The organism is Herminiimonas arsenitoxidans, from assembly GCF_900130075.1.
Lineage (GTDB): Bacteria > Pseudomonadota > Gammaproteobacteria > Burkholderiales > Burkholderiaceae_D > Oxalicibacterium > Oxalicibacterium arsenitoxidans.
Genome location: NZ_LT671418.1, coordinates 173,015 through 230,685 on the forward strand (window position 1 = coordinate 173,015; position 57,671 = coordinate 230,685).

General features: G+C 50.4%; 55 protein-coding genes (2 of these 55 running past the window's edge). 45 read left to right on the forward strand and 10 right to left on the reverse strand.

Annotated features, from left to right (window positions below):
* The 16 genes from leuC to BQ6873_RS00885 all read left to right on the forward strand — a co-directional run.
* Positions 1-381, forward strand: the end of a protein-coding gene (gene leuC, locus BQ6873_RS00810) for a 3-isopropylmalate dehydratase large subunit (protein WP_076590951.1). It extends 1,026 nt beyond the left edge of the window; 381 of the gene's 1,407 nt are visible here — the last part of the coding sequence; its start codon lies off the left edge, out of view; it ends in the stop codon at positions 379-381.
* Positions 382-388: 7 nt separating this feature from the next.
* On the forward strand, positions 389-520 hold the full coding sequence (locus tag BQ6873_RS00815; protein ID WP_076590952.1) for an entericidin A/B family lipoprotein: 132 nt from the start codon (positions 389-391) through the stop codon (positions 518-520).
* 102 nt (positions 521-622) lie between these two features.
* The gene (leuD, locus tag BQ6873_RS00820; RefSeq protein ID WP_076590953.1) at positions 623-1,270 is read left to right on the forward strand and encodes a 3-isopropylmalate dehydratase small subunit; all 648 of its coding nucleotides are present in this window, start codon (positions 623-625) and stop codon (positions 1,268-1,270) included.
* Between the two features lie 53 nt (positions 1,271-1,323).
* Positions 1,324-2,394: a 3-isopropylmalate dehydrogenase gene (gene leuB / locus BQ6873_RS00825; protein WP_076590954.1), complete on the forward strand. Its 1,071-nt coding sequence runs from the start codon at positions 1,324-1,326 to the stop codon at positions 2,392-2,394.
* A 79-nt stretch (positions 2,395-2,473) separates the two neighbouring features.
* Positions 2,474-3,586 carry an aspartate-semialdehyde dehydrogenase gene (gene asd / locus BQ6873_RS00830; RefSeq protein WP_407928001.1) on the forward strand — a complete coding sequence of 371 codons (1,113 nt, stop codon included), beginning with the start codon at positions 2,474-2,476 and terminating at the stop codon, positions 3,584-3,586.
* Positions 3,587-3,826: 240 nt separating this feature from the next.
* The gene (locus tag BQ6873_RS00835) at positions 3,827-6,520 is read left to right on the forward strand and encodes a FimV/HubP family polar landmark protein (RefSeq protein ID WP_331712972.1); all 2,694 of its coding nucleotides are present in this window, start codon (positions 3,827-3,829) and stop codon (positions 6,518-6,520) included.
* A gap of 87 nt (positions 6,521-6,607) precedes the next feature.
* Entirely contained in the window at positions 6,608-7,423 is an 816-nt protein-coding gene (truA, locus tag BQ6873_RS00840) for a tRNA pseudouridine(38-40) synthase TruA (RefSeq protein ID WP_076590957.1), read from the forward strand.
* 58 nt (positions 7,424-7,481) lie between these two features.
* Positions 7,482-8,162 carry a phosphoribosylanthranilate isomerase gene (locus tag BQ6873_RS00845; protein ID WP_076590958.1) on the forward strand — a complete coding sequence of 227 codons (681 nt, stop codon included), beginning with the start codon at positions 7,482-7,484 and terminating at the stop codon, positions 8,160-8,162.
* Between the two features lie 14 nt (positions 8,163-8,176).
* A complete protein-coding gene (gene trpB / locus BQ6873_RS00850) occupies positions 8,177-9,448 on the forward strand; it encodes a tryptophan synthase subunit beta (RefSeq protein WP_076590959.1) in 1,272 nt (423 codons plus the stop codon).
* 110 nt (positions 9,449-9,558) lie between these two features.
* Positions 9,559-10,356: a tryptophan synthase subunit alpha gene (gene trpA, locus BQ6873_RS00855; RefSeq protein ID WP_076590960.1), complete on the forward strand. Its 798-nt coding sequence runs from the start codon at positions 9,559-9,561 to the stop codon at positions 10,354-10,356.
* Positions 10,357-10,463: 107 nt separating this feature from the next.
* Positions 10,464-11,336 carry an acetyl-CoA carboxylase, carboxyltransferase subunit beta gene (accD, locus tag BQ6873_RS00860; protein ID WP_076590961.1) on the forward strand — a complete coding sequence of 291 codons (873 nt, stop codon included), beginning with the start codon at positions 10,464-10,466 and terminating at the stop codon, positions 11,334-11,336.
* A 109-nt stretch (positions 11,337-11,445) separates the two neighbouring features.
* A complete protein-coding gene (folC, locus tag BQ6873_RS00865) occupies positions 11,446-12,747 on the forward strand; it encodes a bifunctional tetrahydrofolate synthase/dihydrofolate synthase (protein WP_076590962.1) in 1,302 nt (433 codons plus the stop codon).
* Positions 12,748-12,767: 20 nt separating this feature from the next.
* Positions 12,768-13,616, forward strand: a complete 849-nt coding sequence (locus tag BQ6873_RS00870; protein WP_076590963.1) for an SPOR domain-containing protein — start codon at positions 12,768-12,770, stop codon at positions 13,614-13,616.
* Positions 13,617-13,646: 30 nt separating this feature from the next.
* A complete protein-coding gene (locus BQ6873_RS00875) occupies positions 13,647-14,135 on the forward strand; it encodes a CvpA family protein (RefSeq protein ID WP_076590964.1) in 489 nt (162 codons plus the stop codon).
* Between the two features lie 61 nt (positions 14,136-14,196).
* Complete coding sequence (purF, locus tag BQ6873_RS00880) at positions 14,197-15,714, forward strand: amidophosphoribosyltransferase (protein ID WP_076590965.1); 1,518 nt, start codon at positions 14,197-14,199, stop codon at positions 15,712-15,714.
* 77 nt (positions 15,715-15,791) lie between these two features.
* Positions 15,792-17,036: a cystathionine gamma-synthase family protein gene (locus BQ6873_RS00885; RefSeq protein ID WP_076590966.1), complete on the forward strand. Its 1,245-nt coding sequence runs from the start codon at positions 15,792-15,794 to the stop codon at positions 17,034-17,036.
* Between the two features lie 20 nt (positions 17,037-17,056).
* On the opposite strand, the gene BQ6873_RS00890 is transcribed toward BQ6873_RS00885, so the two are convergent.
* The 6 genes from BQ6873_RS00890 to BQ6873_RS00915 all read right to left on the reverse strand — a co-directional run bounded on the left by BQ6873_RS00890 (position 17,057) and on the right by BQ6873_RS00915 (position 20,793).
* Positions 17,057-17,653, reverse strand: a complete 597-nt coding sequence (locus tag BQ6873_RS00890; RefSeq protein ID WP_076590967.1) for an LOG family protein — start codon at positions 17,651-17,653, stop codon at positions 17,057-17,059.
* Between the two features lie 106 nt (positions 17,654-17,759).
* Positions 17,760-18,356, reverse strand: coding sequence for a phasin family protein (locus BQ6873_RS00895; RefSeq protein WP_076590968.1), 597 nt, complete (start codon positions 18,354-18,356; stop codon positions 17,760-17,762).
* 228 nt (positions 18,357-18,584) lie between these two features.
* Positions 18,585-19,082: an RDD family protein gene (locus BQ6873_RS00900; protein WP_076590969.1), complete on the reverse strand. Its 498-nt coding sequence runs from the start codon at positions 19,080-19,082 to the stop codon at positions 18,585-18,587.
* Between the two features lie 15 nt (positions 19,083-19,097).
* Complete coding sequence (locus BQ6873_RS00905; RefSeq protein ID WP_231949176.1) at positions 19,098-19,751, reverse strand: DUF3106 domain-containing protein; 654 nt, start codon at positions 19,749-19,751, stop codon at positions 19,098-19,100.
* A gap of 68 nt (positions 19,752-19,819) precedes the next feature.
* The gene (locus tag BQ6873_RS00910) at positions 19,820-20,227 is read right to left on the reverse strand and encodes a DUF3619 family protein (protein ID WP_076590971.1); all 408 of its coding nucleotides are present in this window, start codon (positions 20,225-20,227) and stop codon (positions 19,820-19,822) included.
* On the reverse strand, positions 20,224-20,793 hold the full coding sequence (locus tag BQ6873_RS00915; RefSeq protein WP_076590972.1) for an RNA polymerase sigma factor: 570 nt from the start codon (positions 20,791-20,793) through the stop codon (positions 20,224-20,226). The genes BQ6873_RS00910 and BQ6873_RS00915 overlap by 4 nt, the downstream gene beginning before the upstream one ends.
* 519 nt (positions 20,794-21,312) lie before the next feature.
* Between BQ6873_RS00915 and BQ6873_RS00920 the strand changes: the two genes are divergently transcribed.
* The 7 genes from BQ6873_RS00920 (at position 21,313) to BQ6873_RS00950 (ending at position 28,759) form a co-directional block, all read left to right on the forward strand.
* Positions 21,313-23,070 carry an acetolactate synthase 3 catalytic subunit gene (locus tag BQ6873_RS00920; protein ID WP_076590973.1) on the forward strand — a complete coding sequence of 586 codons (1,758 nt, stop codon included), beginning with the start codon at positions 21,313-21,315 and terminating at the stop codon, positions 23,068-23,070.
* Positions 23,070-23,561, forward strand: a complete 492-nt coding sequence (ilvN, locus tag BQ6873_RS00925) for an acetolactate synthase small subunit (RefSeq protein WP_012080002.1) — start codon at positions 23,070-23,072, stop codon at positions 23,559-23,561. The genes BQ6873_RS00920 and ilvN overlap by 1 nt, the downstream gene beginning before the upstream one ends.
* A gap of 39 nt (positions 23,562-23,600) precedes the next feature.
* Positions 23,601-24,617: a ketol-acid reductoisomerase gene (gene ilvC, locus BQ6873_RS00930; protein WP_076590974.1), complete on the forward strand. Its 1,017-nt coding sequence runs from the start codon at positions 23,601-23,603 to the stop codon at positions 24,615-24,617.
* A 195-nt stretch (positions 24,618-24,812) separates the two neighbouring features.
* Positions 24,813-25,559, forward strand: coding sequence for an SIMPL domain-containing protein (locus BQ6873_RS00935; protein ID WP_076590975.1), 747 nt, complete (start codon positions 24,813-24,815; stop codon positions 25,557-25,559).
* A 232-nt stretch (positions 25,560-25,791) separates the two neighbouring features.
* The gene (gene pssA, locus BQ6873_RS00940) at positions 25,792-26,679 is read left to right on the forward strand and encodes a CDP-diacylglycerol--serine O-phosphatidyltransferase (RefSeq protein ID WP_076590976.1); all 888 of its coding nucleotides are present in this window, start codon (positions 25,792-25,794) and stop codon (positions 26,677-26,679) included.
* An 83-nt stretch (positions 26,680-26,762) separates the two neighbouring features.
* Positions 26,763-28,313: a 2-isopropylmalate synthase gene (locus BQ6873_RS00945; protein WP_076590977.1), complete on the forward strand. Its 1,551-nt coding sequence runs from the start codon at positions 26,763-26,765 to the stop codon at positions 28,311-28,313.
* Between the two features lie 209 nt (positions 28,314-28,522).
* Positions 28,523-28,759 carry a hypothetical protein gene (locus tag BQ6873_RS00950; RefSeq protein ID WP_076590978.1) on the forward strand — a complete coding sequence of 79 codons (237 nt, stop codon included), beginning with the start codon at positions 28,523-28,525 and terminating at the stop codon, positions 28,757-28,759.
* A gap of 3 nt (positions 28,760-28,762) precedes the next feature.
* Here BQ6873_RS00950 and BQ6873_RS00955 read toward each other — a convergent pair whose 3' ends face one another.
* Positions 28,763-30,889, reverse strand: coding sequence for a putative bifunctional diguanylate cyclase/phosphodiesterase (locus BQ6873_RS00955; RefSeq protein ID WP_076590979.1), 2,127 nt, complete (start codon positions 30,887-30,889; stop codon positions 28,763-28,765).
* Positions 30,890-31,462: 573 nt separating this feature from the next.
* Here BQ6873_RS00955 and BQ6873_RS00960 point away from each other — a divergent pair.
* Together BQ6873_RS00960 and BQ6873_RS00965 are read left to right on the forward strand one after the other, a co-directional pair.
* The gene (locus BQ6873_RS00960; RefSeq protein WP_197685194.1) at positions 31,463-31,915 is read left to right on the forward strand and encodes a PA2169 family four-helix-bundle protein; all 453 of its coding nucleotides are present in this window, start codon (positions 31,463-31,465) and stop codon (positions 31,913-31,915) included.
* A 78-nt stretch (positions 31,916-31,993) separates the two neighbouring features.
* A complete protein-coding gene (locus BQ6873_RS00965; protein WP_076590980.1) occupies positions 31,994-32,293 on the forward strand; it encodes a DUF883 family protein in 300 nt (99 codons plus the stop codon).
* Between the two features lie 106 nt (positions 32,294-32,399).
* Here BQ6873_RS00965 and BQ6873_RS00970 read toward each other — a convergent pair whose 3' ends face one another.
* Together BQ6873_RS00970 and BQ6873_RS00975 are read right to left on the reverse strand one after the other, a co-directional pair.
* Positions 32,400-35,201, reverse strand: coding sequence for an EAL domain-containing protein (locus tag BQ6873_RS00970; protein WP_076590981.1), 2,802 nt, complete (start codon positions 35,199-35,201; stop codon positions 32,400-32,402).
* A gap of 198 nt (positions 35,202-35,399) precedes the next feature.
* Complete coding sequence (locus BQ6873_RS00975) at positions 35,400-36,206, reverse strand: PP2C family protein-serine/threonine phosphatase (RefSeq protein WP_076590982.1); 807 nt, start codon at positions 36,204-36,206, stop codon at positions 35,400-35,402.
* A 255-nt stretch (positions 36,207-36,461) separates the two neighbouring features.
* Between BQ6873_RS00975 and BQ6873_RS00980 the strand changes: the two genes are divergently transcribed.
* From BQ6873_RS00980 to rlmD, 7 genes are all read left to right on the forward strand, one after another.
* The gene (locus BQ6873_RS00980) at positions 36,462-36,665 is read left to right on the forward strand and encodes a YdcH family protein (RefSeq protein ID WP_076593877.1); all 204 of its coding nucleotides are present in this window, start codon (positions 36,462-36,464) and stop codon (positions 36,663-36,665) included.
* 74 nt (positions 36,666-36,739) lie between these two features.
* Positions 36,740-38,749, forward strand: coding sequence for an ATP-dependent DNA helicase (locus tag BQ6873_RS00985; protein ID WP_076590983.1), 2,010 nt, complete (start codon positions 36,740-36,742; stop codon positions 38,747-38,749).
* A gap of 123 nt (positions 38,750-38,872) precedes the next feature.
* Positions 38,873-39,610 (forward strand): 5'/3'-nucleotidase SurE, encoded by a 738-nt coding sequence (gene surE, locus BQ6873_RS00990; protein WP_076590984.1) that lies wholly within the window; start codon positions 38,873-38,875, stop codon positions 39,608-39,610.
* Positions 39,607-40,494, forward strand: coding sequence for a protein-L-isoaspartate(D-aspartate) O-methyltransferase (locus tag BQ6873_RS00995; protein WP_076590985.1), 888 nt, complete (start codon positions 39,607-39,609; stop codon positions 40,492-40,494). The genes surE and BQ6873_RS00995 overlap by 4 nt, the downstream gene beginning before the upstream one ends.
* A gap of 46 nt (positions 40,495-40,540) precedes the next feature.
* Complete coding sequence (locus tag BQ6873_RS01000; RefSeq protein WP_076590986.1) at positions 40,541-41,461, forward strand: peptidoglycan DD-metalloendopeptidase family protein; 921 nt, start codon at positions 40,541-40,543, stop codon at positions 41,459-41,461.
* Positions 41,461-42,495 (forward strand): RNA polymerase sigma factor RpoS, encoded by a 1,035-nt coding sequence (gene rpoS / locus BQ6873_RS01005; RefSeq protein WP_076590987.1) that lies wholly within the window; start codon positions 41,461-41,463, stop codon positions 42,493-42,495. The genes BQ6873_RS01000 and rpoS overlap by 1 nt, the downstream gene beginning before the upstream one ends.
* A gap of 142 nt (positions 42,496-42,637) precedes the next feature.
* Positions 42,638-44,011: a 23S rRNA (uracil(1939)-C(5))-methyltransferase RlmD gene (gene rlmD, locus BQ6873_RS01010; protein WP_076590988.1), complete on the forward strand. Its 1,374-nt coding sequence runs from the start codon at positions 42,638-42,640 to the stop codon at positions 44,009-44,011.
* 68 nt (positions 44,012-44,079) lie between these two features.
* On the opposite strand, the gene BQ6873_RS01015 is transcribed toward rlmD, so the two are convergent.
* Positions 44,080-44,769 carry a Bax inhibitor-1/YccA family protein gene (locus BQ6873_RS01015; protein ID WP_076590989.1) on the reverse strand — a complete coding sequence of 230 codons (690 nt, stop codon included), beginning with the start codon at positions 44,767-44,769 and terminating at the stop codon, positions 44,080-44,082.
* 208 nt (positions 44,770-44,977) lie between these two features.
* On the opposite strand from BQ6873_RS01015, the gene ndk reads away from it, so the two are divergent.
* The 13 genes from ndk to hflC all read left to right on the forward strand — a co-directional run.
* Complete coding sequence (gene ndk / locus BQ6873_RS01020) at positions 44,978-45,403, forward strand: nucleoside-diphosphate kinase (RefSeq protein ID WP_076590990.1); 426 nt, start codon at positions 44,978-44,980, stop codon at positions 45,401-45,403.
* Between the two features lie 60 nt (positions 45,404-45,463).
* Positions 45,464-46,627 carry a 23S rRNA (adenine(2503)-C(2))-methyltransferase RlmN gene (rlmN, locus tag BQ6873_RS01025; RefSeq protein WP_076590991.1) on the forward strand — a complete coding sequence of 388 codons (1,164 nt, stop codon included), beginning with the start codon at positions 45,464-45,466 and terminating at the stop codon, positions 46,625-46,627.
* On the forward strand, positions 46,627-47,421 hold the full coding sequence (gene pilW, locus BQ6873_RS01030; protein ID WP_076590992.1) for a type IV pilus biogenesis/stability protein PilW: 795 nt from the start codon (positions 46,627-46,629) through the stop codon (positions 47,419-47,421). The genes rlmN and pilW overlap by 1 nt, the downstream gene beginning before the upstream one ends.
* Complete coding sequence (locus tag BQ6873_RS01035; protein WP_076590993.1) at positions 47,414-48,451, forward strand: RodZ domain-containing protein; 1,038 nt, start codon at positions 47,414-47,416, stop codon at positions 48,449-48,451. The genes pilW and BQ6873_RS01035 overlap by 8 nt, the downstream gene beginning before the upstream one ends.
* A gap of 7 nt (positions 48,452-48,458) precedes the next feature.
* The gene (gene ispG / locus BQ6873_RS01040; protein WP_076590994.1) at positions 48,459-49,727 is read left to right on the forward strand and encodes a flavodoxin-dependent (E)-4-hydroxy-3-methylbut-2-enyl-diphosphate synthase; all 1,269 of its coding nucleotides are present in this window, start codon (positions 48,459-48,461) and stop codon (positions 49,725-49,727) included.
* A 42-nt stretch (positions 49,728-49,769) separates the two neighbouring features.
* Positions 49,770-51,116, forward strand: coding sequence for a histidine--tRNA ligase (hisS, locus tag BQ6873_RS01045; RefSeq protein ID WP_076590995.1), 1,347 nt, complete (start codon positions 49,770-49,772; stop codon positions 51,114-51,116).
* Positions 51,117-51,128: 12 nt separating this feature from the next.
* Positions 51,129-51,779, forward strand: a complete 651-nt coding sequence (locus BQ6873_RS01050) for a tetratricopeptide repeat protein (protein WP_076590996.1) — start codon at positions 51,129-51,131, stop codon at positions 51,777-51,779.
* Between the two features lie 18 nt (positions 51,780-51,797).
* On the forward strand, positions 51,798-52,967 hold the full coding sequence (gene bamB / locus BQ6873_RS01055; protein WP_076590997.1) for an outer membrane protein assembly factor BamB: 1,170 nt from the start codon (positions 51,798-51,800) through the stop codon (positions 52,965-52,967).
* Positions 52,968-52,975: 8 nt separating this feature from the next.
* Positions 52,976-54,319: a ribosome biogenesis GTPase Der gene (der, locus tag BQ6873_RS01060; RefSeq protein WP_076590998.1), complete on the forward strand. Its 1,344-nt coding sequence runs from the start codon at positions 52,976-52,978 to the stop codon at positions 54,317-54,319.
* 108 nt (positions 54,320-54,427) lie between these two features.
* Complete coding sequence (hfq, locus tag BQ6873_RS01065) at positions 54,428-54,664, forward strand: RNA chaperone Hfq (protein WP_012079975.1); 237 nt, start codon at positions 54,428-54,430, stop codon at positions 54,662-54,664.
* A gap of 35 nt (positions 54,665-54,699) precedes the next feature.
* Positions 54,700-55,818, forward strand: a complete 1,119-nt coding sequence (hflX, locus tag BQ6873_RS01070; RefSeq protein WP_076590999.1) for a GTPase HflX — start codon at positions 54,700-54,702, stop codon at positions 55,816-55,818.
* A 50-nt stretch (positions 55,819-55,868) separates the two neighbouring features.
* Positions 55,869-57,173, forward strand: a complete 1,305-nt coding sequence (gene hflK, locus BQ6873_RS01075; protein WP_076591000.1) for an FtsH protease activity modulator HflK — start codon at positions 55,869-55,871, stop codon at positions 57,171-57,173.
* A protein-coding gene (gene hflC / locus BQ6873_RS01080; protein ID WP_076591001.1) for a protease modulator HflC crosses the window boundary here: on the forward strand, positions 57,173-57,671 show its 5' portion. It continues 392 nt past the right edge of the window; the window shows 499 of its 891 coding nt (coding positions 1-499); it begins with the start codon at positions 57,173-57,175; its stop codon lies off the right edge, out of view. Before hflK ends, hflC begins: the two co-directional genes overlap by 1 nt.

A 57,671-nucleotide genomic window follows, 5' to 3' on the forward strand; every position in this document is an offset into this window, starting at 1 on the left:
TTCATCGGTTCCTGCACCAACTCGCGTATCGAAGATTTGCGTGCTGCTGCTGCCGTTGTGCGCGGCAAGTTCCGTGCATCGAACGTGAAATTGGCGATGGTTGTGCCTGGTTCCGGTTTGGTGAAAGAACAAGCCGAGCGCGAAGGTCTGGACAAGATTTTCAAGGCAGCAGGTTTTGAATGGCGCGAGCCAGGTTGCTCGATGTGTCTGGCGATGAATGCAGATCGTCTGGAGCCGGGTGAGCGTTGTGCTTCGACTTCAAACCGTAACTTCGAAGGTCGTCAAGGTGCGGGTGGACGTACCCATCTGGTCAGCCCTGCAATGGCTGCCGCTGCCGGTATTGAGGGTCACTTCGTCGACGTTCGTGCTTTGAAACATTGAGGACATTATGAAGAAAGCTATTTCATTCTTTTTGCTGATTACATCGGTTTATCTGCTGGCAGGTTGCAACACGATGAATGGTTTTGGTAAGGACGTCGAACATCTGGGCGACAAGATACAAAACAAAGCCGCCAAGTGATGGCGTGAATGTTCGTACTTCATTTGCCGACGTACGTTTTATAAAGTAGTAAATCGTGTTGCAGTAAATCGTTTCTGCAATACGTCTTAATAGTTGGATAGCATGGATAAATTTACTATTCTTGATGGTTTGGTTGCACCGCTGGATCGTGCAAACGTCGATACCGATGCCATCATTCCAAAACAGTTCTTGAAATCGATCAAGCGCACCGGTTTTGGTCCGAACTTGTTCGATGAATGGCGTTATCTGGATCATGGCGAGCCTGGGCAGGATAATTCCCGTCGCCCATTGAACCCTGATTTCGTGTTGAACCACCCGCGCTATCAAGGTGCGCAGATTTTGTTGGCACGCAAAAATTTTGGTTGCGGCTCATCCCGTGAGCATGCACCGTGGGCCTTGAGCCAATACGGCTTTCGCGCTGTAGTAGCGCCTAGCTTCGCCGATATCTTCTTCAACAACTGCTATAAAAACGGTTTGTTGCCAGTTGCTCTGACGGAAGCACAAGTTGATCATCTGTTTAATGAAGTCAAAGCATTCCCTGGCTTCCATCTGGTCATCGATCTGGAAAAACAGATCATCGGCACCAGCAGCGGCAGCGTGACTTATCCGTTTGAAATCGACGCCTTCCGCAAATATTGCCTGTTGAATGGCTTTGACGATATCGGCCTGACCTTGCAAAAGGCAGACAAGATCCGTGCTTATGAAGAGCGCCATCTGGCCGCACAACCGTGGTTGTCGAACACGATCTAAAGCGCGAACCAGGCATAACGTAATCCTTTTTTAATCTTTCTCGAAGTCATCAAATGAAAATCGCAATTCTGCCGGGCGACGGCATTGGTCCGGAAATCATGAATCAAGCAGTCAAGGTGATGAACGCCTTGGGTGAAAAGTTTGAAACCGAAACAGTAGCAGTCGGCGGCGCTGCGTATGCAGAGCAAGGCCATCCATTGCCAGAGTCGACCTTGAAGGTTGCGAAAGAAGCAGATGCGATTTTGTTCGGCGCCGTAGGCGATTTCAAATACGACACACTGGAGCGCTCGCTGCGTCCTGAGCAAGCGATTCTCGGCCTGCGTAAGCATTTGGGTTTGTTCGCCAATTTCCGTCCTGCGATTCTGTATCCGGAACTGGCAGGCGCGTCATCGTTGAAGCCGGAAATCGTTTCTGGTCTCGACATCATGATCGTGCGTGAATTGACCGGTGATATTTACTTCGGCCAACCGCGCGGTATGCGTGAAGCGCCGGACGGTCCGTTCAAAGGTTCGCGCGAAGGTTTCGACACCATGCGTTACAGCGAACCTGAAATTCGTCGTATCGCACACGTAGCATTCCAGGCTGCGCAAAAACGTAGCAAGCGTCTGACCAGCGTTGATAAAGCCAACGTGCTGGAAACATTCCAGTTCTGGCGTGATGTTGTGACCGACGTGCACAAGGAATACAAAGACGTCAAACTCGACCACATGTATGTCGATAACGCAGCGATGCAATTGGTGCGCGCACCAAAAGAATTCGACGTCGTTGTGACTGGCAATATGTTCGGTGACATCCTGTCCGATGCAGCGGCAATGTTGACCGGCTCGATCGGCATGTTGCCTTCAGCTTCGCTGGATGCAAACAACAAAGGCTTGTACGAGCCATCGCACGGTTCTGCACCTGACATCGCTGGTAAGGATATGGCTAATCCATTGGCACAAATTCTGTCACTGGCCATGATGCTGCGTTACTCATTGGCTAAAACGGAACAAGCTGATCGTATCGAAGCGGCTGTTAAATCTGTGTTGAAACAAGGTTTGCGTACTGCCGATATTTACGAGGCAGGCACGACCAAGGTTGGTACCACACAGATGGGCGATGCCGTAGTTAAGGCTCTGGCTTAAATAAAAAAGAGCGGCAGCAGTCAATAAGCCGCAATCAATTTGATAAATAGGGTGACTGCAAGTGCCCTGAACGAAGGAAATGATGATGAAAGTTGTTGGCTTAGTCGGTTGGCGTGGAATGGTCGGATCGGTCTTGATGCAACGCATGCAAGAAGAGAGCGATTTCGATCATATCGAACCTATTTTCTTTACGACATCGAACAAAGGCGGTAAAGCGCCTGCGATGGCCAAGAAAGAAACCACGCTGCAAGATGCCAACGATATTGATGCGCTGAAGAAGTGCGACATCATCATTACCTGCCAAGGCGGCGACTACACCACCGAGATTTTCCCGAAACTGCGTGCAGCGGGCTGGGATGGTTACTGGATCGATGCAGCATCGACGCTGCGTATGAAGGACGATGCGGTTATCGTGCTTGATCCGGTCAATCAAAACGTGATCCAGGATGCAATGGGTCGTGGCGTTAAAAACTACATCGGCGGCAATTGCACCAACTCCATCCTGTTGATGGGTGTAGGCGGCTTGTTCAAAGAAGGTCTGGTTGAGTGGGTCAGCTCCATGACTTACCAGGCAGCTTCGGGCGGTGGTGCAAACCACATGCGTGAGCTGTTGAGCGGTATGGGCGTTGTGCACGGTGCAGTTGCGAATGAACTGGCGACTCCTTCGTCGGCGATTCTCGATATCGATCGCAAAGTGGCGGAGTCGATACGTAAAGATGTACCAACCGAGTTCTTCGGTGCGCCGCTGGCTGGCGGTTTGATCCCATGGATCGATGCACAGTTGGAAAACGGTCAGTCGAAAGAAGAGTGGAAAGGCCAGGCAGAAGTTAACAAGATTCTTGGCAATACCCAAATCATTCCGGTTGACGGTTTGTGCGTGCGTATCGGTGCAATGCGTTGCCACAGCCTCGCATTGACGATCAAACTCAAGCGCGATGTGCCTTTGGCTGAGATCGAATCCATCATCCGTTCCGCTAACCCATGGGTTAAATGGGTGCCGAATGAGCGTGCTGTAACGGTCAAGGAATTGACTCCGGCTGCTATCACTGGTGGTCTGGAAATTGGTGTTGGTCGTGTACGTAAACTGAATCAAGGTCCTGAATATATCTCGGCCTTCGTGATCGGCGATCAATTGCTGTGGGGCGCGGCAGAGCCGTTGCGTCGCATGTTGCGCATCATTTTGGGTAAGTAATACTGCATTATCGTTGTCAGATCGCAACATAAACCCGCCAAATCACCTTGTTAAATGGGTGATTGGCGGGTTTTAAATTAGTTGCCAAGATGGTTGCGCTTGCGCACGTAAGTCCATGATGCTATGGTGAAAGTTCTCAGAAAAACGATAGATAAGCGTTGCTTGTGGTCCTCAACGTACGCCAACGGAATACTCTCCATGCCACTCAAAATGCGGTCAAATCCCAGCTCTAGATTCCCCTTGTTCAAACTGAAAACACTGAGTGCTGCGGTCATCTCCGCTGTCGTGTTATCGAATACGTATGCAGCAGGTTTGGGGAAACTGACTGTCATGTCGTCTCTGGGCCAGCCACTGCGGGCTGAGATTGAGTTAACCTCGGTATCGCCTGATGAGCTTGCCTCTCTGGCTCCCAAACTTGCTTCGGCCGATGCTTTCCGCCAAGCCAATATTGAATTCAATCCTAGCCTATTCTCACTGCGTTTTGCAGTCGAGCAACGTGGCGGTCAGCCGGTTGTGCGTGTTACTTCGACGCAACCAATCAACGAGCCATTCGTCGATATGCTGCTGGAGTTGGGCGGTAACAATGGCCGTTTAGTCCGCGAATACACTTTTTTGCTGGATCCGCCGGAAATGCGCTCTGCGCAACCAGCACAGGTCGCCCCCATCGTTATTGCTCAGCCATTGCCGCCAGTTGCAAGGCAACAGCCAGAAAGCAAGCCTGAGCCTGTAGCAGCGCCGATACGTGAAAATCCGGCACCGCGTGCAGCGGCCAAGCCACAGCGCACCGTGGCAGCACCTAAACCAGAGGCAGCGCCGACAGACGAATATGTTGTGAAAAAAGGCGATACGCTGGCAAAAATTGCGAGTCAGTATCGACCAAGTGGCGTATCGCTCGATCAAATGCTGGTTGCGCTGTATCGCGCCAATCCTGAAGCCTTTATCGACAAGAATATGAATCGCTTGCGTGCCGGGCATATTTTGTCTGTGCCAGAGGCAGATACTGCCCAAGGGATCAAGCAATCCGAAGCAAAAGGCGTAGTCATTGCGCAAGCTGCTGACTTCAATGCTTATCGCAACAAGTTGGCTGGACAAGTCGCCACCGCCGCTGCGAAAAAATCGGATGACGTCAAGCAAACCGCTGGCGGCAAAATTACTACGCGTATTCAAGAAGATTCGGCGGCCGCCGCAGAATCCAAAGACAAGCTGAAACTGTCGAAATCAGGTGCCGCATCGACGGCAGCTTCCGACAAGTTGGTCAATCAGGCCGGTGCGGAAGAGCTGATCGCAAAAGACAAAGCGATAGCTGATGCCAATGCACGCGTCAAAGAGCTTGAAAAGAACGTCAATGAGTTGCAGCAAATTCTTGAAATCAAAAACAAGGATTTAGCGGCACAACAGAAACAAGCAGAAGCCGCAACGAAAGCTGTGCCTGTAGCGACACCAGCGCCTGCAGCAGTCACTCCGGCTGAACCGGTTGCAGCGGCGCCTGATACAGCAGCTGTGACGCCACCAGCAGTGGAAGTGAAACCTGAAGCGCCTGCAGCAGTCGAGCCGGCCGTTGTTCCTCCAGTTGCTGCAGTTAAGCCAAAACCAGTCGTTGTCCCACCGCCTCCACCGCAGCCTAGCTTCTTCGAAGATTTGACGAATAATGCGATGTTCTTGCCGGGTGCGGCTGCATTGCTGGCATTACTTGCCGGTTTGGGAATCTATAGCTCCCGTCGTCGCAAGCAAGCGCCAAAATCGTTTGAAGACAGCATCACGGATTCCAGTCTGAAAACAAATTCCTTGTTTGGTTCGACTGGTGGACAGAGTGTTGATACCAATAACAGCGTATTCAACTCCAACTTTGTTCCTTCTGCTAGCCAGTTGGATACCAACGAAGTTGATCCGATTGCCGAAGCAGATGTTTATATCGCTTATGGTCGTGATGCACAGGCAGAAGAAATCCTGAAAGAAGCGTTGCGCAACCAGCCGGATCGTCACGCGGTACGCGTTAAATTGCTGGAAATCTATTCCAGTCGCAACGACGTACGTTCGTTTGAAATCCTGGCTAGCGAGTTGTATAGCATGACCAAAGGCGAGGGCGATGAGTGGGCGCAGGCCGCTACGCTTGGTCTGATCCTTGATCCGAGCAATCCTTTGTATGCCAATGGTGCACTGCCGGAAGAAGTCGCTGCGAAAGCATCCGCATTGACGGCGCCGACACAGCAGCTGAATGAGCATGATGGTCTGGGTGCAATTGCGCCAGTCGCTGCTGCGGCAGCAGCATTGGGAACTGCGGCTTATTTCGATAGCAGCAATTCTTCGGCTGAAGAAGCGTCAGTGCCAGAAGTAGAGCCTAAGGCTACTGTGGAAGATCTGGATTTCGATCTGGAAGGTTTGGATATTGAAAGCCCGATCAAAAAATCAGGCGCAGATGCTTCAGCACAAACTGATTTGCCGGAAGATGTTGCCGCCATTGATTTCGATTTCCTGGGTGATCAATCTGTAACACCTGCGGCAAAAGAAGATACCGGTCTTTCCTTCTTCGAAGAAGAAAAAGAATCGAACACGCTGGCCTTTACGCCAGCACCTGAAATTCTGCTGCCGGAAGATATTGATCTGGATTTCCCTGAGCAGGATGTTGCTCATTTGCATAGCGCTACAACGCCGACTGCATTGCCTGAGTTCGATCTCTCCGACATCGCACTTGAATTGGATCCGCAAGAAACATCGTCTGCGCATGAAGTAGAAGCCTTGCCAGCGTTGGATAGCCTGGGCGATGAAGAGAGCTACACCAGCAACGCGGAAATGGCGACCAAGCTTGATCTGGCGATTGCTTATCAGGAAATCGGCGACAAAGAAGGTGCACGCGAGCTGCTGGAGGAAGTTGTCAAAGGCGGTAACGGCGAACAATCAGAGAAAGCGAAGCATCTGCTCAGCAAGCTTTCCTGACGTACTAAATATGGTTGATCAACGGGCGCAATGCTATGCTTGCGCCCGTTTTCATTTCAGTTTTGATTTTTCCGGTAAATTCTCACCATGAATGGCGAATCCAAACGCATCGTGCTTGGCGTACAGTATGACGGTACGCCGTGGCAGGGCTGGCAGACACAGCTGAACGGCTTGACCGTGCAGGACAGGCTGGAATTCGCCCTGAATAAATTTACTCTGCAAAACATCTCTACCGTCTGTGCTGGCCGCACTGATGCTGGTGTGCATGGTTTGGAGCAGGTGGTGCATTTCGACACTACGCTGGAGCGCGATATGTCGTCCTGGGTACGTGGTGTGAATACTTTTCTGCCGCCGTCGATCGCGATACGCTGGGCGACTGAAGTCGCTCACAATCCGGACGCTCAGGATAATTTCCATGCACGTTTTAGCGCGCGTTCGCGTATGTATCAATACGTGCTGTACAACAATCCGGTGCGTTCGCCGTTGCTGGAAGGTAAGGCGGGCTGGGTATTTCGCAAGCTGGATGTCGAGCGTATGCGTGAGGCCGCAACTCACTTATTGGGCGAGCACGATTTTTCGACTTTCCGCTCCGTGCAATGTCAGGCCAAATCGCCAGTCAAAAGCATGTACTCGATCAAGATAGAGCAGCGCGGCGACCTGATTATGTTTACCCTGCATGCGAACGCATTCCTGCATCACATGGTGCGTAACATTGTTGGTTCCCTCATTTATGTTGGTAATGGTTCGCAACAGCCGGAATGGCTGAAGGAATTGTTGGATGGGCGCGAGCGCAAGTTTGCGGCACCGACTTTTATGCCGGACGGTTTGTATTTGGCCAAAATCGATTACGATCCAAAATGGGCCTTGCCGCAGCTGGAAGTGCAGAACTTCTTGTGGTCGTGACAACGGCACTGATGCCGCTATGCCAACCAATTTTTAATTGAACAATGACACATTAACAATGACACATCGTACCCGAATCAAAATATGTGGCCTTACGCGCCCTCAAGATGTGCGTAGCGCGGTTGAGGCCGGCGCAGATGCGGTCGGTTTTGTGTTCTATCCGAAGAGTCCGCGCTTCATAGCTGCGGCTGCGGCTGGCCACTTGATTGCGCAGATTCCACCTTTTGTCAGCGCAGTCGGTTTGTTCGTGAATGCGACGGTAGAAGAGGTGCGGGCGGTAGTTGCGCAGGCACCTATTTCCTTGTTGCAATTCCACGGTGATGAAACACCAGCCGATTGCGCTGCCATCGCTAGTGCGGTGAATCGCCCCTTCATACGTGCAATTCGCGTAAAAGCAGATATGCAGGCAGCCGATTTGCTAAAATACGAGTCTGATTATCGCGCCGCCAGTACATTGTTCATCGGCTTGTTGCTGGATGCCTTTGTAGACAGCTATGGCGGCAGCGGAAAGGTCTTCGATTGGTCTCTCATTCCCGAAAATATCGCGCCTCGGGTCGTTTTAAGTGGTGGCTTGAGCGCACAAAACGCGACTGACGCGGTTCTACGCGTACGTCCTTACGCTGTCGACATCAGTAGTGGTGTCGAACAAGACAAGGGCATCAAGGACGCAGCAAAAATACGCGCCTTTATCGCCGCGGTGCGAGCAGCAGATGCCGCCGCGCCAGATCAGACAAAATAGTAAAGAGAAAAGCCATGAAAGAATTAGACGTGCTGGGCAGTTTTGCCGAGCGACAAGCAATTGCAGAAAGCGCTTTGCATCAGACTGCGCCATACAATTTGCCGGATGCCAAAGGTCACTTTGGCCAATATGGTGGCAGCTTTGTTGCCGAAACCTTGAGTCAAGCGCTGGCCGAGCTGAAAGATGCGTATGCGCATTACAGCAAAGATCCAGCCTTCCTCGCAGAATTCCATTACGACCTGAAGCATTTTGTCGGTCGCCCAAGTCCGATTTATCACGCCAAACGCTGGTCCGAACAAATGGGCGGCGCGCAGATTTACTTCAAGCGTGAAGACTTGAATCACACTGGTGCGCACAAGATCAACAACGTGATCGGCCAGGCATTGCTGGCACGTCGCATGGGCAAGAAGCGCATCATCGCGGAAACCGGTGCTGGTCAGCATGGTGTGGCGACGGCGACGATTTGTGCACGCTTCGGCTTGGAGTGTGTGGTCTACATGGGTAGCGAAGACGTCAAGCGCCAGGCGCAAAACGTCTACCGCATGAAGCTGCTCGGCGCGACAGTTGTACCAGTTGAATCCGGTTCCAAGACGTTGAAGGATGCGTTGAACGAAGCGATGCGCGACTGGGTGACAAATATCGAAAACACTTTCTACATCATCGGTACAGTGGCAGGCCCGCATCCTTACCCAATGATGGTGCGCGACTTCCAATCGGTAATCGGTAATGAGTGCATAGAACAAATGCCGGAAATGACCAGTCGTCAGCCTGACTACGTGGTTGCTTGTATCGGTGGTGGTTCGAACGCAATGGGGATTTTTTACCCATACATCGAGCACAAGAACGTGCAATTGGTCGGTGTAGAAGCTGCCGGTGAAGGACTGGAAACAGGTAAGCATTCCGCATCATTGACCGCTGGTTCACCTGGCGTGTTGCATGGCAATCGTACCTATTTGCTGCAAGATGAAAACGGCCAGATCATCGAGACGCATTCGATTTCTGCCGGCCTCGATTATCCGGGTGTCGGGCCAGAACACGCATGGCTGAAGGATTCTGGTCGCGCGCAGTATGTATCGATTACTGACGACGAAGCGCTGCAGGCTTTCCACGATTGCTGCCATATCGAAGGCATCATTCCGGCGCTGGAATCCAGTCATGCCTTGAGCTATGCCGCCAAATTGGCTGCGACCTTGCCGAAAGATAAGGTCGTGCTGGCTAATCTCTCCGGTCGTGGCGATAAAGATATGCATACGGTAGCGCAGCGCATGGGTTTGAAATTCGATTGATCTTGCACGACGAGAAAATCGCTTCCTGTGCTGAATGGCATAGAAGCGATTTTCAGTAGATTGAAATGTACTCAGCTCAACGTAGCTTAGAAAATTTATAAAGTATCTTCATGTCCAGAATTCAATCCACTTTGGCTGCATTGGCGGCAAAGAACAAAAAAGGTCTGATTCCTTTCATCACCGCAGGCGATCCGGCACCGGAGTTGACCGTGCCTTTGATGCATGCGCTGGTTGCAGGCGGCGCCGACATTCTTGAATTAGGCGTGCCTTTTTCTGATCCGATGGCAGAAGGCCCTGTGATTCAACGTGCTTGCGAGCGTGCGCTCAAGTTCAACGTCAGCATGCATGACGTGCTTGGCTTTGTCAGCGAATTCCGCAAGACCAATACAACGACGCCGGTAGTCCTGATGGGTTACGCCAACCCGATCGAACGCATGGGGCAAACCAAATTTGTTCTAGCGGCCAAGGCAGCAGGTGTGGATGGCACGATCGTCGTAGATTACCCGCCGGAAGAATGCGAAGAGTTCGCCGCTACCCTGAAGGCAAATGACATGGATCCTATTTTCCTGTTGTCGCCGACTTCGACTGAAGAACGCATCCAGCAAGTTGCACAATTTGGTAGCGGCTTTAGCTACTACGTCTCGCTGAAAGGTGTTACTGGCGCCGGCAATATCGATACCCAAGAAGTCGCAGAACGTATCGCGGCGATCCGTAAATATGTGAAATTGCCTATCGGCGTCGGCTTCGGCATCCGCGATGCGGCAACGGCCAAGGCAGTGGCCGCAGTATCTGATGCAGTTGTCATCGGCAGCCGGATTATTCAGGAATTGGAAAACAGCCCACGTGAGCAAGCTGTTGAAGGAGTGCAAACGTTTATTGCCGGCATCCGCAAGGCTTTAGACGAATAAGGTGAAAATGTCCTGTTAGGCAAGTAAAATACTGCCCTACACGTAATTGTGGCGAATTGCCGTGCAAACGGTACAATTCGGCCAGTACAAAATTGAAAGAGGTCACGATGAGTTGGCTAGAAAAGTTACTTCCCCCACGTATTCAGCGTTCCGACGCTGCACAACGCAAATCGATACCTGAAGGTTTGTGGGTCAAATGCCCATCCTGTGAGTCGGTCTTGTACCGCACGGATCTGGAATCGAATATCCACGTTTGTCCTAAATGTGATCACCACATGCGCATACGCGCACGTGATCGCCTCGACGCTCTGCTGGATGCAGGTGGTCGTTACGACATCGGTCAGGAAGTGTTGCCAGTCGATACACTTAAATTCAAAGACAGCAAAAAGTACCCAGATCGCCTGAAATCGGCGCTGGAAGCCACTGGCGAAACCGATGCACTGATCGTGCTTGGCGGCTCTATCATGAGCTTGCCGGTCGTTGTAGCCTGCTTCGAGTTTGAATTCATGGGCGGTTCCATGGGTTCGGTCGTCGGTGAGCGTTTTGCCCGTGGCGCGCAAACCGCGCTGGAGCAAAAAGTACCGTTCATCTGCATTACCGCTACCGGTGGTGCGCGTATGCAAGAAGGCTTGTTGTCATTGATGCAAATGGCAAAAACAACTTCGATGCTGACCAAGTTGTCGGAAAAGAAATTGCCGTTTATTTCGGTGCTGACTGATCCGACCATGGGTGGCGTATCTGCTTCCTTCGCTTTCATGGGCGACGTCGTGATTGCGGAACCAAAAGCTCTGATCGGTTTTGCCGGTCCGCGCGTGATCGAGAACACTGTGCGTGAAAAGTTGCCAGAAGGCTTCCAGCGCGCTGAGTTCCTCGTGACTAAAGGCGCAGTCGACATGATTGTCGATCGTCGCAAAATGCGTGAAGAAATCGCACGTCTGTTGGCATTGTTGCAAAATCAGGCGGCTGAAGTTCTAGCCTGATTATCCGGCATCGGTACAGAAGCCCGAACCTTGTGCGGTTCGGGCTTTTTATTTGCGGTTTCGCCGTCACATACTGTTTCTCTACAGTTATTCAATACGATCAATTTGCATGGAAAACCATCCAACAACCTTAGCTGATTGGCTTGCCCGCCTGGAAACAATGCATCCGAAAGCCATCGATATGGGTTTGGATCGCGTACGGCAGGTTAAAGACGCGATGGCGATCCAGTTCGCGTGCCCAGTGATTATTGTCGGTGGCACCAACGGCAAAGGTTCGACTTGCGCCATGCTGGAATCGATATTGTTGCGCGCTGGTTATCGTGTTGGTTTATATACTTCGCCGCATTTGCTGCATTTCAATGAGCGCATGCGTATCAACGGGCAGTCGGTAGGCGATGCAGAGTTAATTGCCGCTTTCGATAAGCTCGATGCGGTACGTGCAGATGTGTCTTTATCGTATTTTGAATTCACTACGCTGGCAGCGATGCAGTTGTTTGCCGATACCAAGCTGGATGCCGTGATTTTTGAAGTAGGTCTGGGTGGTCGTCTGGATGCGGTCAATGTATTGGATGCGGATGTGTCTATCGTGACCAGCGTCGATATCGATCACACCGAGTATCTGGGTGATACACGCGAAAAAATCGGTTTCGAGAAGGCAGGTATTTTCCGTCCTGGCAAAACCGCGATTTGCGGTGATCCGGTACCTCCTGCATCCCTAGTCGAACACGCCGAGGAAATCGGTGCCGACTTGTGGTTGTTCAATCGTGATTTCAATTATTCAGGCGACAAACAGCAGTGGAACTTCAGCGGACGCGGCCATCGTCGCAATTCACTGGGTTATCCAAGCTTGCGTGGCGCGAACCAGTTGCTGAACGCATCATCCGTTTTGGCAGCACTGGAAGCCTTGCGCTTGCGTCTGCCTGTCGGTGCGCAAGAAGTGCGTACAGGCTTGGCTGTAGTCGATCTGCCGGGCCGTTTTCAGGTTTTGCCGGGCCGTCCTGTGATCATTCTGGATGTGGCGCATAATCCGCATGCCGCTGCGACTTTGGCGCAGAATCTCGACAATATGAGCTTTCATCCCTATACCTACGCGGTCTTTGGCGCGATGCAGGACAAGGATATCGACGGTGTGATTGCTCATCTGAAAGGGCGTATTGATCACTGGTGCGTCACTGATTTGCCATTGCCACGTGCTGCAACGGCCGCTGATATCAAGGAAAAGCTATTGCATGCTTATGGCGAAGAGCCAAGTGCAACAGATACCGAACGCAGCATCCAAACATTCACTTCGCCTGCAGATGCTTTTGCAAATGCACTCAGCCGAGCGGGGGAGAATGATAGAATTGCGGTTTTCGGATCCTTCCTGACAGTTGCTGGCGTCATGGAATTCCGTAACTCCGAACATCACTGACGAACTTCACACTACATCGTATGGGCTTGTTCTCGTTTTTTCGTAAAAATCAGCAGGAATCATCGGTCGGCAAGAGCGATTTTTATTCGCAGGCTGACGAGGAAAAACCTAGTACGCGCAGCAAGCGCGGGCAGGGTAACAAACGCGAAGCGCCGGTCGATCCGGTCTTGCCAGAAAAGAAACGTGCGCGTCGACGTCTGGTTGGTGCCGTTGCCTTGGTACTGGCGGCCATCATCGGTTTGCCGATGATTCTGGATTCCGAGCCTAAGCCTTTGGCTGACGATATCAATATTCAAATTCCATCCAAAGATACGCCGGCACCGGCTGCACAAGCCAAATCGGGCTTGGTACCGAAAGCAAGCAGCGAAGCAGCAGCAAGTAATGCGCTGAGTGCGGAAGAAGAGATTATCGAGCCTACGCCGGCCGCACCAGCCGAAGTGGCTAAAGTCGAGACGCCGAAAGCAGACGTCAAAGTAGCTGAACCGGAGAAAAAACCGCAGGTTGCCGTGGTAAAACCGGAGTCTTCCGAACCAAAAGCAACTACGCATGCTCCAACGGTAAGCAAATCCGATGATGCGGCGCGTGCCCGTGCGATTTTGGAAGGGAAACCAGTTGCTTCCGCCGCCGCTCCTCATGCTTCTGGCAAGGTGGTTTTGCAGGTCGCCGCACTGGCATCGCAGGACAAGGTCAATGAATTGCAGAAAAAGCTGCACGCAGCAGGTTTGAAGTCATATACGCAGAAAGTGGCAACAGCGTCAGGTGAGCGCATTCGTGTACGCATAGGTCCATTCGCGAACGAAGCAGAAGCCGAGAAAACGCGTGCCAAACTGATCAAGCTCGGTTTGAGCGGTAAATCGTTCCCGGCCTGATATGCAGCCGGGTGTTAAAGCAGATCGCCTGTGACGATTTTTGATTATCTGGTTTTATTTGTACTGATCTGTTCTGTCGTGATCAGTACCTTGCGGGGATTGGTCAAAGAAATTCTGTCCCTGTTGAGCTGGATAGTGGCGTTTGTGGTTGCCAACGCATACGGCGAAGAGTTGGCGGCACTATTGCCGGATATGCTGCCAGGCAACACGACACGCTTGATCGTAGGATTTATTGTCTTGTTCATCGGTGTACGCATCCTGATGGGCTTGCTGACCATGGCGTTGAATGAAGTAGTCAAGGCGACCGGCTTAACCCTGGTGGATCGTGGCTTGGGTGGTTTGTTCGGTTTGGCGCGTGGTTTGGTGATTGTGCTGGCAGCTGTACTTTTGTGCGGCATGACGGCGATACCCGAACAGAGTTTTTGGAAAGAAGCATTGTTTAGTCCGTTGGCAGAAACTGCCGCGCGTACGGTCATTCCTTTCCTGCCGGGCGACTTTGTTCGGCATATACAGTTTTGATTCATCCGATCCGTATCGGATGAACTCGCAGTTTTAATTTGTTCTAGTTGAGGAGTCCACCATGTGTGGCATTGTTGGCGTTGTTTCTCACACCCCTGTAAATCAATTGATTTATGACGCGCTGCTGCTCTTGCAGCATCGCGGTCAGGATGCAGCCGGTATCGCAACCGATAACGGCAATACATTCAGTATGCACAAAGCAAACGGTCTGGTACGGGATGTCTTCCGCACTCGCAATATGCGTTCGCTGTTCGGCAATTCGGGCGTAGGCCAAGTCCGTTATCCGACTGCTGGTTCATCCAGCGCAGACGAAGCGCAACCGTTTTACGTCAATGCACCGTTCGGCATCATCATGGCGCACAACGGTAATCTGACGAACTGGGAACAGCTCAAAATCGAGATGTTCAAGAACGATCGTCGCCACATCAACACCACTTCCGATTCGGAAGTCCTGTTGAACGTGCTGGCACATGAAATCCAGCAAGCGACGACCGGTTACTCGCTCGATCCTGCTGCGATTTTCAAGGCAGTAGCGATGGTGCACAAACGCGTACGCGGTTCGTATGCAGTGACGGCGCAAATCGCCGGTTACGGTTTGCTGGCATTCCGTGATCCGTTCGGCATTCGTCCTTTGTGCATCGGCTTCAATGAAACTGATAAAGGTACCGAATATCTGGTTGCCAGCGAATCGGTAGCGCTTGAAGGTTTGGGCTTCCGTTTCCTGCGCGATGTATTGCCGGGCGAAGCGATTTTCATTGATATCGATGGCAAGCTCTACAACCAGCAATGTGCAGAAAATCCTACGCTGAATCCATGCGCGTTCGAGTTCGTTTATTTCGCCCGTCCTGATTCCATCATCGATGGTGCTTCGGTCTATGCAACACGCCTGAAAATGGGCGAGTACCTGGCCGATAAAATCAAACGTGAAATGCCTTTGGGCGACATTGATGTAGTGATGCCGATTCCGGATTCATCGCGTCCAGCTGCGATGGAATTGGCGCACAAGCTCAATATCGAATACCGCGAAGGTTTCATCAAGAACCGTTATATCGGTCGCACCTTCCTGATGCCAGGACAAGCTATCCGTAGCAAGTCGGTACGTCAGAAACTGAATGCGATTGGTTCCGAGTTCAAAGGCAAGAATGTATTGCTGGTCGATGACTCCATCGTCCGTGGTACTACCAGCCGCGAAATCGTACAGATGGCGCGTGAAGCTGGCGCGAAGAAAGTGATTTTCGCTTCTGCAGCACCACCGGTTAAATTCCCTAACGTGTACGGCATCGATATGCCTACCCGTGCTGAATTGATCGCTTACGGTCGCACTACGGAAGAAGTTTGCCGTGAAATTACCGCTGATGCCTTGATCTATCAGGACATCGAAGCATTGAAGAGTTCCATCTCCGATATCAATCCAGCGTTGAAGAGCCTGGAAGCTTCCTGCTTTGACGGTATTTATGTGACTGGCGATATTTCGCGCGATTACCTGGATCGTATTGAATTTGCTCGTAATAATCCGAAACCGGAAGTGGACGACGCTGTGCGTTCGCAATTGAATTTGAATCTGGCACAGGTCGATTAAGTTTAATTTAATTGACGCTGTAGCCATGCCTGATCTGTACACGCAAGTGTGCGTTCAGGCATTTTTTCTGGGCCACCATGACTGACTCCAAAAAATACGGCTTTACCACGACTACTTTGCACAGCGATCGCCAGAAAGCGATTGAGCATGGTTCGTTGCACAAACCTATCCACACCTCTGTAACCTTCGGCTATAACGATGCACGCGAGCTGGCGACGGTATTCCAAGGCAAACAGCCAGGTTATCGTTACGGCCGCCAAGGCAATCCGACAGTTGCTGCGCTGGAAGACAAAGTCAACAAGATGGAAGATGGCTTGTCGACGATTTGCTTCGCTACCGGCATGGCCGCGATTGGCGCTGTGGTGCAGGCTCTGTTACGCGAAGGCGATCACGTTGTTTCGTCGGCTTTTCTGTTCGGCAATACCAATAGCTTGTGGCAAACCGTAGGCGGGCAGGGCGTACAGATCGCGATGGTTGATGCGACTGATGTCAAGAACGTTGAAGCCGCGATCCAGCCAAATACACGCATCGTCTTTGTTGAAACCATAGCCAATCCGCGTACTCAAGTCGCGGATCTGGCGCGCATCGGCAAGTTATGCGCGGAGCGCGGTATTGTCTATATCGTCGATAACACGATGACTTCGCCGTATTTGTTCCGTCCAAAAGCAGTTGGTGCCAGCATCGTCATCAATGCACTGACCAAATCGATAGGCGGGCACGGCAATGCACTGGGCGGTAGCCTGACGGATACGGGGCTGTATGATTGGTCGCGTTTCCCGAATATTCTGGAAACCTATAAGCGCTATCCAACAGCGCAATGGGGCATGGCGCAAATACGTGCCAAAGCCTTGCGTGATTTTGGTGGTTCATTAGGACCGGAAGCAGCACATCATCTGGCTGTTGGTGCTGAAACGATGGCGCTGCGCCTGGATCGTGAATGCGCAAATGCACTGGCAGTAGCGCAAATGCTGGAAGCTGATGAACGTGTGGCAGCGGTGTATTACCCAGGTTTGAAATCGCATCCACAGCACGCGATTTCGACTGAATTATTCCGTGCTTATGGCAGCTTGTTCAGCTTCGAGTTGAAGGATGGTATCGATTGCTTCGATTATCTGAATCGCTTGCAACTGGGTGTGTCTGCCAGCAATCTGGGTGATACCCGCACGCTGGTGATTCCGGTCGCGCACACCATTTTTTATGAAATGGGTGCGGAACGTCGCGCCAGCATGGGCATTGCAGAATCGCTGATACGCGTATCGATAGGTATCGAAGATACCGTCGATCTGGTGGAAGATTTCCGTCAGGCCTTGGACGTCGCTTAAATCTAGCTAGGCGCTCGTTTCTAAGGCAATAAAGTCTTGGCAGCGAGCGCATCCAGTACTTTGGTGCTTGGTTGCGGCACAAAATTCTGCAAGCGATATAACAGTTCCGATGCATTCTTCTCATGCATCATCAATTCGGCTTGATTGGCTTTGACAAAACCTTGTGCTACCTGGTTTTGCAAGAAGGCGATTAGTCCGTCGTAGAAACCATCTACGTTCAAGACACCTATCGGTTTTTCATGAAAACCGAGTTGTGACCAGGTGAGAATTTCAAACAGTTCTTCCAACGTGCCTATTCCGCCAGGCATCGCAACAAATCCATCCGACAGTTCCGCCATCATGGCTTTGCGCTCATGCATGTCTTTAACGACGTGCAAATGGGTTAATTGCTTGTGTCCGACTTCCTTGTCCATCAAGGCTTGCGGGATCACGCCGGTTGCTTCTCCGCCTAAACGCAGGATTTCATTGGCGATGGTGCCCATCAAGCCGACGTTGCCGCCACCATACACCAACGTGATTTGACGATCGACCATTTCTTTTGCCAGTGTGCGTGCAGCTTCAGCGTACACCGGTTTGGCTCCATAAGAAGAGCCGCAATAAACACAAAGAGATTTCATTTTCGAAACAAGGAGATAGGTGAGAAGTGAGTATTCTGATGCTGTAGAGGGCGGGTTTGCGCTAGGCGCAAACCCTGCGATACGAGATATTAGTCAGGATTAAATGTTAAGCAGTTTTTACTGCAGCTTTGCGTGCTGCAGGTTTTTTCGCTGCAGCCTTCTTGGCTGGCGCTTTCTTAGCTGGAGCCTTTTTTGCTGCTGGTTTGGCCGCTACCTTTTTCGCTACGGCTTTCTTTGCTGCTGTTTTCTTGGCAGCCATTTTTTTGCCTGCGGCCTTTTTCGTCGTCGGTTTTTTTGCACCGACGGCTGCAGCGCCTTTTTTGGTTAGTGTATCGATGCGCTTATGCAGTGCTTCCAATTCTTTTTTGGTTGAGACACCAAAATGATTGAGGGAGTTAGCGACTGTGTTTTCGATCAGCTGTTCCAGTTTGTCCCATGAGCTGGACGCCTGTTTGCCTACGTTATTGCTGAGTTTGAGCAAGCCATCCGACACATCGGCCACTTTGTTTTCAGCGATTTTTCGCGTGCGTTTGTGCAGGCTGCTGCCTTTTTTTGCCAGTTTGGCGAGTACTTTTTCGCCTTCTTGTTGTGTCTTGGCAAAGGCTTCGAGACCGGCTTGCCAGATTTGCTGGGCTGAGGCGTGTACGCCATCGCTCAATTGTTTGCTGCCTGATTTAGTTGCTTTTTTCAGTTTCTTTACCATGTGACTTCTCCGCTTTTTGGTTAAACAAAAATGCCATGTCAGGCATGGCCCGTCCATCAAGATGAATACTGAAATTACAAGCAATTATAGTTGTAATAATCAACATACCACTTGGACTACAGTGAATGGGCAAGATTCACATTTTTATTTATTACGAGTGAGATGAAGGTGAAGCGGAGAGCTGCGATGGACGCACGCCAGCAATATAGCTGGCGTACATGGCATTTCTTATTGGACCTTGCTGACCTGGATCAGTTTGGTACCGGTGATGCGGTCATGTAAAAACTGTCGACTTGGATGGATATAGGCAGCGAGGGACCAGGCAGCGACATTGGCCAGAACAATGGCAACCGCGGTCCACATTTTGGCGTCCAAGGCCCATGCGATCGCAAGCCCTGGCAAGAACCATAGCCATGCAAGGAGGTAACGCGCCACGGCGTGTTTAAAGCCCAATGGATAGCCATCTATCGTAACGAGGCGGATGCGCCAGGTTTTCATCGGCAAGGTTTGGCCACTATGTATCCAGAACCAGACGAAATAAGCGCCTACTACAAAAAATAGCCAGTACTGCAAGGCATGTCGCAGATAGAGGGCATTGCGTTGTTGAAAAATCGTTGAGAACAGTAAGCCTGCAATCGCCACGACGCCAAATAACAGCACGCCTTCATAAATCATGGTGGTCAAACGGCGTTTGATTGTAGGCGTATCTGAATTATTCAATTGCATTGCATGGAGTCAGAATCAAGGCGCAGGAGAAGGAGTCGGAGCTGGTGCTTGTATAGGCGTTGATATAGGCAAAGACGGCTGAATTGCTTCTGCACGCGGCAACGGTTGTTTTGTCGGTATCGGTTTTGATATTACTTTTGCTTGCGCTTGCGCAGCATTCTTGCCGATAGGTGGGCGCGGTGGATTCACTATGCGTTTTTTGGGTGGGGAGGTTTCAGCCAACTGTTTTTTCTTTTCATCGGAGAGTTGTTGATACTCTTCCCATTGCTTGGTTTTTTGTTCGGCGTTGAGTTTTTTTGCCCGGTTATAGTTTTCGCGGGCAAGGCGCCGTTGGTCAGGCGTCAGCTTGACCCAATCACGCATACGTTCTTGCATGCGTTCTTGATCGCTAGGCGACATGGTGGTGAATCTATTTGCTAGTTCCAGCCATTTTTCTCTGCGGAAGGAATCCAGCTTGTTCCAATCGCCAGCCAGTGGTGCCAGAGCGGTTTTTTGCGCAGGGCTTAACTTGTTCCAATCGGATTTGTTGCCGCTGGTTTTGGCTACAGAGGTGGGTTTGGCAGTCGGTTTGGCTGGAGGCACGGCGACGGCCAGCGCCGGTGCGTGCACTGGTGGCGCAGGTGCGTCAGCCGGCATTGCCTGTATTGCACCAGTGTATGCAAGAGACAAGACTGCTAGGGATGTAGCGATTTTCCCGAGATGAGGTATATCCAGGGGAAAAGTCCATACCTTCATGCCTATTTATCCCCTTTTGCCAGAAATGCATCAAAACCATGGTCGAGATAAGCCGACAGCGGCAAGTCATCAGTTAATACTTCGGCATCAATGGAGGCGGAGTCGATGATTTGCTGATGTTGCTCAAATTGATAGATGCCTATCAAACCGAACACCAAGGCAGCCAGCGGTACGGCCAAGCCCATGCGGCCTAACCAGGCCCAGAGGTTGTTGTGTGAGGACGTGCTGCTATGACCGGCGAGCGCCACCTGCGGCACAAATACAGTCGCCTTAGACTCTTGTTTTTTATGTGATAACGCCATCTTGCGCGCAGATGCCAGACGTTCGGCAGTTTTTTCCGATACATTATTGGCGCTTTCGTCCAGCGCATGGCTTAGTTTGTAAGCGAGATTCAGGTCTTTGGTGTTCATAAGTAGATTCCTTTGGCTTTCAGCGCCTGGGCCAGAGCGTGCGTCGCACGAGAGCAGTGTGTTTTCACACTTCCTTCGGAGCATCCCATGATGGCGGCGGTTTCTGCCACGTTCAGATCCTGCCAATAACGCATCAGGAAGGCTTCTCGTTGACGTGAGGGGAGATTTTGTACTTCATTCTCGATAAATTCGAGTACTTGCTTGCGTTCCAACTTGCCCAAACCGGTTTCGGCACCATAGCTGCCTTCTTCCGCTTCTATCATATCCATCGCATCGAAATTTTCCTGGTCTTCCTGTTTGTTGCCAAAGCTGGAAAACAGGCTGATCCATGAGGAGCGGACCTTTTCGCGGCGGAAATAATCGCGGATGGTGTTTTGCAAGATGCGCTGAAACAGCATAGGTAACTCAGCTGCCGGTTTGTCACCGTATTTTTCAGCGAGTTTGATCATGGCATCCTGGACTATATCCAGCGCCGATTCTTCTTTACGAACAGCGTACACCGCCTGCTTGAAAGCACGGCGTTCTACATCTTCAAGAAAATCCGAAAGTTCTTTATCAGTTGCCATTGGATGCAGCGCATTCGAAAGAACGCTGCCGAAGATGTTTCGGGATGAGATGTCTCAACAATTATTCGACGATCACGTTTTTAAACTGCAGGCATGCTAGCAAAAAAGCCTCGTTTGCGGGTACTTTTTACGCAAAATCGTTGATTCCAAACAGCTTTTCTGGAATTTAGCTTGACCAGAATTGTGCAACGCAGTAACGTATCGTTCCCCTTACCATCTCAAAGGGTACCCATGGTCTTTTAGCATGTTGCGCATGATGCAACTTTGTTAGAAGACGCGCTTCAAAAATTTGAAAGCTGTTTGCTCTAACCCGCGCCACAAGCGCGAGAAATTCGCATATTGCTGCAGAACCTCTGGCTGAACGAGTCGCGTTAAGCGTCTTTTTGAAACACATTCACAGATGTGTGACGAATTGGCGTGACCGCACAAAAAAGGAATGCCTAAGCACTGTCGCATTGAGCGGTTTCATCAGGAGAGAGCATCCGATCAATTTCCAATGGACCTTGAAAGGACGTTAGCATGACCTCAGACGCAAGTACTACTGCAGTTAACAGTAATAAAATCGGTGAAGAAATCACCGGCGCAGAAATCGTCGTACGTTGCCTGGCCGAAGAAGGTGTTGAACATGTGTTCGGCTATCCTGGTGGCGCAGTGCTGTACATCTACGACGCGATCTTCAGCCACAGCAAATTCCAGCATATCTTGGTACGCCACGAGCAGGCTGCCGTGCATGCTGCTGACGCATATTCCCGTAGCTCCAATAAAGTCGGCGTTTGCCTTGTGACCTCCGGTCCAGGTGTAACCAATGCTGTCACTGGTCTGGCTACTGCGTATATGGACTCCATTCCAATGATCATCATTTCCGGTCAAGTGCCTTCGCACGCGATTGGTCTGGATGCGTTCCAGGAGTGCGATACGGTCGGGATTACCCGTCCATGCGTCAAACACAATTTCCTCGTCAAGGATGTCAAAGATCTCGCAGCGACGATGAAGAAGGCTTTCTACATCGCTACTACCGGCCGTCCAGGTCCGGTGCTGATCGACATCCCTAAAGACATCACGATGCACAAGACGACCTTCGAATATCCGAAGGAAGTCGAAATGCGTTCGTACAAACCAGTCGACAAAGGTCATTCCGGTCAAATCCGCAAAGCGGTGCAATTATTGCTGCAAGCCGAACGTCCGATGATTTATACCGGCGGCGGCGTGATTCTGGCCAATGCATCCGAAGAGCTGAATCGTCTGGTCGACAAACTCGGTTACCCATGCACCAACACCTTGATGGGTTTGGGCGCGTACAAAGCATCGAGCGACAAGTTTGTCGGTATGCCAGGTATGCACGGTACTTACGAAGCCAATATGGCTATGCAGCACTCCGACGTGATGATCGCGATCGGTGCGCGCTTCGATGACCGTGTGATCGGCAATCCAAAACATTTTTCGTCGAACCCGCGCAAAATCATTCACATCGACATCGACCCATCGTCGATTTCGAAACGCGTCAAGGTTGATATTCCTATCGTCGGCAACGTCAAGGAAGTGCTGGTTGAATTGCTGGCACAACTGGATGCCGCTGAAGCCAAGCCGAACAGCGTTGCGCTGTCCGCATGGTGGAAGCAGATCAACGAATGGCGCAAACGCGAATGCCTGAAGTTTGCCGACTCGACCGAAGTGATCAAGCCGCAATCGGTGATCCAGAAAGTCTGGGACATCACCAAGGGCGATGCCTTCATTACCTCGGACGTCGGTCAGCATCAAATGTGGGCGGCACAATACTATCCATTCGATAAACCACGTCGCTGGATCAATTCCGGTGGCTTGGGCACCATGGGTGTGGGCTTGCCGTACGCCATGGGCGTGCAGATGGCCAATCCTGATGCAACCGTTGCCTGTATCACTGGTGAAGCATCGATCCAGATGTGTATTCAAGAATTGGCGACTTGTAAGCAATATCACCTGACACCAAAAATCATTCTGTTGAACAATCGTTTCCTCGGTATGGTTCGTCAGTGGCAACAGCTTGAATACGGTTCGCGTTATTCCGAGTCCTACATGGATTCTCTGCCAGACTTTAACAAGCTGGTTGAGTCTTACGGTCACGTCGGTATGAAGATCGAAAATCCGGCTGATGTCGATGGCGCATTGAAAGAAGCGTTCGATATGAAAGACCGTTTGGTATTCATGAATTTCATTACGGATCAAACCGAAAATGTCTGGCCTATGGTCAAGACAGGTAAGGGTTTGACTGAAATGCTGTTGGGTTCGGAGGATCTGTGATGCGCCATATCGTTTCTGTTTTACTGGAAAATGAAGCGGGTGCCTTGTCGCGCGTAGTTGGTCTGTTCTCCGCGCGTGGTTACAACATTGAAACGTTGACCGTGGCCCCAACCGAAGATGCAACCTTGTCGCGGATGACGATCGTCACCAGCGGCTCGGACGATGTGATTGAGCAAATCACCAAGCATTTGAACCGTTTGATCGAAGTGGTGAAAGTAGTCGACCTGACCGAAGGTGCGTTTATCGAACGTGAGCTCATGCTCATCAAGATACGTGCAGTCGGCAAGGAACGTGAAGAAATGAAACGTACTGCGGATATCTTCCGCGGTCGTATCATCGACGTCACGGACAAGACTTACACCATCGAGTTGACCGGTAACAAAACCAAGCTCGACGCGTTTATCGATTCGATCGATCGCACGGCGATTCTGGAAACTGTCCGTACGGGCGGCTCCGGTATCGGTCGCGGCGAACGCATACTCAAAGTTTAAGTAGTTCATTCACACCAACAACATCAATTTAGGAACATCATGAAAGTTTTCTACGATAAAGATTGTGATCTGTCGCTGATCAAAGGTAAAAACGTTGCCATCATCGGTTACGGTTCGCAAGGCCACGCACACGCGCAAAATTTGAACGATTCCGGCGTCAAAGTGACAGTCGGTCTGCGTAAAGGCGGCGCTTCATGGGACAAAGTAGCGAAAGCTGGTCTGAACGTTGCTGAAGTTAACGATGCAGTCAAAGCAGCTGACGTCATCATGATCTTGCTGCCAGATGAAAACATCGCTCAGGTTTACAACGAAAACATTGCTCCACACGCTAAACAAGGCGCAGTGTTGGCATTCGCTCACGGCTTCAACGTGCACTACGGTCAAGTCGTGCCACGCGCCGATCTGGACGTGATCATGGTTGCTCCTAAAGCACCAGGCCACACAGTGCGCGGTACTTATGCACAAGGCGGCGGCGTTCCTCACCTGATCGCTGTGTACCAAGACAAATCCGGCGTCGCTCGCGACATCGCTTTGTCGTACTCAATGGCTAACGGCGGTGGCCGTGCCGGCATCATCGAAACCAACTTCCGTGAAGAAACAGAAACCGATTTGTTCGGTGAACAAGCTGTTCTGTGCGGTGGCGCGGTTGAACTGATCAAAGCTGGTTTCGAAACATTGACCGAAGCTGGTTACGCTCCGGAAATGGCTTACTTCGAATGCTTGCACGAACTGAAATTGATCGTCGATCTGATCTATGAAGGCGGCATCGCCAACATGAACTACTCGATCTCGAACAATGCAGAATACGGCGAATACGTCACCGGCCCACGCATCGTGACCGAAGACACCAAAAACGCAATGCGCCAATGCCTGAAAGACATTCAAACCGGCGAATACGCGAAGAGCTTCATCCTTGAAAACAAGGCTGGCGCACCTACGCTGATCTCCCGTCGTCGTTTGAATTCCGAGCATCAAATCGAACAAGTTGGTGCAAAATTGCGCGCTATGATGCCTTGGATTGCAAAAAACAAACTGGTAGATCAAACCAAGAACTAATATTCTTGCTCGATGCGACGCTATGCGGCTTTCAGTGAAAGCCGCATACAATAAAAAGCTGCGCTCAGGCGCAGCTTTTTTCGTTTACCGATCTTGTAAAAAAGTGTGACGATTGCCATTCAGAAAGAACTTAGCAAATAAGCTTACTGTCGAACTGCCAGCTTGCCTTTCTTTTACGTTTTTGGGAGATATCCAATGTCACGATTAAAAAATCTTTTCCTTGCCTTGAGCTGTGTTGCCGCGAGCGCGACATCTTTTGCACAAACACCTATGCAAACCAGCGGCACCTTAGTCGTCGTTCCTGCTTATGGTGAAGTTAAACATGCCAATGACCAAGCACAGTTGACCTTGCTAGTTGAAGAGCAAGACAAGGACAAATCAGCTGCAGCTTCGCGTGTAAATCAAAAAATGAAGCAGGGCATGGACATTGTCAGAAAAGCAGATCCGCAAGCAGTTCTGACGACGCGTGGCTATTACACCTATGCCGTTTATCCGGAAGATCAGCCGCGTCAAAGCAACAAGGCACGGCAGCCTACCAGCTGGCGCGTCGGCCAGTATCTGGAGGTAAAGACCACTAACCTGAGCGCTTTGCCAAAAACAGTCGCCACTGCACAAGGTGTATTGGCCTTGAGTGGTCTGCAATTCGGTCTGACCGATGCCACTGCCAAAAAACTGGATGCGCAACGCATCGATGCCACGTATAAGAACCTGACTGAGCGCATTGCATCGATTGCACGTGCAATGGGCCGTAATCCTGCAGATGCGGTGTTGGATACCGTTGATTTCGAAGGTTCTGGTAATTATGCGCAGGAAGCCGCAGCACCAAAAATGATGATGCGTTCAGCGATGGCTGCAGATGCGGCTCCAGTTGAAGAGCCTAGCTTTGAGCCGGGCGAAACAACCTTGACCATGCGCGTCGTGGGCAAAGTCAAATTTCGTTAAAAGTTTAATGTCGTATTGAGGCACATTTGCTTCAATACGGCACCGATGGTGTGCCGCAACATAAAATCTGTTCATACGCCGCTTGCTCATGCAGCGGCGTTGTCATTTCCGCCTTTGTTTTGGGCAAGATTTACGACATGTTTGCAAGCTCTGCCTGCCGGTTGCATTGCCCGTCTGATACACTACGACTCCTGATCTTCCACCCACACAGCTACCTGAAAACGGGATTCGCATGTCAAGTTTCAATCGTCGAAAAGCGAAAAATAGCAAAGCTCCTTTTACCAAGGTCCGTCCGTTGGGCAGACTTGCGCGCAGCAACCAGATTCTGCAGCAGGATTTGGGCGAAACCATCATGCCGAGACCAACCTTGCGTCGGCGTGGTATTTATCTGTTACCGAATGCATTTACGACCGCAGGACTGTTTTGCGGGTTCTATGCCATCGTGATGGCGATGAGTCATAAGTTTGATTATGCAGCGATCGCGATTTTTGCCGCGATGGTGCTGGATGCCGTGGATGGTCGTGTGGCGCGCTTGACGAATACACAGAGCGAATTCGGTGCGCAATACGATAGTCTGGCTGATATGGTTTCCTTTGGCGCTGCACCGGCCTTGGTAGTGTACGTCTGGGCCTTGCAAGACATGGGTAAGCTGGGTTGGCTGGCGGCATTCGTCTATTGCGCTGGCGGTGCCTTGCGACTGGCCCGTTTCAATACGAATATTGCTGTCGTTGATAAACGTTACTTCCAGGGCTTGCCTAGCCCGGCGGCAGCGGCCCTCGTTGCCGGCTTCATCTGGCTGATGCAGGACCTCGGTTTTGCTGGACCTGATCTGAGCTGGATCGCATGGGGTATCACCTTGTATGCGGGTCTGACGATGGTGACGAATGTTCCGTTCTACAGCTTCAAGGACATCAATTTCCGTAAGTCGGTGCCGTTCATAGGCATCTTCCTGATTGTTCTGGCTTTCGTAGCGATATCGAGCGATCCGCCTAAAGTGCTGTTTGGTTTGTTCGTCATGTATGGCTTGTCGGGCTACTGTGTTTACTTCTGGCGCATGGCTAAAGGCAAGCCGGTGAGCAGCATTGTGCAAACAGAACTTGAACCACACGACGATCATTGATTACGTTGTATCTCTTCCGTGTTTCTGTTGCCGCGGAAGAGTAGTAAAACGATATAAACAGAGCAATTCCCAAGGAATAAAACATGTCTGCTAATCCATCAAACAAACTCATCATTTTCGACACGACTTTGCGTGACGGTGAACAATCGCCCGGCGCATCGATGACGAAGGATGAAAAAATCCGTATTGCCAGACAGCTCGAACGTTTGAAGGTCGATATTATCGAAGCTGGTTTTGCGGCGGCTTCGCAAGGCGATTTCGAATCCATACATGCTATTTCCGGCATCATCAAGGACGCGACGATTTGTTCTCTGTCGCGTGCCAATGACAAGGATATTGCACGCGCGGCAGAAGCGCTGGCACCAGCTGAACGCAAACGTATTCATACCTTCCTCGCGACATCTCCTTTGCACATGGAGAAGAAGTTGCGCATGACGCCGGATCAGGTTTTTGAACAAGCCAAGATGGCAGTGCGTTACGCACGTAACTTTACGGATGATGTTGAATTCAGCCCGGAAGATGGTAGTCGCTCGGATATCGACTTCCTGTGCCGCGTGATTGAAGCGGTCATCAAGGAAGGCGCAACCACGATCAATTTTGCCGATACGGTTGGTTACGGTGTGCCTGGTTTGTACGGCAATATGTTGAAGACCTTGCGTGAGCGTATTCCCAACTCGGACAAGGCCGTATGGTCCGTGCATTGCCACAACGATCTCGGCATGGCGGTAGCGAATTCACTGGCTGGTGTGATGATAGGCGGCGCACGTCAGGTTGAATGTACCATCAACGGTTTGGGCGAGCGCGCTGGTAATACTGCGCTGGAAGAAATCGTGATGGCTGTACGTACCCGCAAGGATCACTTCAATCTAGAAGTCGGCATCGATACGACGCAGATTGTGCCGACATCCAAACTGGTATCGCAAATTACAGGTTTTGCCGTACAGCCGAATAAATCAGTGGTCGGTGCGAATGCATTTGCACATGCTTCCGGTATTCATCAGGATGGCGTGCTGAAAGCGCGTGACACTTATGAAATCATGCGTGCCGAAGATGTGGGCTGGGCGACCAATAAGATTGTGTTGGGTAAATTGTCTGGTCGCAATGCATTCAAGCAACGTCTGGACGAGCTGGGTATCACCTTGGATTCCGGCGCAGACATGGATGCAGCTTTTGTGCGCTTCAAGGAATTGGCTGATCGCAAATCAGATATCTTCGACGAAGACATCATGGCCTTGGTGTCCGATGAACAGCATTCGCACGAAAAGGAATACTACAGCTTTGTATCCTTGTCACAGCAATCAGCAACCGGCGTGAAGCCTGCAGCGAATGTCGTCTTTACCGTAGATGGTAAAGAAGAGAACTGCAAAGGCGAGGGCAATGGCCCAGTCGATGCCATCGTGAACGCGATTGAATCTAAAGTCGCCAGCGGCGCTGAATTGCTCTTGTTTTCAGTCAATGCCATTACTACTGGTACCGAGTCACAAGGCGAAGTAACGATGCGTTTGTCCAAAGCTGGACGTATTGTGAATGGTGTTGGCGCTGATCTGGATATTGTGGTTGCATCGGCCAAAGCATATATTTCTGCGCTGAATAAGCTGCACTCGAAAATCGAGAAGTTGAATCCGCAGTTGTAATTGCTGCGATTTGTTTCAAGTTAAAAAGGCCTTGCTGAGAAGCAAGGCCTTTTTGTTTGTGTGCTCGTTAAACAGATTGGTGCAGGAGAATAAGTTGGCTGATTAAGTGAGAAAGCGTACAGACTGCAAGCGAAAGGGACTCATATAGTCAGCCTTTCTTATCGCAATAAGCGATATCAATTCGAGCTGAATTTGTAAATGGAGGTTATATGAGTCATGCAAATAATTCGCATATCTTCCATCTTCTCCTTGCAGCTATTACGCTTGTTCTATTTACAGCAATGGCAGCGGTAGCCATTGTCGCCTGGATTCCTATTCTGCCTGAAGCGATCGCTGCCGATATCGGACGGAGCCAGGATTTATCGCAATACATGTTCCTGCATGAGTCGTGGCATTACAGTGCGCGATTACCTGATCAGCTCGCTCTTGCTTACTGCATAAAATGAGCATCAGATAGCTTGCATGCCATGAATATTGGGATTTGGTATTGAGCCAGGATTTGCTTGCAGTATTTCAGCTGCGTGGATGGCGGCCATGAACTGTTCCGAGCCTACAGGGCGTCCCATGAAATAGCCTTGCAAGGTGTCACATCCCAATGTCGTCAGATATTCCTGCTGCTTTCCTGTCTCTACACCTTCCGCAACGATGCGCAGATTGAGCGAACGGCCTAAGGCAACAATGGCAGAAACGATCGAGGCATCGTCTGTTCCATGCGCGAGATCACTGATGAAACCGCGATCAATCTTCAACTCAGTCGCTGGCAAACGTTTCAAATACAGCAAGCTGGAATAACCCGTGCCGAAATCGTCGATGGAAATTTCGACACCCAAGCTAACCAGCTTCTCCAGTATCGTCAGGCTGGCTTCTACATTGTGCATGGCCGTTGATTCTGTCACTTCCAGCATCAGGCAAGTGGCAGGCAAGTTGTTGCGCTTCAAGGTCGACTGTACGAGATCAATCAAATTATCGTTGCTGAACTGCACGGAAGACAAATTAACCGCGACCTTCCAATGTGTATAGCCTTGGTCATACCATGCGCGCATTTGGCGACAAGCCTCATCCAGCACCCATTCGCCGATCGGTACAATCAATCCTGTTTTTTCAGCCAGACTAATAAAATCACCAGGTGCAATCATGCCGCGTACCGGATGCTGCCAACGCAGCAGTGCTTCTGCACCAACGACAATACCGTCAGACGTATTGAACTTGGGTTGGTAGTGCAGGCAGAATTCCTTGTGCTCCAGTGCTGCGCGCAAATCCTGTATCAATTGCAATTGATTATGCGCATTGGTATTCATCGACGTTTCAAAAAAGTGATAGCCGTTTCGTCCCGTGCTTTTGGTGTGATACATGGCTGCGTCTGCATGGATGAGCAGGTCGTGACGCGTCTTGCCATCTTCCGGATAAACGGCAATGCCAATGCTGGCTGAGATGCCCAGGTTGTATTGGGATATCTGGAAAGGTTGGTTGAGCATGCCGCACAATTTGTCTGCGACTGAGGCCGCATCTTCTGGCTCGCTTACTTCAATCAGCATGACGAATTCATCGCCGCCTAAACGGGCAGCAGTATCCTGTGCTCTGATGCTATTGCGTATGCGTTGTGCAACGTCAACCAATAACAGGTCGCCAATATGGTGCCCGAGCGAATCATTGATAGCCTTGAATCCATCGAGATCGATAAACATCACGGCAAAGCGACCTTGTTCGCGCACAGCCTTGTGCAACATTTGATCAAGTCGGTCTTCCAGCAGAGTACGGTTCGGTAGTTTGGTCAGATTGTCTTGGAGCGCTTGCTTGGTCAACTCCTGATTAGCCAGTGCCAGTGACTTGACCAATTTTCCTGTTTGCGATTCCAGTCGTGCATCGAGGACGGAAGTCAGCAAGGCAATTGCCAGCACCGCCAGCGTTACGACAATCACGACTATCGCCAACCAGCCAGGACCGACACCTTCTCTAGCGGCGCTACAGATGCTGCCGATAGGGAAGTTTGCTGCAGCCATGCCGGTGTAGTGCATGCCGATGATGGCAATACCCATGACAACTGCAGCCATTGCACGTGAACGTTTGACGTGCGGTGTATTTCTGCGTAGCAGGAACGCAATCCACAAGGCAGCACCAGAAGCAGTAATGGCGATGACAACCGACAGAGTAAAAAGCAGTGGATCGTATTCGATGCCAGGTTCCATACGCATCGCAGCCATACCGGTGTAGTGCATGGATGCGATGGCAATGCCCATCAATACGGCGCTGCCCGCCAATTGCATCATCGGGAGTTGAGGTTGGCTGATGCGCCACAAGGCAAATCCAGAAGCAACGATGGCAATCAGCAGCGACAGAAAGGTAATGCCGAGGTCGTATCCGAGCGGGATAGGAAGATTGAACGATAGCATGCCGATGAAGTGCATGGACCAAATGCCTATGCCCATAGCAGTCGCACCGCCGGCGAGCCACCAAGTGGCACTTTTTTCGGACGTTGAATTGATTCTTCCTGCCATATCCAGAGCGGTATATGAGGCGAGGATAGCGACCAGTAACGAAATCGAGACTAGTAATGAATCGTAATGTGCGGTCAGCATAAAAAGGCTTTATTCATTTAATCAGGCAGACTGTTTTAATGCGAGATTTGCAAGGTTTCTTAATGTGTCATTCAGCATGATTCTTTGCTGATGAGATCAACAGTCACCGCACTTATGTTCATTTAGTAAATGAATCTTGAATTGGTATTTCGATAATTCTTGCCGTCTTGAAGGCAGGAATATTGATGCTGGCAATGCCTATTAATCAATTGCCCAGCATACTAAATGCTTGACGACATTGTACCTTGCTGGACGGAAACTTGAATTTGCAGGTGTCAAAACTTCACTGTCTTGAATGAAATTGATATGAAGCTGAGACTAACTGACATGGCTTGAATACATCGGCGTTAATGTGCGTTGCCGAACAGAGTCATGCACAGCTTTCCTTCATATTCTCAGATTCACACCTGCTTCATACCGAATATTTCGGTGTTCCTGATGAAGAAAATATTTCTACAACTGGATGGATTAGTAGCGCCGATTTACTGTCGAAATAAGGCTGGACAGAACCTTCTACGGCTCTTGTGAGGAAAACATGAGGGCTGGACTTGATGTTTTCTGAAAGGAATGATGATGAAAGATGATGTAATTTCAACTCTCAACGATCTAATCGAGACATGTAAAGACGGTGAAGAGGGTTTTAAAACCTGTGCGGAAGATATTGGCGACAGTCAATTGAAGCAACCATTTCTGACGCTTGCAGCAGGTTGTAGTGCCGCTGGTCAGGAGCTGAAGACCTTGGTGACTGCGCGTGGTGGCAATCTAGAAACAAAAAGCAATCTAGGCGGTACTTTGCATCGCCGCTGGATAGATATCAAGTCATCGTTGATGGGAAAAGACGATGAAACCATTATGAATGAATGCGAACGTGGCGAAGATGTGGCGCTCAAGAGTTATCGCCGCGCTTTGGAAAAAGATTTGCCGCTTGATGTACGTACTGTGGTAGAGCGTCAGTATCAAGGTGTTATTCAAAACCATGAAGTGATGAAAAATTTGCGTGAGCGTGTACGCGTATCAGTGACGTAATTATCTTGTTTGAGTTAGGGCAGTGTTATTGCAGTTGAATACTCAGATCAAATTCAATTCAATTTTTAGGAGCTGAACATGGAGTCGAAAGTAGATAGCGTTAATCACGATTTGAAAACCTTGTCCAAGGATGCAAAGGAATTGGCACATGAGGCTAAGGAACTAGCGCTACATAAATCGGGTGAGATGAGCAAGAAATACGTAGAATTCCTTGATACTGCATTGACTAAGGCAAAAGAAATGCCTTCCGTCGCAGCGAAAAAAACCAAGGAAGTAGCTGTCACAACGGACGATTTTGTAAATCAAAATCCGTGGCGTGCAGTGACCATCTCGGCCGGTCTTGGCCTAGTGCTAGGTTTTTTGTTTTCCAGAAAATAAATGGACGTTTGAATCGTCCGAATCTGGTTTGATATAACGATCATCCTGTACCGAAGCATGCGATTACGCTGCCTTCGTACAGGATTTTTTATGGGCGCTGGTTTTTCTAGTCGACTGCAGGTGGGTAAAACGTTTTCTTGGTATTGACTGTACTGCTTTGTACGTAACCTATGCCTACGCTTTTCAACTTGTTCAGAGTCGCTTCATCATCTACGTTGGGTGCGATTGTTTTGATACCCATCACATTGCTAATGTGTTGTATCGCCTCTATCTTGGCAAAATCGACCGGGTCGCTCTCCATGCCTTTGATGTAGCTGCCATCAATCTTCAAGAAGTCCACATCGAGATGTTTGAGATAGGCGAATGAGGACATGCCGCTGCCGAAATCATCCAATGCAAAGCGGCAACCAAGTGGCTTCAATGTATCGATAAAACTCAACGCACGCGTTAGGTTGGTGATAGCGGTTGTTTCTGCCATCGCAAAACAAATCGAGTCATAAGGCAGTGCAAAGTGTATGAATTGTTCGCGTACAAAGTCGACGAAGCTTTCATCGTCGAGTGAGGTACCAGATATTTTGATCAGAAGAACATGCAGGCTGCTGCCATCCGATTTCAATACGGCAGCTGCTTGTCGTGCAAACACGGTACGTATTACCCAACGATCTATGGTTGGCATGAAGTGATAGCGCTCAGCCGCTGGGATGAAGGCCGAAGTTGGAATCAGCTTGCCGGAATCATCAGCCATGTAGAGACGTAATTCGTCAAAGAAGAAATCTTTCTTGCCAGGACGAATGTTGACGATCTCATGCGAGAACAGGCGGAAGCTATCGTTTTCAAATGCTTTTTGAATACGCTCGTTCCATTTTATTTCACCTTGCTTGACCGCTGGCTGATGATCTTCTGCGCGGTAGATATGAACGCGATTACGGCCAGTATCTTTTGCGACATAACATGCTGTATCCGCAGCGCTGAGTAAGTCCGGCAGGGACAAGGCATTACTGTTGAAGTTGACCAAGCCGATGCTGACGCCGATAGGGAAGATTTTGTCTTGCCAGACAAAATGGAAATCACAAATTGTTTGGCGCAATTTTTCGGCAATACGTACCGCTGATTCGGGCGTGCAGTTTTCAAGAAAGGCGCCGAACTCATCACCACCCAAACGCGCTAACGTATCACTGTCACGTACCAGCGGTTGCAGCAAGGCGGTGATTTGTCGCAGTAACTCATCGCCGGAACTATGACCGCAGGTGTCGTTGACGATCTTGAATTGATCCAGATCCATATACAACAGCGCATGTTGCTTGGTTTGGCGCCCAAGAGTATCGATCGCTACTTCCAAACGTCGTTCGAATTCACGACGGTTGAAGAGTCCGGTCAATGGATCGTGTGCCGCTTGATGCGATAGCTGGATAGCCAGCTTGCGCGAATCGCTGACATCGTGGAAAACCAGGACGACGCCGATGATCTCGCCTTCGCGATTGCGTATCGGTGCTGCTGAATCTTCGACTGCATATTCGATACCGTTGCGACTGAGTAGAACCGTGTCTTTAATCAGTTCCACATTGCTTTGCTGTTCGAATACCAGTTCCACCGGATTCGGCACCGGTTCGCGTGTGTGGCCGTTGATGATTTTGAATACGCGTGTGGATGGCAATCCTTCTGCTTCTGCTTTGGTCCAGCCAGTGAGTGACTCGGCGACTGGATTCATGTATTCGATATTGCCTAAATTGTCGGTGGTGATAACCGCATCGGCAATCGATTCCAATGTGACTTGCGCGCGTTCTTTCTCTGCGAACAGAATGGCTTTTGATTGTTCGCGTTCTGTTTCGTGTTGCTGCAGCGAGATCACCATGCTGTCGAATGCTTGCGCTAATTGGCTGATCTCTTCCTTGCCGTATTTGATGCCGGTACGCGCTTGCAGATTGCCAGCTGCGATTTGATCTGCGGTGCGAACTAGTGCTTTAACGCGACGCAAGATGATGACATCGCCAACAAACCAGGCTGCAACTAGTGCGAGCAGCGCAATGATGGCCAGCGTAATCAGCTCCATCATCTGCAAATGGTTTGCAGGTGCGACGATGTCGTCGATAGGTATGCCTATGCTGACCTTGAAGTTGGAAATATTGTTGGTACCGACTGGGGCGAATGCATGCAGTCGCGTAATACCATCAGAGTCGGTGAGGGCAGAAGTGCCGAAGCCAACTTTGATCATCACGTCGAATAGCGTTTGCGGTGTGCGCGTGCCTATCCATTTCTCGGGATTCGGTCGTCTGGCGATGATGGTGCCATTGCTGTCGGCAGTCACCAACACGGCACCAGCTGGCAATTCGATGTCGCTGACAAAGCGATCCAGCACGCTCAAATCGAGGGCTGCAAAGATAACTGATTGCACTTCGCCAGCGTTATTGAAAATCGGATAAGTCAGATTGATCGTGTGCTTGCGCGCTGTGCGGCCAAGAACATAATCACCAGCGGAGAATGTGCGGTTACGCACTGCGCGCTGAAAATGTGGACGATCTCCCAGATTGATTTTTTCAGTCAGTGGCAGGGCGCTGCAGCTAACGTCACCATTCAATTGGATCAGACCGAAATTGACGTAGCCTTCATTCTTCTTAAGAATGGTTTCGAGGAACTGGCTGCAAGCCTTGGGGCTGCCGCGCAGCTCCGGTACGACGGACAGTACGGTGAGTAATTGTCGTGCTCCTTCAATTGAGCGGGCTTCGCTGGTGGCGGCTAATTGCGTCAATTGCTGGAGGTTGTCTTCTGCCATGCGAACGGCTTGCTGGCGTTCCTTCCATGCGCCGTATACGGTCAAGATGACTGGAGGCACAATAGCGAGCAATACTAGGACCAGCAAGCGAACACGCAAGCTGTCGAAGTTGAACTGGGAAGGAAATATTTTTTTCAATGCATGATCTTTTCAAATGGCGACGAAATGCGAGTGGCGCTGAAAAAATACTGGCTGATGATGCTTTTCAGCTGCCGCTTGATGCGTGGCGATGCAAGGTCTGCTGATTGTGTTTCACAATTAATCAGACCGTAACGGCTAGTAGTGGCTTCCGTCAAGCGGGTCATGCAGATTTTGAATCCGTCAGGCTTCAATTTGTCAGACTGCGCTTCGCATCTTCTTGATCGTATAGTCTTTGACTTCCTTGGTTGGCTTGACGAGCTTGACGATGGCCAGCGTGCAATTGTCTGCCTTGCTGCCGGTTGCGCGTTTGCGTGCGTTGGCGATCAGCATTTCTGATGCCTTGCGAGGGGTGTTCATCGCAATGGCAGCGCCTAATTCCGCATCGCTGAAGTATTGCCACAGCCCGTCGGTACATAGGAGGAAGGAGTCGCCAACCTTCAAGCCGTCACGTCTGTTCACGCTGAGCTTGAATTCATTCGTGCTGCTGCCCAAGACGTTGACTAAGAGATTGGCCAGCAGGGGATCTTTTGCTTTTTCCTCGTCTAGCTTGTTTTCCGTCTTTAATTGTTCGCGATATGTGTGATCTATGGTGCGCTTACTGCAGTTCGGTCCATCGAAGTAATAGAGACGGGAATCGCCCGCATGGGCCCAGATTGCACTGTTTTGTGGCGTGATGATCAGCAGGACGACAGTGCTATGCGGCTTCTTGTCGGAAGACATTGCAGACAGCTTGATAACGGTATCGGCTTCTTGCGCGATAGTCTGCAGTATGTCTTCTACTGTATCGGTGAGTGGGGAAAAACGTTCGAAAATCTGTTGCGCGCTACGCACAACTTGCTCTGCCGCCAATGCGCCGCCAGATAAACCGCCCATGCCGTCGGCAATGACGGCTAACATATAGCCAGGTGCTTTGGGCGCGCCGAACAATGCGGTTCTGTCTTGTTGTTCTTCGCGGTCACCGATATGCTGACCTGTTCCTGCTTGTATCTCGTATTGGCGCATGCGTCTTAGTGGATTAAACTTGCGGGTAGGAATCGTTGCGTTTGATTATTGCATGCACAGTCCGCAGGAAGTTAAATGAGAACCTTTAAAATTGTAAGAATTTTTTACAATTGGGTTTCGGCAGAATAAGTGGCATTAACTCAATAAATTCGATGGTGTCTTTGTGCTGAATGGCGATCAGCATTTTTTGTAAATACTTTGCTTTATATCGCTATGTAATTGGCTTACTCCATCGATAAAGATGACAATATGACTATGAACTCTCAGCACGATATTCTTTACCAACGCATAGTCGAACTGGAAGTCGAGCATCGGGATCTGGATGCCGTGATCGAAACCTTGATTCATGATGGACGTCATGAGGAGTTACAATTGCGCCGTTTGAAAAAACGGAAATTGCAGCTGAAGGACAATATCACCTTGCTTAAAATGCAATTAATCCCGGATATCCCTGCATAAACGGATTCCCTCACTATGCAGACCTTGTTCTGCATAGATTTCTCTACCCTAACGCCTACTCCAAGATAGTTATTTTGATCGACGAACCTTCTGCATTGCCTGTACCCGCCACACACGATGCCGAGATCGATCAGCTGTTTGGTGTTAATAGCCCCTTAGGTCATGCGGTGGGTGCTTTTCGTCCGCGCCAGTCGCAGACCGAGATGGCCAAAGCTATTGCGCATGCGATTTCCAATCAAAGCACGCTGATCGCAGAAGCTGGCACCGGCACCGGCAAAACCTTTGCCTATCTGGTGCCAGCGCTGCTATGGGGTGGCAAGGTGATTGTTTCTACCGGTACTAAGAACTTGCAGGATCAGCTTTACTTGCGCGATATCCCTAGCGTGCGTAAAGCCTTGAACGCACCGGTTTCTGTCGCCTTGTTGAAAGGGCGCGCGAATTACGTTTGCCACTTCCATCTTGAGCGCACGCTGCAAAACGGTAGGCTGACATCGCGTGACGATGTAGGTTACTTGCGTGAAATTTCACGCTTCATGAAAACCACGAGTTCAGGCGACAAGGCCGAACTGTCGAAAGTCCCGGAAACAGCTTTGGTGTGGAATCTGGTTACCTCGACCCGCGATACTTGCATGGGCGCAGAGTGCCAGTACTACCAAGACTGCTTTGTGATGAAGGCGCGCAAGGAAGCGCAGCAGGCTGACGTGGTCGTCGTCAATCATCATCTGTTCTTTGCCGATGTGGCATTGAAGGATACTGGCGTAGCCGAGTTGCTGCCTTCTGCCAATACGATTATTTTCGATGAGGCGCATCAGCTGCCGGAGACTGCGACGCTATTTTTTGGCGAGACGATTTCGACCTCGCAAGTGCTGGAACTGTGCCGTGATGTGTTGGCAGAAGGTTTGTCGCATGCACGCGATGGTGCGGACTGGGCTGGTACGGTGACGCCGGTGGAGCGCGCAGCGCGTGATTTACGCCTCACATTCCCGCAAGACATCGTGCGTTTGTCGGTCAATCAGATCGCACCATCCAGCGCGTTTTTCCCGGCGTTGGAAACCTTGAAGGAAGAGCTGGACAGCATGATCTCGGTTTTGCAAAAGCAAGCCGAACGTGCCGAGACTATCGAACAATGTCGTGTACGTGCCATCGAGCTGGCGACGCGACTGGACGCATGGAATAAGCCGAAAACCGAGGAAGTAATCATCGGGCAGGAGAGTGTGCTGTGGGTTGAAGCGTTTTCTTCCTCCTTGCAGTTACATCAAACACCGCTTTCGATTGCGCCCATCTTCAACAAGCAGCGCGAAGGCGTACCACGCACCTGGATTTTCACTTCGGCCACATTGGCGGTGAAAAACGACTTCAATCATTACAGCGCGCAAATGGGTTTGTGGAATGAGCCTGCTCATTCGTGGCCGAGCCCGTTTGAATATGGCGAACAAGGCTTGCTGTATGTGCCGACCAGCTTGCCGCAACCGAATTCGCTCGATTACACCGATGCCGTGATCGATGCCGCCTTGCCGGTGATTGAAGCTGCCGGCGGCGGTGCGTTCTTGTTGTGCACGACGATACGTGCGGTGAATCGCGCCGCTGAGCGTTTGCGTGAAGAATTCGAACGTCGCAAATTACCGTTTCCACTGATGGTGCAAGGAGAAGCCGGGCGTACCGAATTGCTTGATCGATTCCGTGCTGCCGGCAATGCCGTGCTGATTGGTAGTCAGAGCTTCTGGGAAGGTGTCGATGTACGTGGTGATGCGCTTTCTGTCGTGATTATCGACAAATTGCCATTCTCACCACCGGACGATCCGGTGTTGGCCGCGCGTATCGAGGCGCTGGAGCGCAAAGGCATGAACGGTTTCATGCATCATCAGTTACCGGCGGCGATCATCAATTTGAAGCAGGGAGCGGGACGCCTGATTCGGGATGAAAGAGATAAGGGCGTGTTGATGATTTGTGATCCACGCCTGATCTCCAAGCCTTATGGCAAACGCATCTGGCAAAGCCTGCCGCCATTCAAGAGAACGCGAGAACTCAATGTGGTGCAAGAATTTTTTGCGTCGATAGACGCAGAGGCTAGTGCAGAAAAATAGAAATTTCGCAGTGCTTTACCTCTCAAAAGATGAGAAGTCGAGCTTGTTGCTGGGGCAGATATTTATCTTGCGTGGCATGCAAGCTTATTCAGCATGCGGTCTTGCTTCAGGTAAAATTCATCTATGAAAATCCTTATCAGTAACGATGACGGCTACCTGGCGCCTGGGCTGATTGCTCTCGCCGATGCGATGGCAGCAATCGCAGACATCGTTGTCGTGGCACCAGACAGCAATCGTTCCGGCAGTTCCAATTCCCTCACACTTGATCGTCCGCTTTCTGTCTATCAGGCATCGAACGGGTTTTATTTCATCAACGGTACGCCATCCGATTGCGTGCACATCGCACTGACCGGGATCATGTCATCGCCGCCTGACTTGATTGTTTCTGGCATTAATCAGGGACAAAACATGGGTGACGATACGCTGTATTCAGGGACAGTGGCGGCGGCGACTGAAGGATTCTTGTTCGGAATTCCGTCGATTGCGTTTTCCCAAGTCAATAAAGGCTGGGCAGAAATCGATGCTGCGGCGCGTGTAGCACGCGATATTGTCGAACGACGCTTGGAGTCGTTTTCCAAACATTTCCTGCTTAACGTCAATATTCCCAATTTGCCTTACGAGCAACTGAAGCCAGCTGTTGCTACTCGTCTCGGCAAACGGCATCAATCGGAAGCCGTGATCAAGGCGCAAGATCCAAATGGTCGCGAGATATTCTGGATCGGCCCATGTGGTGGACAAAAGGATGCGGGCGAGGGAACTGATTTTCACGCGACAGCGTTAGGCCATGTCTCGATTACGCCATTGCAGATCGATCTGACGCATACAGCACAATTGGAAGCCTTGAAGAAGGTTTTGGCATGACCGATAAAAGCAAGCGCTTCCCGCTTTCACTCTCCTCCCTTGCAGAGAAGTCACCTCGTAACGGTACACGGAGCGAGGTAGGTCGTACTACCAGCACTACTTCAGGCAGAGTCGCCACACCGCAAACGGCCACACTGAATGCCTCGCAACATGGCAAACGTCCGGCAACCCCTGCGCGGGTCGTTGATGCGCCGCGCAAGGCTGGCACTACGCCAGTTCCAGCGGATAGGCCAACGCCGCTGGCGTCGGAAGCCGTGCGCAAGGCGATGGTGGCACGTGTGGCGAAGCAAGGCGTGAAGGACAGTAAAGTGCTGGCGGCGATGGAAGCTGTGCAGCGCCATTTATTCATGGAGCCGGCGCTGGCAAGTCAGGCTTATATCGATGCTTCGTTGCCAATTGGTTATCATCAGACGATTTCGCAGCCCTATATTGTGGCGAGAATGATAGAAGTGATGCGGAACAATAGTAACGGTGGTGTACTCAATCACGTGCTGGAAATCGGCACCGGTTGCGGTTATCAGGCTGCCGTGTTGTCCTTGGTCGCCAAGGAAGTGTATTCAATCGAACGCATCAAGGGTTTGCATGAGTTGGCGAAATCCAACTTGCGGCCTATGCGTGTGGCAAATATCCGCTTGCATTACGGAGATGGTATGCTTGGTCTGCCCCAAGCAGCACCGTTTGATGGCATCATTTTGGCTGCGGCTGGATTGGAAGTGCCGCAGGCTTTATTGGAACAAATGACTATAGGTGGGCGTTTGGTCGCCCCAGTTGGCGAGCGTCATCAGGTTTTGCAACTGATAGAACGCGTCAGCAAATTTGAATGGAAGAGTTCGACGCTGGAGGATTGCCATTTTGTGCCGCTCCGTCCAGGTACCGTAACTTAGTCTCCAACTCACGAACATCGTTAAAGAACAATTGAACGTAATGAGAATGAAAAAAATTCGACAGATATTTTTGATATCGCTGGTCGGTTTGCTCACCGCCTGCAGCACAACACACAATTCCGCCCCTGTCAGCGAGCGCAGGATAGGCGGTACCACTCCTTCCAAAGCAGCTGCTGAAGATCGTACGACTTATACGGTGAAGAAGGGCGATACGCTATATCGCATCGCGCTGGATTTCGGTCAAAGCTACAGTGAAATTGTTGCCTGGAATAATCTCGCCAATCCAAACGATATCAAGGTAGGACAAGTCTTGCGTGTAGCCCCACCTGATGCAGCTTCCGCTCGCAGCGGTGGCGCACAAACCGGCGCTGTGGCAGTGTCCTCCGGCGTCGAAAGCCGGCCTCTGTCAGCTCCAGCCGCTAGCACAGCAAGTAATAAAAACACCCCTCGCGGAGAGAAGCGTCCTTACTCCGATAGCACGTTGGCAGAATTGCAGAAGCCAGACGGTGCCGTAGCGGCAGCGCCAGTAACTGCGCCAAAGGCGGCAACACCTGCTGAAAAAACGGTAGATGCTGCGCCTGCCACTGCTGCGGTAGATGATGACAGCGTAGCCTGGATGTGGCCGGCAGAAGGCAAGGTCATTGCTACTTTTGATGATGGCAAAAAAGGGATCGATATTGCAGGCAAGTCCGGGCAAGCAGTGATGGCTGCCGGTGCCGGTAAAGTCATGTACGCGGGTAGCGGCATACGCGGTTATGGCAATCTGGTTATCGTCAAGCACACTAGCAATTTGTTGTCCGCGTATGCGCATAACAAAGCGATACTCGTAAAAGAAGGTCAGAACGTCACTAAAGGACAAAAGATAGCGGAAATGGGCGATTCCGATTCCGATGCGGTGAAGCTGCATTTCGAAATTCGCCAGCAAGGCAAGCCTGTTGATCCATCCAAATTTTTACCTAACCGCTAATGACACGCAACCGCGACGCACAGGCAGAAGACGAGGAGAGCTCGGACGCACTGCCTTCTGATCTCTCGCTGCAGCCGGACGATGCGGAAAAATCCGATATCGACGACGAGGATGGTGACGTTGTCGAGTTGGCCGAGCGTGCTGCACCGATTGAAGTTGCTGGTATTGATGAATTAAAGAAGGTTCTGGCGACAGAGTTGTCGACCGATGCGACGCAGCATTATCTGAATCAAATCGGTGCGCGTCCATTACTGACGGTTGCGGAAGAGGTACATTTCGCAACTTTGGCCAAGCAAGGCAATTTTGCTGCACGCCAGAAAATGATCGAGCACAACCTGCGTCTGGTTGTATCGATCGCCAAGCACTACATTAATCGCGGCGTCATCCTGCTTGATTTGATCGAGGAAGGTAATCTCGGTTTGATGCGCGCCATCGATAAGTTTGAACCGGAACGCGGCTTTCGTTTCTCGACTTATGCGACATGGTGGATACGCCAAAGTATAGAGCGCGCGATCATGAATCAGGCGCGTACTGTGCGCTTGCCGGTGCATGTGGTGCGCGAGCTGAATCAAACGCTACGCGCCAAGTTTCACTTGGAAGCGCAACATCACGATGGCAAGGATGCGACTGCGGAAGACATCGCACATCTGGTTGATCGCAGTGTTGAGGATGTGCAGGATATTCTTGCCCTGTCTGAGCATGCAACGTCATTGGATGCACCGCTGGATGGCGATCCACAATCCAGCTTGATGGATTTATTACAGGGTGATCATGCGAATGATCCTGACACTCTCGCTGAACATCATGAAATGACAGTCTTGGTGCGTGACTGGCTGGACAAGTTGCCCGATAAACAGCGTTTGGTGATTACTCGCCGCTTTGGTTTGGATAACGATGATCCAGCGACGCTGGAAGCGCTGGCGGCAGAAATGCATGTCACGCGTGAGCGGGTTCGGCAGATTCAGCAAGAAGCCTTAGTGAAGTTGAAGCGTTCACTGATGCGAACCGGCGTCGGCAAAGACTCATTGTTATAGATGTTACATAGGATAGGCATTTGTCATCCTTTACGATGTTGGCAATGTAGTTTGCTATCATGCGTCCTTCCGGAAATAGTTCACACTTCTTATCTCATTAAACACAAGCCGATCTTCGGCTTGATTATCTGATTCAATCCCTATGCAGCAAACCATTATTGATATCGAATCCCTCGACATGGAAGCACGCGGTGTCGGCCATCTGAAAAATGAAGATGGCACACCGGGCAAAGTTGTTTTTGTCGAAGGCGCATTGCCGAAAGAGCGCGTTGTGTACTCTTCCTACCGCAAGAAAGCGAATTGGGAAGCCGCCAAAATGATGGTCTTGCTGAAAGAGTCATCGCTGCGCACCAAGCCGAAATGTGCGTACTTCGGCATTTGTGGTGGTTGTTCCATGCAGCATCTGGAGCCAACGGCACAGGTCGCGCTGAAGCAACGCATACTTGAAGATAATCTGAAGCACATTGGCAAAGTAAAAGCTGAGACCATGTTACGGCCGATACACGGGCCGACTTGGGGCTATCGCTATCGTGCACGTATATCGGTGCGTAATGTGCCGAAAAAAGGTGGCGTGCTGGTTGGTTTTCATGAGCGGAAATCATCCTTTATTACCGACATGAAGACTTGCGAAATTCTGCCGGCAAATGTATCAGCGATGCTGGTGCCTTTGCGTCACTTGATTGCTTCGCTTTCCATCATCGATCATTTGCCTCAGATCGAATTGGCCATCGGGCAAGGAGAAGAAGTAAAAGTGACGGCGATGGTGTTGCGCATCATGACCGAATTATCAGCAGAGGACGAGGTCAAGCTGAAATTATTTGCGGATGAGTATCAGGTGCAATGGTGGTTGCAACCGGCTGGTCCGGATAGCGCTTATCAGTTCTATCCGACGGATAACAATCTGCATTACTCTTTGCCAGAGTTCGGCGTGAAGATGCCGTTCAAGCCGACCGATTTCACACAGGTAAATCATCAGATTAATCGTGTTCTGGTTGCGCGTGCTTTACGCTTGCTGGATGCGCAGCCAATGGATCGTATTGCTGATCTGTTTTGTGGGCTTGGTAACTTTACTTTGCCGATTGCTACGCAGGCGCGGGAAGTTGTTGGGATAGAGGGCAGTACAACGCTGACTGAACGCTCACTGGAAAACGCTACGGCGAATGGGCTGGCGGATAAAACGTCGTTCTATTGCCGCAACCTGTTTGAAGCGAAAGCGCAAGATTTTATCGAGCTTGGTAAATTTGATCGCATGCTGATTGATCCACCGCGTGATGGTGCTTTGGCAGTGTGCGAAGCTTTGTCGGAGTTGGGTAAGAGTCATCCTGATTTACTGCCAAGTCGTATCGTCTATGTGTCCTGCAATCCATCTACGCTGGCGCGCGATGCTGCGGTGTTGGTGAATGACGGCCATTACACTTTGAAGAATGCTGGTGTGGTGAATATGTTCCCGCATACCTCACATGTGGAATCGATGGCCGTTTTTGAGTTGCGTGATGCAGAGAATACAGTTGCTTGAGTAACTGTTAGCCGCATGAAAAAAGCCGACTTTTAAGTCGGCTTTTTTATTTGTTTCAACGCCAGTTATTAGTCGCGTTCGCCACCGAAGATGCCGAGCAACGCTAACAAATTGGAAAAAACGTTATAGACGCTCAGGTAGATACCCAGCGTTGCGGTGACGTAGTTGGTTTCGCCGCCATTGATGATGCGTTGTACATCATACAAGATGAAGGCGGAAAAGATGCCGATCGCTACGACTGAGATTGTCAGTTGCAAGGCTGGCAATTGCAGCCAGATATTTGCGATTGCAGCTACGATAATTACCAGCACGCCCATGAACAACCATTTGCCAATGCCGCTAAAGTCGCGCTTGGAAACAGTCGCTACCGTTGCCATTGTTGCAAGGATCGCAGCAGTGCCGCCAAAAGCCGTCATGATCAGCGTAGTGCCGTTGGCAAAGCCGAGGATGTGGCCGATCAGGCGAGACAGCATCAAGCCCATGAAAAATGTGAAGCCCAGCAACAGGGCTACGCCCAGGCCGGAGTTTTTCGTTTTCTCAATTGCATAGAAGAAACCGAAGGCGATTGCCAAAAAGATAATCATACCCATGAAAGGGCTGCCGGCAAAGAATGCAAATTTGAACTGCACGCCCAGCCATGCGCCTAGCACGGTTGGAATCATCGAAAGGGCGAGCAGCCAATATGTATTTCGCAATACGCGATGGCGAACCGCCGTGGTGTCATAGGTGGACCCAAAGGTCTGCTGTAGATTGCTCATGTTTTCTCCAAGTTGATATCAAGCTCGAGTTGTTGCCAAGCAGGCTCTTGACATGTTCATAGTATAAACGGTTCTGTTCTTAACGCTATCTTCACATTTAAAAGAGCTTGTTGCTACTTTAAGTAGAGGGGCTTTCGTGGTAGAATTAAAGGTTAGTTGAAATATCAGAATTTTGTCTTAACCCTTTCATTTTATTGGAGTTTTTCAGATGGCAATCGAACGCACACTGTCGATTATTAAACCGGATGCAGTAGCAAAAAACGTAATCGGTCAGATTTATAGCCGTTTCGAAGGCGCAGGCCTGAAAATCGTCGCTGCTCGCATGACGCAATTGTCGCGTGCTGAAGCAGAAGGTTTCTACGCTGTGCACAGCGCACGTCCTTTCTTCAAAGACCTGGTTGATTTCATGATTTCCGGTCCTGTAATGATCCAAGTGCTCGAAGGCGAAAACGCAATCATCAAGCACCGCGACCTGATGGGCGCAACTGATCCGAAGAAGGCAGAAAAAGGCACCATCCGTGCTGACTTCGCTGATTCGATCGATGCAAATGCAGTACACGGTTCCGATGCAGAAGAAACAGCGAAAGTTGAAATCGCTTACTACTTCCCAGCATTGAACGTTTATTCGCGTTAATTTGAATTTCCGTTCGTCGCAGAGTGATCTGATGAGCGAACGGTTTCAAGGAATAGTTTTATGACGACTCTCACCAATCTGCTGGATCTGGATCCTGCGCAACTCATCGCTTATTGCGGCGAGTTGGGTGAGAAGCCGTTTCGCGCCAAGCAATTGCAGCGCTGGATACATCAATTCGGCGCGAACGATTTTGACGCGATGACCGATTTGGCTAAATCGTTGCGCGACAAGCTGGCTACGCGCGCGATCATTGCTGCACCCGCTGTGATTTCTGATCACACCTCTTCCGACGGTACGCGCAAGTGGCTGGTCGATGTGGGGCAGGGCAATGCAGTAGAAACAGTTTTTATCCCTGAAGAAAATCGCGGCACCTTGTGTATTTCCACACAAGCTGGTTGCGCGGTGAATTGCCGTTTTTGTTCGACAGGCAAGCAGGGCTTTAACCGCAATCTGTCGGTTGGTGAAATTATCGGCCAACTGTGGATGGCAGAATTCGAATTACGTAGAACCAAAGGCATAGAGCCTGGCCCTAAAGGCGAGCGCCAAATCACCAATGTGGTGATGATGGGCATGGGTGAGCCTTTGCTGAACTACGAACCAACTGTTACGGCACTCAAGCTGATGTTGGACGATAACGCTTATGGCTTGTCGCGTCGCCGCGTGACCTTATCGACCAGCGGTGTGGTGCCTATGATAGACAAGCTGTCGCAGGATTGCGCAGTCGCACTGGCGGTATCGCTGCATGCGTCGAACGATCCTTTGCGCGACGGTCTGGTTCCTCTGAATAAGAAGTATCCGCTGGTTGAATTGATGGCTGCCTGCAAGCGCTATCTGGAATTCGCACCGCGTGATTTCGTTACCTTTGAATATTGCATGCTGGATGGCGTCAACGATACTGATCAGCATGCGCGTGAACTGGTCGCCTTGGTGCGTCAGGCGGATGTATCGTGCAAATTTAATCTGATTCCGTTCAATCCTTTCCCTGAATCGGGTTTGACGCGTTCGCAAAATCCGCGCATCAAAGCCTTTGCGCAAGTGTTGATGGATGCAGACATCATCACCACGATACGCAAGACACGCGGCGATGATATCGACGCCGCTTGCGGACAATTGGCGGGTGAAGTGCAGGACCGTACGAAAGTGCAGGATCGCATGAAGAAGATGGCAGAGTACCAGGAAAAATTTGGCAAGAATTTTGGCCGCATTGTGGAGATTTCATCTTGATGACAGTGCGCCGATCGGGCTGGTTGGTAGTTTCTTTGTTATCTGCAATCCTGTTGCTGGGTTGCGCTGCTAGACCTGTCGCACCTGATGGTGAGCTGACAACCAGCTTCGACAAGACCGAGAATCAAAGACGTGCACGCATACGCTTGCAATTAGCCATTGGTTACTATCAGCAAGGTCAAATGACAGTTGCTTTGGATGAGACCAAGTTGGCACTGCAAACTGATCCAAATTTTGCCGATGCATATAGCATGGCCGCATTGATTTATATGGATCAAGGCGAAGCACGCTTGGCTGAAGAAAACTTTCAGCGTGCCATTCGATTGGCTCCGAATGATCCGGATTTGAGTAATAACTACGGTTGGTTTTTGTGCCAAAACGGGCGCGCTAATCAATCTATCGCCTATTTTGAATCTGCCTTGCGCAGCAAGAATTATCAGTCGCCTGCCAAAGCGTTGAATAACGCGGGTACCTGTAGCTTGATCTTGAAAGATAAGGTTGCTGCAGAGCGTTATTTTACCGAAGCATTCCGTCAGGATCCGGGTAATCCGACAACGAGTACGAACCTGGCGCGCCTTAACTATGAGCGCGGCGATTTGGAGCGTGCGAAGTTTTATATCAACCGCGTGACGAAGGCAGATGTCTTGAGCGCGGAAGTGTTGTGGTTGGCAATAAAAATTGAACGCAAGGTGGGTGATCGTGCCGCGGAAAGTAGTCTCGTGACGCAGTTACGTCGCCGCTATCCAGACTCGACAGAATTTGCGGCCTATCAGCGTGGAGCTTTTAATGAATGATGACGTTCCAGTGAATGAAACAATGAATAATGATGCTGCGCCAGAGCAAGCACCGGAAGTGGAAAACCTTGAGCCGCGTATCTCGGCTGGCATGCAACTCCGTGCTTTGCGCGAAGAACGTGGTTGGACGGTAGAGCAGGTTGCCAATCAATTGAATCTGGCCAGCCGTCAGATACAGGCCTTGGAAGACGATAACTATGCGGCTTTGCCCGGCATGGTGATTGTGCGTGGATTTATTCGTTCGTATTCGAAAGTGTTGCGAGTTGATCCTGCACCTATTCTCGCCGCGATCAAGGACGATACTGCTGCGCCTAGCGTATTACCTCCTGAACGTAGTCCGCTTTCGGCATCGTTTTCGGAAACGAGACTGCTGTCTGTGAATCAACGCGGTATCCGTTCCAAGGCAGTGATCGGAATTGGCATTCTGGTTGCACTTGCTGTCTTGGCTTACGCTGGTCAACGTATGGGCTTGCTGCCACACGGCGCTTCGACTTCAGGCTTGTCCAAGGTTGAAGAGAAACTGGCTCCTATCGAGCTTGCAGAAACTCAGTCGGATACAGTGGTTGAAACGCCTCCAGTCCTTGAAGAAGTGATAGAGGCGAAAGCAACTGACACGAAACCAGTTGAAGCGAAAGTCGTTGAAGTGGCCAAGCCTGTCAGTGAGCCAACTCCTCCTGTTGCAGCGACCAAGCCGCAGGCAGTGGTAGCACCAGTTGTGAGTGCTGTGGTTGCAGCCCCAACTGCGAAACCTGTACCGACAACAGCACCAGTGCCGGCAACTCCAGTTGATAGCAAAAACGCGCTGGCAATTAATGTGCGTCAGGATTCTTGGGTGGAAATTAAACGTCCGGACAATAGTGTGATTGTTTCCCGTTTGATGAAAGCGGGTTCCTCTGAAGCTATCGCAGTCACCGGACCGGTCTCAGTAGTCATTGGTAACGCCGCAGGTGTAGATGTGACTCTGCGCGGTGATCCAGTAGATGTGGTTACCGGAAATAGCAGTAACGTCGCCAGATTGAATTTGAAATAAATCGCTTATGTCGTCATCCAATCCGATTGCCACAGGTCCTTTGACGCGTCGCCAAAGCCGCACAGCGGTTGTTAGTTATGGCGGACGTGAAGTTCGCATAGGCGGAGATGCCCCGGTTGTCGTGCAATCGATGACTAACACCGATACGGCCGATGTGATCGGTACCGCAATTCAGATCAAGGAATTGGCACGTGCCGGTTCTGAGTTGGTACGCATTACCGTGAATACGCCGGAAGCTGCAGCTGCCGTGCCAGCGATTTGCGAACAGCTCGACAAGATGGATATCGTCGTGCCGCTGGTTGGTGACTTCCATTACAACGGTCACAAATTGTTGAACGATTATCCGGACTGCGCGAAAGCGCTGGCGAAATATCGCATCAATCCGGGTAACGTAGGCAAAGGCAATAAGCGCGATACGCAATTTGCGCAAATGATAGAAACCGCATGCCGCTTCGATAAGCCGGTGCGCATAGGTGTGAACTGGGGCAGTCTGGATCAGGAGCTGCTGGCGCGCATCATGGATGAAAACGCGGCAAGAGCGAATCCATGGACTGCACAGGCTGTGATGTATGAAGCACTGGTGACGTCTGCGATCGAAAACGCGATGCGTGCTGAGGAAGTTGGCTTGGCTGGTGATCGCATCATTCTGTCTTGCAAGGTCTCCGGCGTGCAGGATTTGATCGCCGTATATCGCGAGTTGGCGCGTCGTTGTGATTACCCTCTGCATTTAGGTTTGACCGAAGCAGGGATGGGCAGCAAAGGTATCGTGGCATCGACGGCGGCGCTGTCGGTCTTGTTGCAAGAAGGTATAGGCGACACGATCCGTATTTCGCTGACGCCGGAGCCAGGTGGCGACAGAACCAAAGAAGTCATCGTCGGGCAGGAAATTTTGCAAACCATGGGCTTGCGTAAATTTACGCCTATGGTGATTGCATGCCCAGGTTGCGGACGTACGACGTCTACTGTATTCCAGGAGTTGGCTGACGGAATTCAAACCTATTTGCGTGATCAGATGCCGGTTTGGAAGAAGCAATATCCAGGTGTGGAAGCAATGAATGTTGCCGTTATGGGTTGCATCGTCAACGGTCCTGGTGAGTCGAAGCACGCGAACATCGGTATCAGTTTGCCGGGTACCGGCGAATCGCCGGCAGCACCGGTATTCGTTGACGGTGAAAAAACCGTTACGCTACGCGGCGACAATATTGCCGAAGAATTTCATGCGATTGTGCTGGACTACGTCAAGAGCCATTACGGCAAGGAACGTAGTGCCGTTTAAATCGCAGTAAACAAGTTATAGAAAATAAGTCTTTAAAAATAAATGTCAGATACCAAAAAAATAGAAAAAATCGTCGGCGTAAAGGGAATGAATGACATTCTCCCGGTCGATGCTCCATTGTGGGAATTGTTTGAAAATACTGTGCACACTGTGCTCAAGAGCTATGGTTTTCAACAGATCCGCACACCTATCGTCGAGCCGACTGCATTGTTTGCGCGTGGCTTGGGCGAAGTCACCGATATCGTTGAAAAGGAAATGTATTCCTTTACCGATTCGATGAATGGCGATCAACTTACTCTGCGTCCTGAATGTACAGCCAGTGTAGTGCGCGCAGCGCTTGAACATAATCTGACTTACGATGGTCCGAAGCGTCTTTGGTATTCAGGCCCGATGTTCCGTCATGAAAGACCGCAGCGCGGCCGCTATCGTCAGTTCCATCAGATCGGTGCAGAAGCAATCGGTTTTTCCGGCCCGGATATCGATGCTGAATTGATCATGATGTGTCAGCGTTTGTGGGACGATCTCGGTTTGCAGGATGTGCGTCTCGAGTTGAACTCGATAGGTAACGCAGAAGAGCGCAACAAACATCGCGCTGACCTGATCGCGTATTTTGAAAAGAATGCAGACGTGCTGGATGCAGAGGCGCAAAAACGCCTGCACACCAATCCTTTGCGTATTCTGGATACCAAGAATCCAACGATGCAGGATATGGTTAATGCCGCGCCTAAGCTTCTTGATTATCTGGGTGAAGAGTCGCGTGCGCACTTCGAAGGCGTGCAAAAGATTTTGCGTCACAATGCAATTCCATTCACGATCAATCCGCGTCTGGTACGCGGTATGGATTACTACAATCGCACGGTATTCGAGTGGGTCACAGACCAACTAGGTTCGCAAGGTACTGTCTGCGGCGGCGGTCGTTACGATCCATTGGTAGAAATGTTTGGCGGCAAGCCGACCCCGGCATGTGGTTTTGCAATGGGTGTTGAGCGTTTGCTGGAGTTGATGAAGGCTAGCGGTGAACAGTTCGCGCCGAATCAATGCGACGTTTATATCGTGCATCAAGGTGATGCTGCACAATTGCAGGCTTCGGTAGTCGCTGAACGTTTGCGTGATGCAGGACTCGATGTTGTATTACATTGCGCATCAGCTGCCGGCATCGGTAGCTTCAAGTCGCAAATGAAGCGTGCCGACGGTAGTGGCGCTGCATACGCTGTCATTATCGGTGAAGACGAAATCGCGCAAGGCACAGCAGTCGTCAAGGAAATGCGCGGTGCTGAGGGTGCCAATCAATCGAATGTTGAGTTCGATAGCATCCCGAATTATCTGGTCGATCAAATCGTTGGTGCGCATGATCATACGCACGACGAACACGTACATTATCATCACTAATATTGGACCATCATGGCATACGATCACGCAGAACAAGAACAACTGGCCACTCTTAAATCCTGGTGGAATCAGTACGGCAATCTCGTTACCTGGTTGCTGATTATTGTATTGGGAGCTTATGCGGCCTGGGCTGGTTGGGGTTACTACCAGCGTACGCAAGCATTGCAGGCTTCTCAGTTGTACGAAGAATTGCAAAAAGCAGTCACTGCGCAAGATAAAGAAAAAGTGCAGCGTGCAGCAACCGATATGGAAGACAAGTTTTCGCGTACTGCTTACGCGCAAATGAGTGCTTTGGCTGCGGCTAAATCGGCCTTCGATTCGAATGATTTCAAAACTGCAAAAGCGCAATTGCAATGGGTGATCGACAAAGGTCTGAATGACGAATACAAGGCGATTGCGAAAGTACGCTTGGCAGGTATCTTGCTCGATGAAAAAGCTTACGACGAAGGTTTGAAGTTGCTGGCTGGCGATTTCCCGGCGCAGTTTGCCAGTGTGGTCAGTGATCGCAAGGGCGATATTCTTGTCGCACAAAACAAGCTGGATGAAGCGCGTGCCGCGTATCAAGCAGCATTGGACAAAATCGACGCAAAGAATCCTGCTCGTCAGCTGATCCAGATCAAACTGGATGCTATCGGCGGTGCACCAGAGAAAAAAGCAGCATAAATGCTTAAAGGAAAAGAGATGCAGAAGTTTCGGACCGCATTAAAAGTTCTGTCTGTTGGCTTACTGTTTGCAACGGCAGGGTGTTCTGTTTTGTCTTCGATGAATCCGTTTGCGAGCAAACCATCGACGCGTAACGCGCCAGCTGCACTGGTTGAGATCAAGCAGCCGACATTGAATGCGCGCACTGCGTGGTCTGCATCGGTTGGTAAGGCCGGTAACTATGCGTTTACGCCAGCATTGGTTCGAAGCGATATATTTACTGCGGCAGCAGACGGTACGATTACACGTATTAATGCGACAAATGGACAATCCGTCTGGCGCATCAATGCCGGCATGCCATTGACGGCCGGTGTAGGCAGTGATGGTGAAACGATAGTCGTTGCAGGTGAAAAAGGCGTTGTGCTGGCATTCGATGGTCAAGGCAAATTACGTTGGAAGGCGCAAGCCAGCAGCGAAATATTGTCTACACCTGCAGTAGGACAAGACACGGTCGTTGTACGTAGTCTGGACAATCGTGTAGTTGCGTATGATGCAGAAACAGGCACACGCAAATGGTTTGTACAACGTACGGCACCGCCGCTGACATTGCGTACATCGCCAGGCATGACGATTGCCAATGGCAATGCGTATATCGGTTTGGCTGGTGGTCGCTTGTTGGCTGTGGCATTGAGTACGGGTGCTCCACGTTGGGAAGTTGCTGTAGGTGATCCACGCGGTACGACAGAACTTGAACGTATTGCTGATATCTCCGGCGCACCTTTCGTAGCTGGTCGCGATATTTGTGCCGTGTCTTATCAAGGACGCGTTGCGTGCTTTGATGTAGTCAGCGGTACGCCACGTTGGGGTAAAGCATTTTCCAGCGATGTCGGTGTGGATGTTGATGAACGCGCAGTGTATGCGGCGAATGAGCGGGGCGAATTGCAGGCCTTTGCACGCGATACAGGTACCAGCTTTTGGCAGAACGATCAGTTGAAAAACCGTCGTCTGTCGACACCGATTTCCTCCGGTCGTGCAGTTGCAGTCGGAGATTATCAGGGTTATATCCATTTTTTCTCTAAAGAAAATGGCTTGTTGTTGGCACGTGTGAGTACTGATGGCAGCCCGATTCTTGGCGTGCCGGTTCTCGCTGGTGCGAATTTTATTTTTCAAACTCAATCAGGAACATTGGTCGCAATTGCGGCTGAGTAAAACATTTGATGAAGCCGGTTATTGCACTTATAGGTCGACCTAACGTCGGCAAATCCACGCTATTCAATCGACTAACCCGGTCGCGTGATGCGTTGGTCGCCGATCTTCCGGGCTTGACGCGTGACCGGCATTACGGCGAAGGCCGTGTGGGCGAACGTCCTTTCCTGGTGATTGACACCGGCGGTTTCGAGCCTGTTGCCAAAGAAGGCATCATGCATGAAATGGCCAAGCAGACGAAGCAGGCCGTGGCGGAAGCCGACGTCGTGATCTTTATCGTTGATGGTCGCCAAGGTCTGACACCTCACGATAAAACCATCACAGATTTTCTGCGTAAATCCGGTCGTTCGGTGATGCTGGTCGTGAACAAGGCCGAAGGCATGAAGTACACGATGGTGACCGCTGATTTCTATGAACTTGGCATGGGTGACCCGTATGTGATCTCTGCGGCTCATGGTGACGGCGTTAACGATTTAGTTGAGGAATCGCTGAATATCGCTTTTGCGCAGCGTCCGCCGGAAGAGGAGCTTCCTGAATCCAAGGATCGCAGCGTTCGATTGGCGATTGTCGGTCGTCCGAATGTCGGAAAATCAACACTGGTCAATACCTTGCTGGGCGAAGAACGCGTCATCGCATTCGATTTGCCTGGCACTACACGCGATTCAATCGAGATTCCGTTTGAGCGTGATGGCAAGCAGTACACTCTGATCGATACCGCCGGCATACGTCGTCGCGGCAAAGTGTTCGAAGCGATCGAGAAGTTTTCAGTCGTCAAAACCTTGCAATCCATTTCTGAAGCGAATGTCGTGCTGTTGCTGTTGGATGCGCAGCAGGATATCTCCGAGCAGGATGCGCATATCGCTGGCTTCATATTGGAGTCGGGTAGAGCGTTGGTTGTCGGCGTGAATAAATGGGATGGTCTGACCAGTGATAGACGCGACGAGATCAAGATTGATCTGGAACGCAAGCTGGGCTTCCTTTCGTTTGCGAAAACGCATTTTGTCTCCGCGCTGAAATCCAGTGGTATCGGTCCTATGATGAAGTCAGTTGATGGTGCTTATGCTGCGGCGATGTCGAATTTGTCGACGCCTAAGCTGACACGTGCCTTGATTGAGGCAGTTGAGCATCAACAACCACGTCGCAAAGGCTCTATCCGTCCTAAATTGCGTTATGCGCATCAAGGCGGCATGAACCCACCGATTGTTGTCATTCACGGCAATGCATTGGATGCGATCGACGCAAATTACAAGCGCTTCCTGGAAAAACATTTTCGAGAAACTTTTTCGCTGGTTGGGACTCCACTACGTATCGAGTTGCGTTCTGGGAAAAATCCTTTCTCGCGTTCGGAGAAGTAAGGCGATTTGGCGAAAAAGTCTGAAATCGATTACATTCCAATAGGTAAGACTCTTGAAAAAAAGCAAGATGCCTCAACCTCTTAAACACAACAACACACTGGAGCTGTCATGACCAACAAAGGGCAACTGTTACAAGACCCATTCCTCAATGCTTTACGCAAAGAGCATGTTCCCGTTTCGATTTATCTCGTTAACGGCATCAAACTCCAAGGTCATATCGAATCCTTTGATCAATACGTGGTTTTATTGCGTAATACCGTCACGCAGATGGTTTATAAACACGCAATTTCGACCGTCGTTCCTGCACGTGCCGTGAACCTGAGCCTTGAATCAGAAGCTGAATAAGACCCGTGTAATCCAGTTGCTGGTGCGGTATTAATATGCGCGCAGTACTGGTAGGCCTTGATTTTGGCAAAGGCGATTTCGCTGCAAGCCTAGAAGAACTTTCCCTTCTTTCCAGATCGGCCGGTGCCGATCCGATCATGACGATCACAGGCAAGCGTTCCAGTCCGGACGCGGCCTTGTTTGTCGGGTCGGGCAAAGCAAATGAAATCGCTGATGCGATTGTTGATCATGAGCTTGATATTGTTATTTTCAATCATGCCTTGTCGCCGGCGCAGCAGCGTAACCTTGAGCGTCACCTGAAAGTGCGTGTAGTTGATCGCACCAGCTTGATTCTGGATATCTTCGCTCAGCGTGCACAAAGCCATGAAGGTAAGGTTCAAGTTGAATTGGCACAGTTGCAACATCTTGCAACGCGCCTGATACGCGGTTGGACTCACTTGGAACGGCAAAAGGGTGGTATCGGTTTGCGCGGCCCGGGTGAAACGCAGTTGGAAACAGATCGTCGTTTGCTGGGTGATCGCGTTAAGGCTTTACGTGCCAAGCTGGAAAAATTACACAAGCAACGTGCAACACAACGCCGTGCTCGTGGTCGCAATAATGCATTTTCTGTTTCCTTGGTTGGTTATACCAATGCAGGGAAATCGACCTTGTTTAATGCGGTAGCCAAGACCAAGGTATTGGCAGCTGATCAGTTATTTGCGACATTAGATACTACCTCGCGTCGCATTTATCTGGGTGAAGCCGGTAATGTGGTGATTTCGGATACGGTAGGTTTCATTCGTGAGTTACCGCATCAACTGGTGGCAGCATTTCGTGCCACCTTGGAAGAGACAATTCATGCTGACTTGCTATTGCATGTTGTCGATGGTGCCAGTCCGGTTCGTATGGAGCAGATCGAGCAGGTAAATATGGTGTTGCGTGAAATTGGCGCAGATCATATCCCGCAAATTCTGGTTTGGAACAAGATTGATGCCGCCGGTCTGGAACCTGCTTTAGAGCGTGATGAATATGATAAAATTCGTCGTGTTTTTATAAGTGCCCAGACTGGAAGTGGATTGGATCTATTGCGTGAAGCAATAGCCGAATGCGCAAAAGAGCGCGCCGCTGGATTTGAAGATGTGTCATTAGTTGCATCTGACGACGTCAAGATATAAGAATTACTTGGCATTCCAACTTATTGTTTTTCAGCCCGGACCGCAAAAGAATGCTTGTTTCCCTACTCAAAAAAATTGGTTTGAAGTTCTCGCTCAATGACCCTCGTTGGGGTCGTGGTTCTGATGATAACAACAAGAACCAGAATCAAGACGGCAAACGGCCGAATGATGGTCCGCCTGATTTGGACCAACTATGGCGCGATTTTAATCAACGCTTGAGCAACCTGTTCGGTAATAAAAAAACCGGCGGTGGCGGCAATGGCGGCGGTGATTCTGGTGGCGGCATGAACTTCAAGCCGGACATGAAGGGTGCCGGTATCGGTGCCGCGGTAATCGCAGCCATCGTGGCATTTTTGTGGCTGGTCAGCGGCTTCTTCATCGTGCAAGAAGGTCAGACCGGCGTGGTCATGACTTTTGGTAAATTCAGCCATATGACGCCTGCCGGTTTTAACTGGCGCTGGCCTGCGCCGATTCAAAGTCACGAGATTGTGAACGTTTCACAAGTCCGTACGGTTGAAGTCGGTTATCGCGGCAACGTCAAGAACAAACAGCAGCAAGAATCGCTGATGCTGACTGAAGATGAAAACATCATCGATATTCAGTTTGCTGTGCAGTACACATTGAAAAATGCATCCGATTGGATATTTAATAATCGTGAGCATGAAGAAATGGTCAAGCAAGTCGCGGAAACCGCAATGCGCGAAGTCGTTGGTCGCAGCAAGATGGATTTCGTGTTGTATGAAGGTCGCGAAAAAATTGCATTCGATAGTAGCCAGTTGATGCAGCAAATCGCTGATCGTTATAAATCCGGCGTACAGATTACCAACGTCACGATGCAGGGCGTACAACCGCCAGAACAAGTGCAAGCGGCATTCGATGATGCGGTTAAAGCAGGACAAGATCGCGAACGTCAAAAGAATGAAGGCCAGGCTTACGCAAACGATGTGATTCCTCGCGCACGTGGTGCAGCATCGCGTCTGATGCAAGAGTCGGAAGCATATCGTTCAAGTGTTACTGCGAATGCGCAGGGTGAGGCTTCGCGCTTCAAGCAAGTATTGGTTGAATATCAAAAAGCGCCTGCAGTGACGAGAGATCGTATGTATCTCGAAACGATGCAGAAAATTTTCTCAAGCACTACTAAGGTCATGGTCGATTCAAAAGGTAGTAACAACCTGCTTTATTTGCCGTTAGATAAATTGATTGCTCAAACTGCTGCGCCAGCTTCGGCGGCTAGCGATGTCGCAGCGATCAGACCGCCTGCATCGTCTGTGCCACCACCGGACACGACGGCATTAGAGGCGCAGGAGTCTCGTGCGCGTGAGAGCCGTAATTCACGTGATCGGGAGGTACGATAATGAATCGCCTTATTTCTTATGTCATCGTTGCGGTGATTGCGGTTGTGGCCTTGTCCTCGACCTTGTTTGTGGTTGATCAGCGTCAGTACGCAATCGTGTTTGCTTTGGGTGAAGTGAAAAGCGTCATCAGCGAACCTGGCTTGCATTTCAAATTGCCGCCACCGTTCCAGAACGTCGTCTTTTTGGATAAACGTATCCTGACGTTGGATACACCTGATGCAGATCGCTTTATTACTGCAGAGAAGAAAAACATTCTGGTCGATGCGTTTGTTAAATGGCGCATTGTTGATCCACGTTTGTACTTCGTCAGCTTTAGTGGCGACGAGCGTAGTGCGCAAAATCGTATGGCGCAAATCGTCAAGGCATCACTGAATGACGAAATTACCAAGCGCACTGTGCGGGAAGTGATTTCCGGTGAGCGCGGCAAGGTGATGGACGGCATTCAGAAAAAAGTAACTGAAGAAGCTAAGCAAATCGGTGTCGAGATTGTTGATGTCC

Bases quoted from the DNA above. Each gene is read 5' to 3' on its own strand.
- BQ6873_RS00815 (WP_076590952.1), top strand. From the start codon at position 389: ATGAAGAAAGCTATTTCATTCTTTTTGCTGATTACATCGGTTTATCTG.
- leuD (WP_076590953.1), top strand. From the start codon at position 623: ATGGATAAATTTACTATTCTTGATGGTTTGGTTGCACCGCTGGATCGT.
- leuB (WP_076590954.1), top strand. From the start codon at position 1,324: ATGAAAATCGCAATTCTGCCGGGCGACGGCATTGGTCCGGAAATCATG.
- asd (WP_407928001.1), top strand. From the start codon at position 2,474: ATGATGATGAAAGTTGTTGGCTTAGTCGGTTGGCGTGGAATGGTCGGA.
- truA (WP_076590957.1), top strand. From the start codon at position 6,608: ATGAATGGCGAATCCAAACGCATCGTGCTTGGCGTACAGTATGACGGT.
- BQ6873_RS00845 (WP_076590958.1), top strand. From the start codon at position 7,482: ATGACACATCGTACCCGAATCAAAATATGTGGCCTTACGCGCCCTCAA.
- trpB (WP_076590959.1), top strand. From the start codon at position 8,177: ATGAAAGAATTAGACGTGCTGGGCAGTTTTGCCGAGCGACAAGCAATT.
- trpA (WP_076590960.1), top strand. From the start codon at position 9,559: ATGTCCAGAATTCAATCCACTTTGGCTGCATTGGCGGCAAAGAACAAA.
- accD (WP_076590961.1), top strand. From the start codon at position 10,464: ATGAGTTGGCTAGAAAAGTTACTTCCCCCACGTATTCAGCGTTCCGAC.
- folC (WP_076590962.1), top strand. From the start codon at position 11,446: ATGGAAAACCATCCAACAACCTTAGCTGATTGGCTTGCCCGCCTGGAA.
- BQ6873_RS00870 (WP_076590963.1), top strand. From the start codon at position 12,768: ATGGGCTTGTTCTCGTTTTTTCGTAAAAATCAGCAGGAATCATCGGTC.
- purF (WP_076590965.1), top strand. From the start codon at position 14,197: ATGTGTGGCATTGTTGGCGTTGTTTCTCACACCCCTGTAAATCAATTG.
- BQ6873_RS00885 (WP_076590966.1), top strand. From the start codon at position 15,792: ATGACTGACTCCAAAAAATACGGCTTTACCACGACTACTTTGCACAGC.
- BQ6873_RS00890 (WP_076590967.1), bottom strand. From the start codon at position 17,653: ATGAAATCTCTTTGTGTTTATTGCGGCTCTTCTTATGGAGCCAAACCG.
- BQ6873_RS00895 (WP_076590968.1), bottom strand. From the start codon at position 18,356: ATGGTAAAGAAACTGAAAAAAGCAACTAAATCAGGCAGCAAACAATTG.
- BQ6873_RS00900 (WP_076590969.1), bottom strand. From the start codon at position 19,082: ATGCAATTGAATAATTCAGATACGCCTACAATCAAACGCCGTTTGACC.
- BQ6873_RS00910 (WP_076590971.1), bottom strand. From the start codon at position 20,227: ATGAACACCAAAGACCTGAATCTCGCTTACAAACTAAGCCATGCGCTG.
- BQ6873_RS00915 (WP_076590972.1), bottom strand. From the start codon at position 20,793: ATGGCAACTGATAAAGAACTTTCGGATTTTCTTGAAGATGTAGAACGC.
- BQ6873_RS00920 (WP_076590973.1), top strand. From the start codon at position 21,313: ATGACCTCAGACGCAAGTACTACTGCAGTTAACAGTAATAAAATCGGT.
- ilvN (WP_012080002.1), top strand. From the start codon at position 23,070: ATGCGCCATATCGTTTCTGTTTTACTGGAAAATGAAGCGGGTGCCTTG.
- ilvC (WP_076590974.1), top strand. From the start codon at position 23,601: ATGAAAGTTTTCTACGATAAAGATTGTGATCTGTCGCTGATCAAAGGT.
- BQ6873_RS00935 (WP_076590975.1), top strand. From the start codon at position 24,813: ATGTCACGATTAAAAAATCTTTTCCTTGCCTTGAGCTGTGTTGCCGCG.
- pssA (WP_076590976.1), top strand. From the start codon at position 25,792: ATGTCAAGTTTCAATCGTCGAAAAGCGAAAAATAGCAAAGCTCCTTTT.
- BQ6873_RS00945 (WP_076590977.1), top strand. From the start codon at position 26,763: ATGTCTGCTAATCCATCAAACAAACTCATCATTTTCGACACGACTTTG.
- BQ6873_RS00950 (WP_076590978.1), top strand. From the start codon at position 28,523: ATGAGTCATGCAAATAATTCGCATATCTTCCATCTTCTCCTTGCAGCT.
- BQ6873_RS00955 (WP_076590979.1), bottom strand. From the start codon at position 30,889: ATGCTGACCGCACATTACGATTCATTACTAGTCTCGATTTCGTTACTG.
- BQ6873_RS00960 (WP_197685194.1), top strand. From the start codon at position 31,463: ATGAAAGATGATGTAATTTCAACTCTCAACGATCTAATCGAGACATGT.
- BQ6873_RS00965 (WP_076590980.1), top strand. From the start codon at position 31,994: ATGGAGTCGAAAGTAGATAGCGTTAATCACGATTTGAAAACCTTGTCC.
- BQ6873_RS00975 (WP_076590982.1), bottom strand. From the start codon at position 36,206: ATGCGCCAATACGAGATACAAGCAGGAACAGGTCAGCATATCGGTGAC.
- BQ6873_RS00980 (WP_076593877.1), top strand. From the start codon at position 36,462: ATGAACTCTCAGCACGATATTCTTTACCAACGCATAGTCGAACTGGAA.
- surE (WP_076590984.1), top strand. From the start codon at position 38,873: ATGAAAATCCTTATCAGTAACGATGACGGCTACCTGGCGCCTGGGCTG.
- BQ6873_RS00995 (WP_076590985.1), top strand. From the start codon at position 39,607: ATGACCGATAAAAGCAAGCGCTTCCCGCTTTCACTCTCCTCCCTTGCA.
- BQ6873_RS01000 (WP_076590986.1), top strand. From the start codon at position 40,541: ATGAAAAAAATTCGACAGATATTTTTGATATCGCTGGTCGGTTTGCTC.
- rpoS (WP_076590987.1), top strand. From the start codon at position 41,461: ATGACACGCAACCGCGACGCACAGGCAGAAGACGAGGAGAGCTCGGAC.
- rlmD (WP_076590988.1), top strand. From the start codon at position 42,638: ATGCAGCAAACCATTATTGATATCGAATCCCTCGACATGGAAGCACGC.
- BQ6873_RS01015 (WP_076590989.1), bottom strand. From the start codon at position 44,769: ATGAGCAATCTACAGCAGACCTTTGGGTCCACCTATGACACCACGGCG.
- ndk (WP_076590990.1), top strand. From the start codon at position 44,978: ATGGCAATCGAACGCACACTGTCGATTATTAAACCGGATGCAGTAGCA.
- rlmN (WP_076590991.1), top strand. From the start codon at position 45,464: ATGACGACTCTCACCAATCTGCTGGATCTGGATCCTGCGCAACTCATC.
- pilW (WP_076590992.1), top strand. From the start codon at position 46,627: ATGACAGTGCGCCGATCGGGCTGGTTGGTAGTTTCTTTGTTATCTGCA.
- BQ6873_RS01035 (WP_076590993.1), top strand. From the start codon at position 47,414: ATGAATGATGACGTTCCAGTGAATGAAACAATGAATAATGATGCTGCG.
- ispG (WP_076590994.1), top strand. From the start codon at position 48,459: ATGTCGTCATCCAATCCGATTGCCACAGGTCCTTTGACGCGTCGCCAA.
- hisS (WP_076590995.1), top strand. From the start codon at position 49,770: ATGTCAGATACCAAAAAAATAGAAAAAATCGTCGGCGTAAAGGGAATG.
- BQ6873_RS01050 (WP_076590996.1), top strand. From the start codon at position 51,129: ATGGCATACGATCACGCAGAACAAGAACAACTGGCCACTCTTAAATCC.
- bamB (WP_076590997.1), top strand. From the start codon at position 51,798: ATGCAGAAGTTTCGGACCGCATTAAAAGTTCTGTCTGTTGGCTTACTG.
- der (WP_076590998.1), top strand. From the start codon at position 52,976: ATGAAGCCGGTTATTGCACTTATAGGTCGACCTAACGTCGGCAAATCC.
- hfq (WP_012079975.1), top strand. From the start codon at position 54,428: ATGACCAACAAAGGGCAACTGTTACAAGACCCATTCCTCAATGCTTTA.
- hflX (WP_076590999.1), top strand. From the start codon at position 54,700: ATGCGCGCAGTACTGGTAGGCCTTGATTTTGGCAAAGGCGATTTCGCT.
- hflK (WP_076591000.1), top strand. From the start codon at position 55,869: ATGCTTGTTTCCCTACTCAAAAAAATTGGTTTGAAGTTCTCGCTCAAT.